Annotated in this window: 54 protein-coding genes and 1 pseudogene (2 of these 55 cut by a window edge); 28 read left to right on the top strand and 27 right to left on the bottom strand. The window is 73.1% G+C overall.

What is annotated here, in order from left to right:
- The 3 genes from MTR79_RS24180 to MTR79_RS24170 all read left to right on the top strand — a co-directional run.
- Positions 1–635: the 3' portion of a class II aldolase/adducin family protein gene (locus tag MTR79_RS24180; protein WP_086705165.1), read on the top strand. Its footprint begins 97 nt before the window's first position; the window shows 635 of its 732 coding nt (coding positions 98–732); the start codon falls outside the window, past its left edge; its stop codon occupies positions 633–635.
- A 268-nt stretch (positions 636–903) separates the two neighbouring features.
- Positions 904–2,031, top strand: a complete 1,128-nt coding sequence (locus MTR79_RS24175) for an alpha/beta hydrolase (protein WP_189366494.1) — start codon at positions 904–906, stop codon at positions 2,029–2,031.
- 202 nt (positions 2,032–2,233) lie between these two features.
- Positions 2,234–3,658 carry a hypothetical protein gene (locus MTR79_RS24170; RefSeq protein ID WP_244791954.1) on the top strand — a complete coding sequence of 475 codons (1,425 nt, stop codon included), beginning with the start codon at positions 2,234–2,236 and terminating at the stop codon, positions 3,656–3,658.
- A 267-nt stretch (positions 3,659–3,925) separates the two neighbouring features.
- Here MTR79_RS24170 and MTR79_RS24165 read toward each other — a convergent pair whose 3' ends face one another.
- On the bottom strand, positions 3,926–4,345 hold the full coding sequence (locus tag MTR79_RS24165; RefSeq protein WP_086702951.1) for a VOC family protein: 420 nt from the start codon (positions 4,343–4,345) through the stop codon (positions 3,926–3,928).
- A gap of 225 nt (positions 4,346–4,570) precedes the next feature.
- Here MTR79_RS24165 and MTR79_RS24160 point away from each other — a divergent pair, with 225 nt between their 5' ends.
- The 3 genes from MTR79_RS24160 (at position 4,571) to MTR79_RS24150 (ending at position 7,669) form a co-directional block, all read left to right on the top strand.
- Entirely contained in the window at positions 4,571–6,169 is a 1,599-nt protein-coding gene (locus MTR79_RS24160; protein WP_086702946.1) for an ABC-F family ATP-binding cassette domain-containing protein, read from the top strand.
- A gap of 371 nt (positions 6,170–6,540) precedes the next feature.
- The gene (locus tag MTR79_RS24155; RefSeq protein WP_048458504.1) at positions 6,541–6,759 is read left to right on the top strand and encodes a helix-turn-helix domain-containing protein; all 219 of its coding nucleotides are present in this window, start codon (positions 6,541–6,543) and stop codon (positions 6,757–6,759) included.
- A gap of 106 nt (positions 6,760–6,865) precedes the next feature.
- On the top strand, positions 6,866–7,669 hold the full coding sequence (locus MTR79_RS24150) for an enoyl-CoA hydratase/isomerase family protein (protein WP_086702948.1): 804 nt from the start codon (positions 6,866–6,868) through the stop codon (positions 7,667–7,669).
- Positions 7,670–8,772: 1,103 nt separating this feature from the next.
- Here the strand turns inward: MTR79_RS24150 and MTR79_RS24140 are convergent.
- A pseudogene (locus MTR79_RS24140) lies at positions 8,773–9,180 on the bottom strand (hypothetical protein); the annotation flags it as partial.
- Between the two features lie 86 nt (positions 9,181–9,266).
- Here MTR79_RS24140 and MTR79_RS24135 point away from each other — a divergent pair.
- Genes MTR79_RS24135 through amaP form a run of 5 tightly spaced genes read left to right on the top strand, consistent with a single transcriptional unit; the run spans position 9,267 to position 11,562 of the window.
- On the top strand, positions 9,267–9,767 hold the full coding sequence (locus tag MTR79_RS24135) for an Asp23/Gls24 family envelope stress response protein (protein WP_086702950.1): 501 nt from the start codon (positions 9,267–9,269) through the stop codon (positions 9,765–9,767).
- Between the two features lie 25 nt (positions 9,768–9,792).
- Positions 9,793–9,978, top strand: a complete 186-nt coding sequence (locus MTR79_RS24130) for a hypothetical protein (RefSeq protein ID WP_048458507.1) — start codon at positions 9,793–9,795, stop codon at positions 9,976–9,978.
- Positions 9,975–10,358 (top strand): Asp23/Gls24 family envelope stress response protein, encoded by a 384-nt coding sequence (locus tag MTR79_RS24125; RefSeq protein WP_048458508.1) that lies wholly within the window; start codon positions 9,975–9,977, stop codon positions 10,356–10,358. Before MTR79_RS24130 ends, MTR79_RS24125 begins: the two co-directional genes overlap by 4 nt.
- Positions 10,355–10,981 carry a DUF6286 domain-containing protein gene (locus tag MTR79_RS24120; protein WP_189366497.1) on the top strand — a complete coding sequence of 209 codons (627 nt, stop codon included), beginning with the start codon at positions 10,355–10,357 and terminating at the stop codon, positions 10,979–10,981. The genes MTR79_RS24125 and MTR79_RS24120 overlap by 4 nt, the downstream gene beginning before the upstream one ends.
- Positions 10,978–11,562, top strand: coding sequence for an alkaline shock response membrane anchor protein AmaP (amaP, locus tag MTR79_RS24115; RefSeq protein ID WP_244791953.1), 585 nt, complete (start codon positions 10,978–10,980; stop codon positions 11,560–11,562). Before MTR79_RS24120 ends, amaP begins: the two co-directional genes overlap by 4 nt.
- 94 nt (positions 11,563–11,656) lie before the next feature.
- Here the strand turns inward: amaP and MTR79_RS24110 are convergent, their stop codons facing one another.
- From MTR79_RS24110 to MTR79_RS24060, 11 genes are all read right to left on the bottom strand, one after another.
- Complete coding sequence (locus MTR79_RS24110) at positions 11,657–12,415, bottom strand: SDR family oxidoreductase (RefSeq protein WP_086705112.1); 759 nt, start codon at positions 12,413–12,415, stop codon at positions 11,657–11,659.
- Positions 12,416–12,419: 4 nt separating this feature from the next.
- Complete coding sequence (locus MTR79_RS24105; RefSeq protein ID WP_086705113.1) at positions 12,420–14,201, bottom strand: glycoside hydrolase family 15 protein; 1,782 nt, start codon at positions 14,199–14,201, stop codon at positions 12,420–12,422.
- A gap of 33 nt (positions 14,202–14,234) precedes the next feature.
- A complete protein-coding gene (locus MTR79_RS24100) occupies positions 14,235–14,600 on the bottom strand; it encodes a hypothetical protein (RefSeq protein ID WP_189366499.1) in 366 nt (121 codons plus the stop codon).
- Entirely contained in the window at positions 14,597–15,211 is a 615-nt protein-coding gene (locus MTR79_RS24095) for a sigma-70 family RNA polymerase sigma factor (RefSeq protein WP_244791952.1), read from the bottom strand. The genes MTR79_RS24100 and MTR79_RS24095 overlap by 4 nt, the downstream gene beginning before the upstream one ends.
- On the bottom strand, positions 15,208–16,764 hold the full coding sequence (locus MTR79_RS24090) for a sodium:solute symporter (RefSeq protein ID WP_244791951.1): 1,557 nt from the start codon (positions 16,762–16,764) through the stop codon (positions 15,208–15,210). The genes MTR79_RS24095 and MTR79_RS24090 overlap by 4 nt, the downstream gene beginning before the upstream one ends.
- A 166-nt stretch (positions 16,765–16,930) precedes the next feature.
- Positions 16,931–17,743: an SURF1 family protein gene (locus MTR79_RS24085; RefSeq protein WP_086699400.1), complete on the bottom strand. Its 813-nt coding sequence runs from the start codon at positions 17,741–17,743 to the stop codon at positions 16,931–16,933.
- Between the two features lie 86 nt (positions 17,744–17,829).
- Positions 17,830–18,813: a DEDDh family exonuclease gene (locus MTR79_RS24080; protein WP_244791950.1), complete on the bottom strand. Its 984-nt coding sequence runs from the start codon at positions 18,811–18,813 to the stop codon at positions 17,830–17,832.
- Positions 18,814–18,911: 98 nt separating this feature from the next.
- Positions 18,912–19,874 (bottom strand): CopD family protein, encoded by a 963-nt coding sequence (locus tag MTR79_RS24075; RefSeq protein WP_244793292.1) that lies wholly within the window; start codon positions 19,872–19,874, stop codon positions 18,912–18,914.
- Between the two features lie 394 nt (positions 19,875–20,268).
- Positions 20,269–21,633, bottom strand: a complete 1,365-nt coding sequence (locus tag MTR79_RS24070) for a CoA transferase (RefSeq protein WP_244791949.1) — start codon at positions 21,631–21,633, stop codon at positions 20,269–20,271.
- A 95-nt stretch (positions 21,634–21,728) separates the two neighbouring features.
- On the bottom strand, positions 21,729–23,255 hold the full coding sequence (locus tag MTR79_RS24065; RefSeq protein ID WP_244791948.1) for a S8 family serine peptidase: 1,527 nt from the start codon (positions 23,253–23,255) through the stop codon (positions 21,729–21,731).
- 60 nt (positions 23,256–23,315) lie between these two features.
- Positions 23,316–24,851 (bottom strand): S8 family serine peptidase, encoded by a 1,536-nt coding sequence (locus tag MTR79_RS24060; RefSeq protein ID WP_086699393.1) that lies wholly within the window; start codon positions 24,849–24,851, stop codon positions 23,316–23,318.
- Positions 24,852–25,117: 266 nt separating this feature from the next.
- Between MTR79_RS24060 and MTR79_RS24055 the strand changes: the two genes are divergently transcribed.
- The 3 genes from MTR79_RS24055 to moaA all read left to right on the top strand — a co-directional run bounded on the left by MTR79_RS24055 (position 25,118) and on the right by moaA (position 28,250).
- Positions 25,118–25,474 (top strand): DUF485 domain-containing protein, encoded by a 357-nt coding sequence (locus MTR79_RS24055; RefSeq protein ID WP_086699392.1) that lies wholly within the window; start codon positions 25,118–25,120, stop codon positions 25,472–25,474.
- Positions 25,471–27,099 (top strand): cation acetate symporter, encoded by a 1,629-nt coding sequence (locus MTR79_RS24050; protein ID WP_086699390.1) that lies wholly within the window; start codon positions 25,471–25,473, stop codon positions 27,097–27,099. The genes MTR79_RS24055 and MTR79_RS24050 overlap by 4 nt, the downstream gene beginning before the upstream one ends.
- 161 nt (positions 27,100–27,260) lie before the next feature.
- Positions 27,261–28,250: a GTP 3',8-cyclase MoaA gene (gene moaA, locus MTR79_RS24045; protein ID WP_220450302.1), complete on the top strand. Its 990-nt coding sequence runs from the start codon at positions 27,261–27,263 to the stop codon at positions 28,248–28,250.
- A gap of 28 nt (positions 28,251–28,278) precedes the next feature.
- Here moaA and MTR79_RS24040 read toward each other — a convergent pair whose 3' ends face one another.
- Positions 28,279–28,506: a hypothetical protein gene (locus MTR79_RS24040; RefSeq protein ID WP_048458521.1), complete on the bottom strand. Its 228-nt coding sequence runs from the start codon at positions 28,504–28,506 to the stop codon at positions 28,279–28,281.
- Positions 28,507–28,746: 240 nt separating this feature from the next.
- Positions 28,747–29,142 (bottom strand): DUF3099 domain-containing protein, encoded by a 396-nt coding sequence (locus tag MTR79_RS24035; RefSeq protein WP_086699387.1) that lies wholly within the window; start codon positions 29,140–29,142, stop codon positions 28,747–28,749.
- A 202-nt stretch (positions 29,143–29,344) separates the two neighbouring features.
- On the opposite strand from MTR79_RS24035, the gene MTR79_RS24030 reads away from it, so the two are divergent.
- The gene (locus tag MTR79_RS24030) at positions 29,345–29,629 is read left to right on the top strand and encodes a GlsB/YeaQ/YmgE family stress response membrane protein (protein ID WP_048458523.1); all 285 of its coding nucleotides are present in this window, start codon (positions 29,345–29,347) and stop codon (positions 29,627–29,629) included.
- A 67-nt stretch (positions 29,630–29,696) separates the two neighbouring features.
- On the opposite strand, the gene tyrS is transcribed toward MTR79_RS24030, so the two are convergent.
- From tyrS to MTR79_RS24015, 3 genes are all read right to left on the bottom strand, one after another.
- Positions 29,697–30,965 (bottom strand): tyrosine--tRNA ligase, encoded by a 1,269-nt coding sequence (gene tyrS, locus MTR79_RS24025; protein ID WP_244791947.1) that lies wholly within the window; start codon positions 30,963–30,965, stop codon positions 29,697–29,699.
- 66 nt (positions 30,966–31,031) lie between these two features.
- Positions 31,032–32,426, bottom strand: coding sequence for a metallopeptidase TldD-related protein (locus MTR79_RS24020; RefSeq protein ID WP_244791946.1), 1,395 nt, complete (start codon positions 32,424–32,426; stop codon positions 31,032–31,034).
- On the bottom strand, positions 32,423–33,946 hold the full coding sequence (locus MTR79_RS24015) for a TldD/PmbA family protein (RefSeq protein ID WP_086699382.1): 1,524 nt from the start codon (positions 33,944–33,946) through the stop codon (positions 32,423–32,425). The genes MTR79_RS24020 and MTR79_RS24015 overlap by 4 nt, the downstream gene beginning before the upstream one ends.
- A 313-nt stretch (positions 33,947–34,259) precedes the next feature.
- On the opposite strand from MTR79_RS24015, the gene fabG reads away from it, so the two are divergent.
- Entirely contained in the window at positions 34,260–34,964 is a 705-nt protein-coding gene (gene fabG / locus MTR79_RS24010; protein WP_244791945.1) for a 3-oxoacyl-[acyl-carrier-protein] reductase, read from the top strand.
- Between the two features lie 5 nt (positions 34,965–34,969).
- A complete protein-coding gene (gene fabI, locus MTR79_RS24005) occupies positions 34,970–35,737 on the top strand; it encodes an enoyl-ACP reductase FabI (protein WP_086699381.1) in 768 nt (255 codons plus the stop codon).
- A 63-nt stretch (positions 35,738–35,800) separates the two neighbouring features.
- On the opposite strand, the gene MTR79_RS24000 is transcribed toward fabI, so the two are convergent.
- Positions 35,801–36,493 (bottom strand): FadR/GntR family transcriptional regulator, encoded by a 693-nt coding sequence (locus MTR79_RS24000; RefSeq protein ID WP_122216730.1) that lies wholly within the window; start codon positions 36,491–36,493, stop codon positions 35,801–35,803.
- Positions 36,494–36,584: 91 nt separating this feature from the next.
- On the opposite strand from MTR79_RS24000, the gene MTR79_RS23995 reads away from it, so the two are divergent.
- From MTR79_RS23995 to MTR79_RS23985, 4 genes are all read left to right on the top strand, one after another.
- Positions 36,585–37,901, top strand: coding sequence for an MFS transporter (locus MTR79_RS23995; protein WP_244793290.1), 1,317 nt, complete (start codon positions 36,585–36,587; stop codon positions 37,899–37,901).
- 355 nt (positions 37,902–38,256) lie between these two features.
- Positions 38,257–38,373, top strand: coding sequence for an SGM_5486 family transporter-associated protein (locus tag MTR79_RS33635; RefSeq protein WP_006132620.1), 117 nt, complete (start codon positions 38,257–38,259; stop codon positions 38,371–38,373).
- A gap of 200 nt (positions 38,374–38,573) precedes the next feature.
- The gene (locus MTR79_RS23990) at positions 38,574–38,780 is read left to right on the top strand and encodes a hypothetical protein (protein WP_033275602.1); all 207 of its coding nucleotides are present in this window, start codon (positions 38,574–38,576) and stop codon (positions 38,778–38,780) included.
- Positions 38,781–38,843: 63 nt separating this feature from the next.
- Positions 38,844–39,362 (top strand): histidine phosphatase family protein, encoded by a 519-nt coding sequence (locus tag MTR79_RS23985; RefSeq protein ID WP_244791944.1) that lies wholly within the window; start codon positions 38,844–38,846, stop codon positions 39,360–39,362.
- An 89-nt stretch (positions 39,363–39,451) separates the two neighbouring features.
- On the opposite strand, the gene serB is transcribed toward MTR79_RS23985, so the two are convergent.
- Entirely contained in the window at positions 39,452–40,660 is a 1,209-nt protein-coding gene (gene serB, locus MTR79_RS23980) for a phosphoserine phosphatase SerB (RefSeq protein ID WP_086705410.1), read from the bottom strand.
- Between the two features lie 907 nt (positions 40,661–41,567).
- Positions 41,568–43,325: a streptophobe family protein gene (locus MTR79_RS23975; protein ID WP_244791943.1), complete on the bottom strand. Its 1,758-nt coding sequence runs from the start codon at positions 43,323–43,325 to the stop codon at positions 41,568–41,570.
- A 245-nt stretch (positions 43,326–43,570) separates the two neighbouring features.
- On the opposite strand from MTR79_RS23975, the gene MTR79_RS23970 reads away from it, so the two are divergent.
- Positions 43,571–46,078: an FHA domain-containing protein gene (locus MTR79_RS23970; protein WP_086701870.1), complete on the top strand. Its 2,508-nt coding sequence runs from the start codon at positions 43,571–43,573 to the stop codon at positions 46,076–46,078.
- A 91-nt stretch (positions 46,079–46,169) separates the two neighbouring features.
- On the opposite strand, the gene MTR79_RS23965 is transcribed toward MTR79_RS23970, so the two are convergent.
- From MTR79_RS23965 to MTR79_RS23955, 3 genes are all read right to left on the bottom strand, one after another.
- Entirely contained in the window at positions 46,170–46,892 is a 723-nt protein-coding gene (locus MTR79_RS23965) for a transglycosylase SLT domain-containing protein (RefSeq protein WP_086701871.1), read from the bottom strand.
- A 375-nt stretch (positions 46,893–47,267) separates the two neighbouring features.
- Complete coding sequence (locus MTR79_RS23960) at positions 47,268–48,311, bottom strand: S-adenosylmethionine:tRNA ribosyltransferase-isomerase (RefSeq protein WP_244791942.1); 1,044 nt, start codon at positions 48,309–48,311, stop codon at positions 47,268–47,270.
- Positions 48,308–49,006, bottom strand: a complete 699-nt coding sequence (locus MTR79_RS23955) for an SDR family oxidoreductase (RefSeq protein WP_086704623.1) — start codon at positions 49,004–49,006, stop codon at positions 48,308–48,310. The genes MTR79_RS23960 and MTR79_RS23955 overlap by 4 nt, the downstream gene beginning before the upstream one ends.
- A 253-nt stretch (positions 49,007–49,259) precedes the next feature.
- Here MTR79_RS23955 and MTR79_RS23950 point away from each other — a divergent pair, with 253 nt between their 5' ends.
- The 3 genes from MTR79_RS23950 (at position 49,260) to MTR79_RS23940 (ending at position 51,440) form a co-directional block, all read left to right on the top strand.
- Positions 49,260–50,405, top strand: coding sequence for a GAF domain-containing sensor histidine kinase (locus MTR79_RS23950; RefSeq protein WP_048458560.1), 1,146 nt, complete (start codon positions 49,260–49,262; stop codon positions 50,403–50,405).
- Complete coding sequence (locus tag MTR79_RS23945) at positions 50,398–51,039, top strand: response regulator transcription factor (RefSeq protein ID WP_086704622.1); 642 nt, start codon at positions 50,398–50,400, stop codon at positions 51,037–51,039. The genes MTR79_RS23950 and MTR79_RS23945 overlap by 8 nt, the downstream gene beginning before the upstream one ends.
- A 155-nt stretch (positions 51,040–51,194) precedes the next feature.
- Entirely contained in the window at positions 51,195–51,440 is a 246-nt protein-coding gene (locus tag MTR79_RS23940; RefSeq protein ID WP_048458540.1) for a chaplin, read from the top strand.
- 112 nt (positions 51,441–51,552) lie between these two features.
- On the opposite strand, the gene MTR79_RS23935 is transcribed toward MTR79_RS23940, so the two are convergent.
- Positions 51,553–52,341: a hypothetical protein gene (locus tag MTR79_RS23935; RefSeq protein WP_122216713.1), complete on the bottom strand. Its 789-nt coding sequence runs from the start codon at positions 52,339–52,341 to the stop codon at positions 51,553–51,555.
- 164 nt (positions 52,342–52,505) lie between these two features.
- On the opposite strand from MTR79_RS23935, the gene MTR79_RS23930 reads away from it, so the two are divergent.
- The 3 genes from MTR79_RS23930 to MTR79_RS23920 all read left to right on the top strand — a co-directional run bounded on the left by MTR79_RS23930 (position 52,506) and on the right by MTR79_RS23920 (position 54,934).
- Positions 52,506–53,303 carry an ABC transporter ATP-binding protein gene (locus MTR79_RS23930; protein WP_024887131.1) on the top strand — a complete coding sequence of 266 codons (798 nt, stop codon included), beginning with the start codon at positions 52,506–52,508 and terminating at the stop codon, positions 53,301–53,303.
- A 97-nt stretch (positions 53,304–53,400) separates the two neighbouring features.
- Positions 53,401–53,832 (top strand): NfeD family protein, encoded by a 432-nt coding sequence (locus MTR79_RS23925; RefSeq protein ID WP_189366510.1) that lies wholly within the window; start codon positions 53,401–53,403, stop codon positions 53,830–53,832.
- A 157-nt stretch (positions 53,833–53,989) separates the two neighbouring features.
- The gene (locus MTR79_RS23920) at positions 53,990–54,934 is read left to right on the top strand and encodes an SPFH domain-containing protein (RefSeq protein ID WP_048458542.1); all 945 of its coding nucleotides are present in this window, start codon (positions 53,990–53,992) and stop codon (positions 54,932–54,934) included.
- 118 nt (positions 54,935–55,052) lie between these two features.
- Here the strand turns inward: MTR79_RS23920 and MTR79_RS23915 are convergent, their stop codons facing one another.
- Positions 55,053–55,559, bottom strand: coding sequence for an HNH endonuclease (locus tag MTR79_RS23915; RefSeq protein WP_048458543.1), 507 nt, complete (start codon positions 55,557–55,559; stop codon positions 55,053–55,055).
- 206 nt (positions 55,560–55,765) lie between these two features.
- Positions 55,766–55,859, bottom strand: the 3' portion of a protein-coding gene (locus MTR79_RS23910) for a YbhB/YbcL family Raf kinase inhibitor-like protein (protein ID WP_244791941.1). The gene runs 446 nt beyond the window's last position; only the last 94 of its 540 coding nucleotides appear in the window; its start codon lies beyond the right edge, outside the window — the gene reads right to left on this strand; the stop codon is at positions 55,766–55,768.

Here is a 55,859-nt window from a genome sequence, read left to right as displayed (position 1 = left end):
TGGCGGAGGCTTGGGCGGAGCTGGTCGCGACGGCCCGCCGGACCGTCGCCGACGGCCTGGTCGTCGGCACCTCCGGCAACGTCTCCGTACGGGTCGGCGACACCGTTCTCGTGACCCCCTCGGGCGTCCCGTACGACCGGCTCACCCCGGCCGACGTGACGGGGGTGGACCTCGAAGGCCGGCAGGTGCTCGGCACGCTGGTCCCGACCAGCGAGCTGCCCCTCCACCTGGCCGTCTACCGCACGACCGACGCGCGCGCCGTCGTCCACACGCACGCCGTGCACGCCACCGCCGTCTCCACGCTCGTCGACGAGCTTCCCGCGATCCACTACATGACCGCTGCCCTCGGCGGCCCCGTGCGCGTGGCCGCATACGCCACCTACGGCACGCCGGAACTGGCCGGGAACACCCTGCGCGCCCTCGACGGCCGCACCGGCTGCCTGATGCGCAACCACGGCACCCTCACCCACGGCGCCGGCCTCGACCAGGCGTACGACCGCACGGCCCAGCTGGAATGGATGTGCCGCGTCTGGCTCACGGCCTCCTCGGTGCCGGGCCTGGCCCCGGCCCTGCTGAGCCGGGAGCAGCTCGCGGAGGCGGGGGAGCGGTTGCGGGGGTACGGGCAGCGCGGGTGAGGCGTTCCGTCGGCCCGGCGGCAGCCGGACGAGCGCTCGGAGCGCTCCGTGACGCCATGTCGACATACCGGTTTGCCGTCTTGGGGTCCCCGGGGTCCGTCGGCCGAAAGAAGGTGCGTTCACCCGTCGGCCGTCGAGTCCCTGGTGTCAGGACGGGTTGGCCGGGAACCCCTTCCGCTGACGCGGCCGTGAGGCCGACCGCGTCCGGGCGGGTTTCCGGTCACGTGTCCACTGGCCGGGTCCGCGTCCGGACCCGACACTGGGAGGCGTGCGCACTGTGACTGCGACGGCAGCAGCCGTCACCGCCGTGATAGGGGCCGGCGCCGCCGCGGTGGTTGCCGGCCGGTTCGCCAGCGACGCCGCCCTGAGGATCCCCTCGGGCCGGCCCCTGCCCACCGAGCCCGGGCTCACCGTCCACGCCACCGCCGCCGGCCAGGTCACCCTCACACGTGACCTCGCCGCCCTGCGGCCCGGCCGCTACGGACTCGTCGGCGAACGCTTCCACGCGGTCCTGGGACCCGTCCTGCACGGTACGGACCACTCCGCCGACACCGTCGTACGCCGCCTGGAACGCGTCACCTACGGGACGCCCGAGCCCGGCGACCGGGCCCGCTTCACCCCGAACGTCCACGTCGGCGACCCCGGCACCGCGCTCGGCGTCGACCACACCGTGCTCGACGTGCCGGGCGAACTCGGCCCGCTGCCCGCGTGGTTCGTGCCCGGCAACCGGGACACCTGGGTGATCGCCGTGCACGGTCTCGGCGCCACCCGCGAACACGTCCTCAACGTCCTCGACGCCCTCCACCGCCACCAGTTCCCCGTGCTCGTCCCCGCCTACCGGGGCGACCCGGAGGCGCCCCGCTCCCCGGACGGGCTCAACCACCTCGGCGAGACCGAGTGGCGCGACCTCGACGCCGTGCTGCGGCACGCGGTCGACTCCGGCGCCCGCAAGGTGGTCCTGTACGGCTTCTCCACCGGCGCGACCATGGCGCTGCGTGCCGCCGCCCGCTCGGAACTGCGTGAACGGATCGCCGGGCTGCTCCTGGACTCCCCGGTGCTCGACTGGGAGTCCACCTTGCGCGCCCTCGCCGGCGCCCGCCGCACCCCCGGCGTGCTCCTGCCGCTCGCCGTCCGCGCCGCCCAGGGCCGCACCGGCCTGTACGGCGACCACCGGCCCGGTGTGGCGCGCCTGGAGGGCATCGCGATCCCGACGCAGATCTTCCACGGCCCCGACGACACGGTGGCCCCCTGGCGGTTCTCCCGCCGCCTCGCCGCCGCCCACCCCAACACGGTCACCCTCCAGACCGTCAGGGGCGCCCCGCACGCCGCGATGTGGAACGCCGACCCGGCCGCGTACGAGGAGTCGCTGCGGAGGTTCCTCGTCCCGCTGATGTGAGCGTGGGCGCCGCCAGGCGGGCACCTCGGCGGGACCTCCCGAGGGGTGCCGCGGCGGGCGGTGCGAGGGATTCCGTTTAGCGTCGGACCATTGGCCTGATCGGGTCCCTCCGGCACCGTCCGCGCCGGGACGGCGACGGCCACCGAGGCGTCCCTCGGCATTCCGTTTGGGTTTTCGGACCGTCAACCGGAAGACTGCACCCGTGACGTCCCGTATCCCGCGCGACTCCAGGCTTCGACTCGTCCGCCCGCGACCCCTGGCCGCCGCCCCCGCCGCGATCGAGCAGCGGCGTGTGCGCCGCCCCGCGCCACGCCCCCCGGAGGGCACGCCCGCACCGGCCGAGCTGGCCGGAATGGCACGCTCCGTCCTGGCCGCGGCCGCCCGCGTGGCCCGCTGGGCCGACCGCGCCCTGGGCCCCGGCGGCGACAGCGCCACCGCCGACGGCAAGGCCACCCTGTCCGACGCGACCGCCCGCCGGGCCGCCGACGCCCTCGGCCTGACCGTCGATCAGGTCCGTGCCGACTGGGACACCGCCCGGCTGGCCGGTCTCGTCGAGGTGCACGGCGACAGCGCCCGCCCCGGCTGGCGGCTGCGCGCCTGGGACCGCGACGACAGCGCCGTGCTGCGCGGCTGGGTCGCCCTCTGCGACGCCTGGTCGCTCGCCTGCCCCGAACCCGAGGACCACGAGCCCGCCGCCGTCGCCGAGGTCGTGACGGCCATGCCGCAGGTGCTGTCCTTCCTGCAGCTGTCCGCCGGGCCGGTGCCCGTGCCCCAGCTGCTCGACCTGCTGGAGCAGCGGGTCACCGAACTGCGCACGGAGCGCTGCGAGGTGGACTACGGGCCGCGGCCCGAGGCGCCCGACGCCCCCGCCGTCGCCCCGGGGCCGCGCCCCGCGCCCGCCGCCGACGCCCCGCTGCGGCCCCTCCTCGACTGGGCGCTGCGCGCCCTCGCCTCCGTCGGCGCGCTCACCTACGGCGACGGCCAGGCCACGCTGACGCCGCTCGGCAGCTGGGCGGTGTGGGTCAAGCTGGAGCAGATCTGCGTCGCCGCGCAGAGCCCGGCGGGCAACATCGAGCAGGGCGCGGAGGACATGCTGCGCGGGTGCGCGCGGCTCCGTCCGGCCGCGGCCCGCGCCGAGTACCGCGCCTGGCTCGCCGCCCGGCCCGTCGGCAGCGCCGTCACCGAGCTGATCGCCGCCGCGCGGGGGGAGGACGCCCTGCTGCGGGGTCTCGCCTTCGAGGCGCTGCGGGTGGTCGGCGCCCCGGCCGAGCCGGAGGTGCACGCCGCCCTCGAAGAGCCCGCGCTGCGGCCGTACGCCCTGCTGTGGCTGGCCGAGCACGACGGGACGGACCCCGAGGACGCGCACGAGGTGCTCACGCGGGAGGAGGCGACGTGGCTGTGGGTGGACACGGCGGCGGCGGTCGCGGACCACGGTGAGGCGCCGCTGCTGCTGCGTCACCTGGAGACGGCGGTCCAGCCCACGGTGCCGGCCCTCCTGGCGGAGGTCCGCGCGGTGGGGCACCCCCGCACCGTCCAGGTCCTGGTCGCCCTGGCCGCGGCCCACCCGGACCCGGCCTTCGCGAAGGCGGTCCGAAGAGCGGCGTTCCAGGTCCACAAGGGAGGTTAGACGCGGCGCGGGGTGCCGCTGCGGCGCGGCGTGACGAGCACGGTGCCGCGCCGCGGGGGGTTGCCGTCGAGCCCACCCGTGCCGCCCTGCGGCACGACTGCCGACTGCCCGCAACGGCGGCGAACAGAGCTCACCGAAGGCCTGCGGCCCTCGGCCCGGCCGCGGGCGTTCGTGCCGCTGGGGCGGCACGGGCGGGCGCAGCGGCACCCCCGCGGCGCGGCAGGTCCAGGCACGTCCACGCGCCCGGGGTCACGGGGCCCTGTCCGCTCAGGCGCCCGCCTCCGGCGCGTACGTGCCGAAGCTCCACACGTTGGCCTCGAGGTCACGGACCATGTAGTCCCGCGACCCGTAGTCCTGGTCGGTCGGCGGCATCAGCACCTCCACCCCCTGCTCCACCGCCCGCCGATGATGCGCGTCGACGTCGTCCACGACGACATACACCCCCGCAGGACCTGCGTCCTTCATCGCCGCGTCGAACACGCCGCCACGCCCCTTGGACCCCAGCATCACCACCCCGTTGCCCTGGGCCAGTTCGGCGTGCTCCACCGTGCCGTCCTCCCCCTCGTACACCGCCACCTCCGTGAAGCCGAGACCCTCCGTCAGCTGACGGATCGCCGCCTTCGCGTCCGCGTACAGGAGCGTCGGGACGACGCCCGGCCGCGAGCTGCCCCTGCCCGTGCCTGCCATGGTGATCACTTCCTCGTGTCCGGAGTGCACCGGGATACATCGGTGTGTCCCGTCAGTGGCCAGTGTGACATCGGCCACTGACACCCGCGTGGAGCGAATCCGCACGCGGAAAACCGCTTGCCCCGCCCCGTTAGAATGGCTCGCATGGCCATTCTCCTCGCGCATTAGACGGCGGGAACGCCCTCGGCCGCCCACCGCCAACCACACCTGCCCTGGAGTCTGTCCGTGATCTCCGCCTCCGGCATCGAGCTGCGCGCCGGTGCCCGCGTCCTCATCGAGAGCGCCACCTTCCGCGTCGCCAAGGGCGACCGCATCGGCCTCGTCGGCCGTAACGGCGCGGGGAAGACCACCCTCACCAAGGTCCTCGCCGGCCAGGGCATGCCCGCCGCCGGCACGGTCACTCGCTCCGGCGAGGTCGGCTACCTGCCCCAGGACCCCCGCACCGGCGACCTCGACGTCCTCGCCCGCGACCGCATCCTGTCCGCCCGCGGCCTCGACGTACTGATCCGCAAGATGCGGGAGAACGAGCAGCGCATCGCGGGCGGCCAGGGCGCCACCCGCGAGAAGGCCCTGCGGCAGTACGAGCGCCAGGAGACGGAGTTCCTCACCAAGGGCGGGTACGCCGCCGAGGCCGAGGCCGCCACCATCGCCGCCGCGCTGAACCTTCCCGACCGGGTGCTCGGCCAGCCGCTGCACACGCTCTCCGGCGGTCAGCGCCGTCGCGTGGAGCTCGCCCGCATCCTGTTCTCCGACGCGGACACCCTGCTCCTCGACGAGCCGACGAACCACCTCGACGCCGACTCGATCGTCTGGCTGCGGGACTACCTGAAGACCTACCGCGGCGGCTTCATCGTGATCTCCCACGACGTCGACCTGGTCGAGACGGTCGTCAACAAGGTGTTCTACCTGGACGCCAACCGCGCCACGATCGACGTCTACAACATGGGCTGGAAGCTCTACCAGCAGCAGCGCGAGGCCGACGAGAAGCGCCGCCGGCGCGAACGGCAGAACGCCGAGAAGAAGGCCGCCGCGCTCAACTCCCAGGCCGACAAGATGCGGGCCAAGGCCACCAAGACGGTCGCCGCGCAGAACATGGCCCGCCGCGCGGAGAAGCTGCTGGCCGGCCTCGAGGACGTACGCCAGTCCGACAAGGTCGCCAAGCTGCGCTTCCCCGAGCCCGCGCCCTGCGGCAAGACCCCGCTGATGGCGGAAGGCCTGTCGAAGTCGTACGGCTCGCTGGAGATCTTCACCGACGTCGACCTGGCGATCGACAAGGGCTCCCGGGTCGTGATCCTGGGGCTCAACGGCGCCGGCAAGACCACCCTGCTGCGGCTGCTCGCGGGCGTCGAGCAGCCCGACACGGGCGCCGTCGTCCCCGGCCACGGCCTCAAGCTCGGCTATTACGCGCAGGAGCACGAGACCCTCGACCCGGACCGCACGGTCCTGGAGAACATGCGCTCGGCCGCGCCCGACCTTGACCTCGTCGAGGTCCGCAAGGTGCTCGGCTCGTTCCTGTTCTCGGGCGACGACGTCGACAAGCCGGCCGGGGTCCTCTCCGGCGGTGAGAAGACGCGTCTCGCGCTGGCGACCCTCGTCGTCTCCTCGGCGAACGTCCTGCTGCTCGACGAGCCCACCAACAACCTCGACCCGGCCAGCCGTGAGGAGATCCTCGGCGCGCTGCGCACCTACAAGGGCGCGGTCGTCCTCGTCACCCACGACGAGGGCGCCGTCGAGGCGCTCCAGCCGGAGCGGATCATTCTGCTGCCGGACGGCGTCGAGGACCTGTGGGGCTCCGACTACGCGGATCTGGTCGCGCTCGCCTGACCGGCGAGACCCGGCGACCGGGTCAGCGGTGTGTGACCGAATGCGTGATCCACTGCGTATGGATCATTCGGCCCATCGGTGATCCATCAATCGTGTGAGATCTCCTCATCCTGAGGTGTGTCCTACACGGATTTCGCGGCCGGGCCCTCTTGGAACGGGGGTTCGGCCGTCGTCTCTTTCTGACCTGCGCATTCCTGGAGAAACCCGTTCGGCGGTCGCGCCGAAGCCGCTTGGAATTCTTCATTCCGGATGTGGGGACACGCTCCCGTCGTCACAAGGTTGTCTTATCGACCTTGCCGAATGGGTGGCCATCGGGCCCGGGAGGGGTGATCATGAGGAGACCAGAGCGCACTTCCCATGAGGAGGCACGGGTGGCCGAGACTCTGAAGAAGGGCAGCCGGGTGACCGGCGCCGCGCGCGACAAGCTCGCGGCAGACCTGAAGAAGAAGTACGACGCCGGTGCGAGCATCCGCGCGTTGGCCGAGGAGACCGGCCGCTCGTACGGATTCGTGCACCGCATGCTGAGCGAGTCGGGCGTCACGCTCCGAGGGCGTGGCGGGGCGACACGGGGCAAGAAGTCTCCGGCCTGATCCCCGGGGCCCCGCAGACCCGATGGTGGCCACCCGGTCGGCCGTCCGGCCGGCCGGGTGGTTACTGTGCAGTCACTTAGACGACCGCACCCATCGGAGGCGCCCCATGGCTTCGTCCCCCCAGGACCTCGGTCCGGTTCTCGACAAGGACGGCGTACGGCTCACCGTCGACGACGCGATCGCCACGGTGACGCTGACGAACCCGGCCAAGCGCAACGCGCAGAGCCCCGCTCTGTGGCGGGCGCTGACCGAGGCGGGTCAGCTTCTGCCCGGTTCCGTCCGGGTCGTGGTGCTGCGCGGTGAGGGAAAGTCGTTCTCCGCCGGGCTCGACCGGCAGATGCTCTCGCCCGAGGGGATCCCGGGTGAGCCGTCGTTCGTCGACCTGGCGCGCAGCGACGACGCCGCGCTGGACGCCGCCATCGCCGGCTACCAGGACGCGTTCACCTGGTGGCGGCGCAACGACATCGTGTCCGTCGCCGCCGTGCAGGGACACGCCATCGGGGCCGGGTTCCAGCTGGCCCTCGCCTGTGACCTGCGCGTCGTCGCGGACGACGTGCAGTTCGCCATGCGCGAGACCAGCCTCGGCCTGGTGCCCGACCTCACCGGCACCCACCCCCTCGTCGGCCTCGTCGGCTACGCCCGCGCGCTGGAGATCTGCGCGACCGGGCGGTTCGTCACGGCCGAGGAGTCGGTGACCATCGGCCTGGCCAACCTCGCCGTGCCCGCCGCCGAGCTCGACGGGGCGGTGCAGGACCTCGCGGCGGCGCTGCTGGCCGCTCCGCGCGACGCCGTCATCGAGACGAAGGCGCTGCTGCGGGGTGCCCAGGGGCGCACCTACGACGAGCAGCGGGGCGCCGAGCGGGCGGCTCAGGCTCGTCGTCTGCGCGATCTGGCCGGGCTCGGCGAGTAGTCCCGTGGCCCTGACCGGCCGACGGCGCCGGGTCAGTCCAGGTCGGTGACCAGGACGGCCACCGTCGGCCGGTCCGGCAACGCCTCCGCCGCGGCGGCCCGCGCGGCGCGTGCGACCTCCAGCGGGCGGAAGCCCGCGGCGACGGCGAGGTCCACGCGCGCGTGGCGGCGGGGGAGAGCGGTCCCGGCGCCCGACGCCTGCTCGGTGAGCCGCACCGGACGGCCCCACGCCCCCGTCAGCCGGGCCACCCCGGCCACCCGCGACACCGCGGCGGCGACCCGCCCTGCCTCCGAGCCGTCGCCACCGGCGGCGTCCACCCCCGGGAACGCGTCCGCCGCGCCGCCGACATCCTGTGCAGCGTCGGGCGCCTCCGCGCACCCGGACCCGCCCGCCGCGCCGCCCGCGGCGATAGGGGGCGTCTGCGCCGCGCCGGGTGTCTGCGTACCCGCGGGCACGTCCGCCGCCTCGGGCGTGCTCGCGTCCCCGGGCGTGCCTGTTGGTCGGGGCGTGCCCGTGTCCTTGGGCGTGTCTGTCGCTCGGGGCGTGGTCGCGTCGCTGGGCGCCTCCGCGCATCCGGACCCGCCCTCCGCGCCGCCCGCGGCGATAGGGGGCGTCTGCGCCGCGCCGGGTGTCTGCGTACCCGCGGGCACGTCCGCCGCCTCGGGCGTGCTCGCGTCCCCGGGCGTGCCTGTTGCTCCGGGCGTGGTCGCGTCCTTGGGCGTGCCTGTTGCTCCGGGCGTGGTCGCGTCCTTGGGCGTGCCTGTTGCTCCGGGCGTGGTCGCGTCCTTGGGCGTGCCTGTTGCTCCGGGCGTGCCCGTGTCCTTGGGCGTGCCTGTTGCTCCGGGCGTGCCCGTGTCCTTGGGCGTGCCTGTTGCTCCGGGCGTGCCCGCGTCCCTAGGCGTGCCCGTTGCTCCCGGCGTGGTCGCGACTCCGTGCGTGGTCGTCGTGGTCGTGCGAGCGTCCGTGGAGGTGTCCGCTGCTCCGGGCATGCCCGCATCCGTGGCCGGGGCCGCCGCTCCGGGGCTGACCGCGTTTCCCGGCGTGCCCGGATTCCCGGGCGTGGGCGCCGCTCCGGGCGTCTCCGGCGCCCCGGACGGCGCTGCGGAGGGCTCCTCGTCCAGCAGTTCTGTGACCCGGAGGTCCACCTCCGTCACGTCCAGGCCGAGCCGCTCCGTCGCCGCGACCGCCAGGGACGTCCGCAGGCGGGACGCTGTTGCCGGGAGGGGCCACGCCGCCGTGGCCGCGAACTCCGCGGTGAGCCGCAGGGGGCCCGGGGGGAGGGCGCTAGGCGGGGCCGGTACCGCCGGCTCGACGGCCGTGCCGGGGTCGGCGAGGCCGATCCGGACGCTGTCCAGGCGCGCCTCCGGCACCTCGCGTCCCGCCGCGTCCCGCAGTACCCCGCCCGCTGCCCGTTCCGCGATCCATGCCCCGTCGTACGGCCCGCCCAGCGGCAGGAGTCTGCCCAACCCCACCTGTTGCCGCACCATCCGCGTCCATCGGTCCGCCGTCATTCCTCCAGCTTGCCGTATCACTGGAGCGGATCGGGGCAAACGCGCATACGGTGGTCGAAGGAGGACGACCGAAGGGACGTAGGGCAATGACCGACATGACCGAAGGCGGCTCGGTACGGGATCCTGACAGCGACAAGACGCCCGGCGACTCCGGCGCGAGCCGGGGACAGGGCACGCGACGCGGCGGCGGAGCCCCTGCCGACCGGGGCCGGACCACCATCGCCGACGGCGTCGTCGAGAAGATCGCCGGTCTGGCCGCGCGGGACGTGGTGGGCGTGCACGCCATGGGCAGCGGCATCTCCCGCACCTTCGGCGCCATGCGCGAACGGGTGCCCGGCGGGTCGAGTTCGAAGTCGGTGACGCGTGGGGTGAAGGCCGAGGTCGGCGAGGTGCAGACCGCGCTGGACCTGGAGATCGTCGTCGACTACGGCGTGTCCATCGCCGATGTCGCCAAGGACGTGCGGGAGAACGTCGTCGCGGCCGTCGAGCGGATGACCGGCCTCGAGGTCGTCGAGGTCAACATCGCGGTGAGCGACGTGAAGCTCCCCGACGAGGAAGAGGACGAGACCGAGAACCGGGTGCAGTGAGACACGCTGAGCGGAGGAGCGAGGCATGAGGATGGCCGTCGTCGGCATGATCGCCGGCATGGCGTTGGGCTTCGCCGGATACTTCGGCGGATTCGGGGCTTTCCTGCTGGTGGCGGCCCTGGGCGCGGTGGGTTTCGTGGTCGGACGGCTGCTCGAGGGCGACCTGGACCTCGGCGACTTCTTCCGTTCCCGTGACGAACGGCGGCGGTGACGGGCGTGGGCGCGGGGGCCGTGGAGCTCGGCGGCGACCCGCGGACCGTCCCTCCGGGGGAACGCGGGGAGACCACGATCGCCGACCGGGTCGTCGCGAAGATCGCGTCCCAGGCGGCGCGTGAGGCTCTCGGGGTGCTGCCGCGGGACGCCGAGCCGCCGCACGCGAGCGTCGTCGTCCGGCACGGCACCGCGCGTGTGCGCGTGCACGTCGAACTCGACTACCCCGGCGACATGGGCGGCCGCTGCGCTAGGGTGCGGCGGCGGATCGTCGAGCGGGTGCACGACCTCGCGGGGATGTCCGTACCGGAGGTCGTCGTGCAGGTGGAGCGGCTGCATCTGGCCGCCCGCCCCGACACGGTGGGCGGAGGGCTGCCATGAGCGGGACGCGGGGCACGACGGCCGGCCCGTCGGCGCCGCCCGCGGAGAGCGGCGCCACCATGGGCGGCGCGAACGGCGGCCGCCGGCGCTTCTGGTCGCCCCGCCGGGTCCCGGCGGGCCTCCTGGCACTGGTGGTCCTGGTGATCGCGGGCGCGTTCCTCTACGACATCGCGGCGGTCCGCGCCCACCGGCCGGGGATGAGCTGGCGGCGCGATCTCGCCCGGCAGCTGGCCGAGCGGCAGCTGGACGACGTATGGGTGCTGACCGGGGCGGCCGTCGCCGCCGCGCTGGGCCTGTGGCTGCTGGTGCTGGCCCTCACTCCGGGCCTGCGGTCCGTGCTGACGATGCGCCGCGTCCATCCCGACGTCCGCGCCGGCCTCGACCGGGACGCCGCCGCGACGGTGCTGCGGGACCGGGCCCTCGAGGTGGCCGGTGTGCAGGCGGTGCGGGTGGCCGTGAAGCGGAGGAGGACGGACGTGCGGGCGGTGTCGCACTTCCGTGACCTGGACGACGTACGCGAGGACCTGACCGCCGTGCTGGAGGGGGCGATCCGCGGGCTGGGCCTGGCCCGGCCGTCCCCGCTGACGCTGCACGTACGGCGGCCCGGCCGGAAGGGGCGGTGACCGTGAACACGACCGTCAACCGTGTGCTGCTCGCCCTCGCCGGGCTGGTGCTGTTCGTGCTGGGCGGCTCGGTGCTGGCGATCGGCCTGGGCGCGCCCACGCCCTCCTGGTGGCTGCACGACGGCCGGAACGACGTGCTGCTCGACGACTCCGAGCGGACCCGGTGGCGGGACCAGGGCTGGTGGTGGCCGGTGGTGATCGCCGCGCTCGCCGTGGTGGTCCTGCTCTGCCTGTGGTGGATGGTCTCCGTCCTCCGGCGCCGGCGCGTGTCGGAGATCGTGGTCGACACCGGCGACGGCGAGGTCGCGGCGCTGCGGGGCCGCGCCCTGGAGCGCGCGCTGGCCGAGGACGCGAACCGTCAGGACGGCGTCGCCGAGGCCCGCGTCCTCCTCACCGGCCGTCGAGGCACCCCACGCACCCGCGTGGTCCTCCTCCTCGACCCCCACGTGGACCCGGGCACGGCGCTGGACACCTTCACCGCGGGCCCTCTGACCCACGCCCGCACCGCCACAGCCCTCCCGTCCCTCCCGTCGGAAGTCCGCCTCCGGGCGGTGAAACACCGCCCGGAACGCGTCACCTGACACCCCCGCGGCCCACCCGACGGGGGTACACGCGGCGAAGGCCACCGTCGAGGCGCGCACCCCGCCCCCGCGGCAACCCCCGAGCGAGTCGGGTTCAGAACCCGTGCCGCGACCCTCCGTCCACCGGCAGCATCACGCCCGTGATGTACGACGCCGCCGGGGAGAGGAGGAACGCCGCCGTGCGGCCGAACTCCTCCGGGGTGCCGTAGCGGCGGAGGGGGATGCGGGACTCGGCCGCCTGACGGGTGGCCTCCGGGTCGGCGGAGAGGGAGTCCAGTTCGCGGACGCGGTCGGTGTCGACGCGGCCGGGCAGCAGGCCCACGACGCGGATGCCGCGCGGACCCAGTTCGTCGGCGAGGGACTTGGCGAAGCCCGCCAGGCCCGGGCGCAGGCCGTTGGAGATGGTCAGGCCGGGGATCGGCTCGTGCACCGAGCCGGACAGCACGAAGCCGATGACGCCCCCCTCGCCCAGCTCCGCGGCGGCCGCGCGGGCCAGCCGTACCGCGCCGAGGAACACCGAATCGAACGCCGCCTGCCACTGCTCGTCGGTGGTGTCGGCGACGAACCCCGGCGGGGGGCCGCCCACGCTGACGAGGACGCCGTCGAAGCGGCCGAACCGCTCGCGCGCGGTGGCGATCAGCCGCTCGGCGGCCGCCGGATCGGCGTTGTCGACGGCCGCCCCGGCCGCCGCGTCCGGCCCCAGCGCGGACACGGCCTCCGCGACCGCGTCCTCCTTCCGCCCCGTGACGACCACCTTCGCACCCTCGGCGACGAGCGCCCGCGCGGAGGCGTGGCCCAGCCCGCGGGTCGCCCCGGTGACGACGTACACCCGGTCCTTCAGTCCAAGATCCATGGCCCTATCCTGCCTCCTCGTCACCGAACAGGGCGAGGGCGCTGTTCACCAGGCCGATGTGGCTGAACGCCTGCGGGAAGTTGCCCAGCAGCCGGCCGTTCACCGTGTCGTACTCCTCGGCGAGGAGTCCCACGTCGTTCGCCAGGCCGAGGAGCCGTTCGAACAGTTCGCGGGCCTCCTCCGTGCGGCCCGTCATGTGGAGGGCTTCCACGAGCCAGAACGTGCACGCCAGGAACGCGCCCTCCTGTCCGGGCAGCCCGTCCAGCTCGGCGGCGTCCGAGGTGTAGCGGCGTACGAGACCGTCCTGGCCCAGCTCCGCGCGGATCGCGTCGATGGTGCCGAGCACCCGGGGGTCGTCCGGCGGCAGGAAGCCGGTCCGGGGGATCAGCAGCAGCGCCGCGTCCAGCTCAGGGGAGCCGTAGGACTGCGTGAACGTGTTGCGCCCGGGGTCGTAGCCCTTCTCGCACACCTCCCGGTGCACCTCGTCGCGCAGCGCGCGCCAGGCCTCCAGGTCGCCGCCCATCTCCGGCCACCTCTCCAGCCCCCGCACCATGCGGTCCGCGGCGACCCACACCATCACCTTGGAGTGCACGAAGTGGCGCCGGCCGCCGCGCACCTCCCACAGCCCCTCGTCCGGCTGCCGCCAGGCCGTCTTCAGGAAGTCCAGCAGCACCGACTGGAGCGCCCAGACGTCCGGCTTCCAGGGCAGTCCCGCGCGCCGGGCCAGCGCGAGGGAGTCCACGACCTCGCCGTACACGTCGAGCTGGAGCTGGTTCACGGCGTCGTTGCCGACCCGCACCGGGGTGGCACCGCCGAAGCCGGACAACCACGGCAGTTCGAACTCCGGCAGCCGCCGCTCGCCCGCGAGCCCGTACATGATCTGCAGGTCCGCCGGGTCGCCGGCGACCGCGCGGAGCAGCCAGTCGCGCCAGGCCGCGGCCTCCTCCATGTACCCGGCGGCGAGCAGGGCGCTCAGGGTGAGCGTGGAGTCGCGCAGCCAGCAGAAGCGGTAGTCCCAGTTGCGCACGCCGCCCGGCTCCTCCGGCAGGGAGGTGGTGGGGGCGGCGACGATCCCGCCGGTGGGACGGTAGGTGAGCGCCTTCAGCGTGATCAGGGACCGTATCACCATGTCCCGGTGAGGCCCCCGGTAGCAGCAGCGGGACGCCCACGCCTGCCAGTCCTTCAGACTGTGCCGCAGCGAGGCGTACGGGTCGACCAGCGCGGGCCGCGGCTCGTGCGAGGGGTGCCAGGTGAGCACGAAGGCGACCTGCTCGCCCTCCCTCACCGTGAACTCCGAGTGGGTGCCGAAGTCCTCGCCCCAGGTGTGCACCTCCGGCACGCTGCGCAGCCACGCCGAGTCGGGCCCGGCCACGGCGACCCGGTGCCCGTCGGCCTTGCGCACCCACGGCACGATCGAGCCGTAGTCGAAGCGCAGCCGCAGTGTGCTGCGCACGGTCACCTCACCGCTCAGCCCTTGCACGATCCGCACCAGGTCGGGCGCGGTGTGCCGCTGCGGCATCAGGTCGGTGACCTGCACGGCGCCGTCGGGCGTCTCCCAGACGGTGTCCAGCACCAGCGAGTCCTCACGGTAGGCGCGGCGCGTGCACCGCTCCTGGCCCGGTGGTGCGATGCGCCAGTGCCCGTTGTTCTCGTCGCCGAGCAGCCGGGCGAAGCAGGCGGCCGAGTCGAAGCGGGGCAGGCAGAGCCAGTCGACCGAGCCGTCGGTGCCCACCAGGGCAGCGGTCTGCTCGTCACCGATGAGCGCGTAGTCCTCGATACGAAGCACGGGCTGCGGGTTCCCGGCCGCAGCGTGCCGCAATCAGCCCGGCTGCTGGGGGAGTGACGGTCCGTCGGCGGCGGCGGCCCCTTCGCCGGAGAAGATCACACCGGGTTCGGCGGGCGCCTGGTTGAGCACCCACAGCCCGATCAGCGTCGCCAGCGCGAAGACGACCGCGACCAGCACGGTGAGCACCAGCCGGCGGCGGCGCTCCCGGCGCAGCCACTCGCCGCGCGCGGTGCGGTAGGCGTCCGGGTCGGGAAGCACCCCGCCGGCCAGGGCGTGCAGGGCGTCGGCCAGCTCCCGTTCGGTGCGCTCCGCGTCCGGCGGCCGGGGCGGCTCGGACCGCTCGCGACCGGTGCGGTCCCGGCGGGTCCCACGCGACGGAGTCGCATCCTGATGTTTCATCGCCGGGCCTCCATGGCCTGGGTCAGCGCGGCGATGCCGCGTGAGGTGTGCGTCTTGACGGAGCCGCGGGAGATGCCCATCGCGGCGGCGATCTCGGCCTCCCTCAGCCCGAGCCAGTGGCGCAGCACCAGCGCCTCCCGCTGCCGGGCCGGGAGCTGCTGGAGCGCGTCGATCAGCACCCGCTGGTCGTCCCGCAGCAGCGCGGTGTTCTCGGCGGACGCCACGGTGGGCTCGGGCGGGGAGGCCGGCTGCTCCTCGTGCCGGCGGGCGACCTGGAGATGGCGTATCCGCATCCGGGTCAGGTTGCAGACCGTGGAGCGCAAGTAGGCCTCGGCCGCGGCGACGTCCTTCAGCCGCCGCCACCGGCGGTAGATCTGGTAGTACGCCTCGGCGACCACGTTCTCCGGGTCGTCGGCGCCCAGCAGCACGGCGAGCCGCAGCATCGAGGAGTAGTGCAGCTCGAAGAGGCGGGCCACACTGGCCTCCCGCTCCAGGTCGGCGGGGTCGGCGACCGGGGCGGCGAGCGGGGCGGGCGGGCCCGGCGGCTCGGGCGGCGGGGGGACGGCCGGGGCCGGCGGCAGGGTGACCGGGGGACGGTGTCTGCGTATCACGCGTTGTTCGCTCCCGTCGGGGGACGTCGCCCGGCGCGCGGGCGGGACGGCAGGTCGGTGGCGTCGGGGCCGCGCGGGACGCCGAGCCGGGCGAGGACGGGCGTGGCGGCCACCGCGACGGCCAGGTTCAGCACCAGGGCGGCGACCCCGGCGTAGATCTCGGGCGAGCCGGCGACGAGCGGCACGATCGAGGAGAAGCCCTCCCGCACCACCAGGTAGGTCCCGGCGGCCATGCCCACGGCCCAGCCGACAAGCAGCGCCCGCGGGTGCAGCCACCGTGTGTACAGCCCGACGGCGACCGCGGGGAAGACCTGGAGCATCCACACCCCGCCGAGCAGTTGGAGGTTGATCGCGTCCTGGTCGCGCAGCCCGAACACGAACGCCACCGCGCCGAGCTTCGCGGTCAGCGACACCGCCTTGGCGACCCGTACCTGCCGTTTGGGCGTGGCCGTCGGGTGGACGTACTCGACGTACACGTTGCGGACGAAGCTGGTGGCCGCGGCGATGGACATCACCGCCGCCGGGACCAGCGCGCCGACCACGATCGAGCCGAACACCAGCCCGGCGAGCGGGCCCGGCATCAGCCGGTCGACCAGCATCGGCACGGCCGCCTCCGCACCGCCCGCGGGCGCCCGCACCCCGGCGGCGAGGGCCGCGATGCCGAGGAAGCCGAACAGCGCGAGCAGCGCCGTCCAGGCGGGCAGCCCCGCCGACACCTTGCGCAGGGTGCGCGTCCCGTCGGCGGCGAACCCGGCGGTCAGCACGTGCGGGTACATCAGCAGCGCCAGCGCGGAGCCGAGGGCGAGGGTCGCGTACGCGGGCTGCTGCCCGGGCGTGAGCACCAGGGGAGAGTGGGCGGGGTCGGTGCCGCCGAGGGCGCGGGCGGCCCCGTCGAACACCGCTCCGGGCCCGCCGAACCGGTCGAGGACCAGCCAGCAGACCGCGGTGAGCGACACGAACACCGCCACCGCCTTCAGCGCGGCGATCACCGTGGGGGCGCGCAGCCCGTGCCGGTAGGTGGCCACCGCCAGCCCCGCGAACACCGCGACCATCGCCAGGTCGCCGGCCGCGCCCGGCGGGTACAGCCCGCCCGCGGTGAGCACCGCGCGGATGCCGAGCAGCTGGAGCGCCAGGTACGGCATCGTCGCGAGGATGCCGGTCAGCGCGACGACCAGGGCCAGCGGGGGCGAGCCGTAGCGGCCGCGCACGAAGTCGGCGGCCGTGATGTAGCCGTGCCGCCGGGCCACCTCCCAGAGCCGGCTGAGCAGCACGAACGCCAGCGGGCAGACGATCACCGTGTACGGCACCGCGAAGAAGGCGGACGCGCCGTTGCCGTACGCGAGGCCCGGCACGGCGGTGAAGGTGTACGCGGTGTAGACCGTCCCGCCGAGCAGCAGCCAGGTCCAGCCGGCGCCGAGGCCGCGGTCGGCCAGCGCCCAGCCCTCCAGCGAGGGCAGCCGGTCGCTGGGGTGCAGCCGGCGAGCGGTGACGGCGAGCAGCGACGCCCCGCCGATCACGGCGAGGAACGTCGTGGTCATGGCTGCGCCGGCCATGGGTCACCGTCCTTGGTGTGCTGGACCCCTCGGGGAAGAGTTGCGCGGACGGCCCGTCCGGATGACGGGAACCGGTCGGTTCCGTGTCCGGAACACATCGGCGGCACGCCCGACGGTGCGCCACTCTGGCACAGAACCCGGCGAACGGGGAGAACGGGGAGCGAGGTCAGACGGCCGCGGACTCGGTGCGGGCGGCGTCGGACTCCGCGGTGTCCGTGTCCCGGCCCGCGTCCGCCGTCCGCTCGCGCGCCTCGCGGCGGGCCAGCACGACCCAGCCGACCGGCACGGCCGCGGCGAACAGCCACCACTGGATCGCGTACGCGTAGTTCAGCGCCGCGTTCTCCTTGCCGGGGTTGCCGAGCTGCTGGGGGAGGCCGCTCGCGGGTTCCGGGCCGGTCTGCGCCACGTAACCGCCGAGCACGTCGGCGTCCAGCCGCTCCGCCTCCCGCTCGCTGTCGATCAGCATGATCTGCCGGTCCGGCAGGCCCTCGAGGTCCTTGATGCCGCTGGCCTCGGTCGTCTCGTCCGGCATCAGCCGGCCGGTGATCGTGGTCTCACCACGCGGCGGGGCGGGGATCTTCGGGAACTCGGTCTGGCTGGGGCCGTCGGCGGGGATCCAGCCGCGGTTGACCAGCAGCACCTTGCCGTCGTCGAGGACGAACGGGGTCATGACGTGGAAGCCGATCTCCTCGTCGGCGTTGGTGCGGCGGCGCACCACGACCTCGGCGTCCGTGTCGAAGCGGCCCGTGGCGGTCACCGTGCGGTACCGCTCGGCGCGGGTCACCGCGTGGCCGGGGGCCGCGAGCCGCTCGACGGGCACCGGGTCGGCGGCCAGTGCGTCGGTCACCAGCTGGTTACGCGCCGAGCGCTCCTCGTAGCGGTTCATCTGCCAGATGCCCAGCGCGATCATCGCGGGGACGAGAAGCAGGGCGACCAGTGTGAGGGTCACCCATTGCCGGGACAGCAGGAAGCGGTACACCCCATGAAGGTACAACCCGGGCGCGCGCCGCTCCGAGCCGGGTACGTCTCCCGCCTGCCCGGCCGAGCCCGCTCGCGCCCGGGCGGTCAGGTCTCCGAGGCGGGCTCGATGTCGGCGAGGAGCTGGCCGAAGGCGGCCTCGTCGACCACCGGCGTGCCGTACTGGCGAGCCTTGACCGTTTTCGAGGTGCCCGAGTCCGGGTCGTTGGTCACCAGGAGGCTGGTGAGCCGGGACAGGCTCGTCGCCACGTGAAGTCCCGCCTCGGTCGCCCGGTCCTCCAGGAGGTCACGCTCGGTGGACGTGTCCCCGGAGAACGCCACCCGCATGCCCTGCTTGAGACGCTTGCCCGGCTCGTACCGGCCCGGGTTGGGATAGGGGCATGCGGGTCTTTTGCGGGAGGGGCGCCAACTGGACGGCGTCCGCCCGCCGTAGGACGCCTGCTGCCCGATGCGGGGACGGTCCGACCACTCGGTGAGCGGCCGGCACTCGTGCAGCGGCAGCCGAACGCCGCCCGCCGCCGCGGCCCGCAGACTCGGCCGGAACGCCTCCGCCAGCACGCGCGCGTCGTCCAGCGCGTGGTGCGCCCGGCGCTGCACCACGCCGAAGTGCGCCGCGAGCGACTCCAGCTTGTGGTTGGGCAGCGGCAGCCTCAGCTCCTTCGACAGGGCGATCGTGCACAGCCGTTGCCTCACCGGGGCCTCGCCGCGCGCGCGGGCGTACTCGCGGGCGATCATCTGCCAGTCGAACACCGCGTTGTGCGCCACCAGCACGCGGCCCTCCAGGCGCGCCGCGAACTCCGCCGCGATGTCCTGGAACAGGGGCGCGCCCTCGAGCACCTCGCTCGTCAGCCCGTGTATCCACACCGGGCCCGGGTCGCGCTCCGGGTTGACCACCGTGTACCAGTGGTCCTCGGTCTCGCCGCGCGCGTCCAGCCGGTAGACGGCCGCGGAGATGATGCGGTCGTCCCGGGCCAGCCCCGTCGTCTCCACGTCGACGACCGCGTATCCCTGCGGATACGCGGCCGGCCACGCGGTGGGGGTGGCGGCTGCGGCGGTGAGGTCTTCGAGCATGGTTCACGAGGATACGGCCCGCTGCTGACAGGCCTGTCCGTCAGGTGCCCCGTGCGGCGCGCTTGTTCACGACGCGCGCGTGGCGGCGCGCGTGGCGGTCACCAGCGGATCGGCACCGGCAGCGCGGTCAGCAGTCCCGACACCGCGACCACCAGGGCGAGTACACCCACCTCCGCCCGTGCGGGTGAACGCGCGGTCAGCGGGTCGGCCGCGCGCGCCAGTCGCACCCGCGCCCACAGGGCGAGCGCGGACACGCCCGCCACCAGGACCACCTTGGCGAGCAGCACGCGCCCGTACGCGGTGTCCGTCAGCTGCTCCAGGACCGTCCCGGGCGGCATCCGGCGCAGTGAACTGCACACCCCTGTCGCGGTGATGGCGGCGAGCAGGACGAGCGCCACGCGCGCGTAGCGGCCCAGCAGCGCCGCGCCCGCCTCCCCGTGCCCCCACAGCCGCATCGTGCGCAGGACGTGCGGCAGGCCGCCCACCCACAGCGACGCGCACGTCAGGTGCACCAGTGTCAGTCCCGAGCCGACGAGCGGGCTGTACTCCGTCGCCGGGTGCGCGCGCAGCGCCTCGGCGACGACCACCGCCGCCAGCGGCAGGGCCTGGGTCGCGGGGCGGCGGGACGCGGAGCACAGGGCCGCCGCGAGGAAGCCGTTGACCTCCAGCAGGGCGAGCTTGCCGTCCCGCGTCTCGTACAGGCCGCCCACGTCGATGTCGGCGGGGCTGCTGGGCACGAGATTGCCGGTCGCCACGACGGACGCGAGTCCCAGCGCGGCCACGAAGCCGACGGAGTTGGCGACGGTCGACCAGCTGCGTGGCAGGGCGGGCGGGGCGCCGGGAGCCGTGCGCGCGAGCCGCACGGCGAACAGCTCACCCACGGGCACGGCCAGCGCGGCGAACAGCACGGTGCGCAGGAGGGCTATGCCCCCGGTCCCGGGCGGGTCCGCCTCCCCGGTGCCGTGCAGCGCGGGCGACGGTCCGAGCAGGGGTATCAGCGCACCGAGCACCACCAGGACGAGTACGGCCACGGCCCGCCGCCGCCCATCGGGCGCCCGCACCGCCCGGGACCGGGCCCTGGATTTCGTCAGAGTCACCCCAGGATCTTCACAAGGTCACACAGAGCAGGGCAAGTCCGGGGCGGTACGCGGACTTTGTCCGCGCACATCGACGCGTCCGCGGGCTGTGGTCGGGCGCGGGTCACACATTCCGAGCGCCCGGCGGGCGCGCTTGCGCCGCGCCGGCGGGCGCACGCCCGGTCGTGGGCCGGTTCGGAGGGGCGTCCTGTGGCGGAAGCGACGCGCGGCCGTCGGCGCGGGCCGCTCACCTGCTGCGCGACGACATCCGCCGTCCGGTACCGGGCAACCGTCCGCAGCGGGCTCGCCCGCGCCCACGCGCGGCAAGGTCACGGGGGCCGGGCGGCCGCCCGGCGACCCGCAGTTCCGCGCTTCCTTCTCACAGCCACCGCGCCGCGTCCGCCCCCCACGCCCCCGGGGGGCGCGCCCAGTCGCGGGGCCCGCCCTCGAACTCCACCGGGGACAGCGCGTACCGCAACCGTCCCAGCGGGCTGTCCCGTTCGGCGAGCCACGGTGTGGCGGGCACCTCGCCGCCGGGTACGGCCTCGCCGGAGCCGCTCGCCGTCAGTTCCTCCGCCGTCCTCGCCAGCGCCACCCGCACCAGCCTGCTGCCGCCCGCCTCCGCCTGGTCCGACAGGGCGCGCAGCACCCCCGCCGCCAGCAGGTACCCCGTGCCGTGGTCCAGCGCCTGCGCGGGCAGCGCGCCCGGACGGTCCCGCCCGCCCTCGACGCGGGCGATGCCCGTCGCCACCTGGACCAGGCTGTCGAAGCCGCGGCGCCCCGCCCACGGTCCGGTGGCGCCCCACGCCGACAGCTGTGCCACGACCACCCCCGGCCGCCGCTCGGCCAGAGCCTCCACGCTCAGCCCGAAGCGGTCCAGGGCGCCCGGCCGGTACCCGGTGACGACCACGTCCGCCCCCGCCAGCAGCTCCTCGAACCTCTCCCGGTCAGAGGCCAGGTCCAGCAGCGCCGACCGCTTCCCGAAGCCCGTGTCGGCGTGCTGGTCGGGCAGTTCGGGCAGGCGCGGCGGGTCCAGGCGCAGCACGTCCGCGCCGAGCAGGGCGAGCGTGCGGGTGGCGACCGGCCCGGCGATGACCCGGGTGAGGTCCAGCACCCGCAGTCCCGCGGCGGGCAGCAGCGGATCCCCGCCGTCCACCGCCACGAACTCCCGCGCGGGCGCCGAGTCCAGCCGTGCCCGCTCCACCAGCGGCAGCCGCGCCACCGCCGCCGCCTGCTCGTGCGCCGCCCATTCCTCGGGCGTGCGCAGGGCGACGGCCAGACCGCCGGCGGCCGTGACCGCTTCCTCCACCTCCCGCGCGGACCTCCCCGCGAGCGCCGCGGCCACCGCGTCCGGGTCCTCCGGCGTGCCCAGCGCGGAGAGCAGCCGCGCCCGGTGGTGCGGATAGTTGGCGTGGGTGCGCACCCACCCGTCCGCCGTGCGCCAGAACCGTGACAGCGGGGCGAAGCCCTCCGCGGCCCGCCCGTCGGTCCGCAGGTGACGCTCACTCACGAACGCGGTGGCCACCGCCCCGTCGTCCACCCGTACCGCCGGAATCCCGCCACCACCCGTGCGCCGTGCCGCGAGCTCGGCGGCGGCCAGCGCGCACACGCCGACGCACGCCCCCGCGAACTCCCGTACCGGCAGCCGCGAGGACAGCACACCGGGCCGCTCGACGGCGGACACCCGCGGCACGAGGGCGGGTTCCCCGCCGAGACCTGACCAGAAGGACGCGAGACGAGTCATGGCCCCACTGTGCAGCACCCGCACGTCCAGGCAGACGGAAGGGGCCGGGCGCACCCGCCCGGCCCCTTCCGGAACGCTCTACGGTACGACGACGACTACCGCGTCACCGCGTCCAGCGCGTCCGCCATGCCCCAGCCGTAGAAGCCGTTGCGGTTCTTCGGGCCCTCGCACACCGCGTCGACCTTGCCGTCGTTGTCGATGTCGTACGGCTTGGTGCAGGCGGTGGCGTCGGCCTGTGCGTACAGCAGGGCCTTCACCAGCGCCGGCGGCGCGTACGGGTGCTTCGACTTGATCAGCGCGGCAACGCCCGCGACGTGCGGGGACGCCATCGACGTACCGGCCATGTAGCCCCAGCGGCCGCCGGGCAGCGGGCCGAGGATCAGACCGCTGGTGGCGGGCGGCTCGGGGGTCTGCAAGGCCGTCGAGTCACCGCCGGGCGCGGCGATGTCGACGACCCCGCGGCCGTAGTTGGAGAACGACGACTTCAGGCCCTTCGCACCGGTCGACGCGACCGTCACCACGCCCGGGAGCTGCGTGGGGATGTCCAGGCACTCCGACGGGTCGATCTCGCGGTCCGACGGGGTGCCGTCGTTCGGCGAGACCGGGTCGGTGATCGAGTCGGACGCGAGGTCGTAGTTCTCGTTGCCCGCCGCCGCGACGTTGACCGCGCCCTCGCGCTCCGCGTACCGCGTGGCCCGGGAGACGGCCTCGACGAGCGCCTTCTGGTCCGGGTCGTTCTTGCAGTTGAAGTACCAGGGGTCGGTGTAATAGCTGTTGTTGGTGACGTCGACCCCGTGCTCGGCCGCCCACATGAAGCCGCACACCACGGCCTCGGTGTAGAAGTAGCCGTCCGGGTTGGACACCTTGATGCCGGAGACCTTCACCCCGGGGGCGACACCGGTCATGCCGACGCCGTTCTTCGCGGCGGCGATCTCACCGGCGACGTGGGTGCCGTGCGGGCTCTCGGCCGCCCCCGGACGCCAGGCGCCCTCGCTGGTGTCGGGCTTGCCCGCCACGCAGTTCACCGACGCGGCCCGGTCGAAGTTGGGCGCGATGTCGGGGTGCGTGTCGTCGACGCCCGTGTCGATGACGGCGACGGTCACCTTCGGGCTGCCCAGCGACTTCTCGTGCGCCTTGTCCGCCTTGATGGCGGGCAGGTCCCACTGGAGGTTCTGCAGCGGGTCCTGGCCGGCGGCGGCCTCCTCCGTCGCCTCGGCGACCTCGGCGGCGCTGAGCACCTTGGGGGAGCCCAGGTCCGTGGTGGCCGCCGACGGCAGGGGCGCGTTGCGGGTGGCGCCGGCCGACTGCACCCCGGGCACCTTGCGGATCGTCTTCGCGAAGTCGGCGTCCGACGCGTGGACGACGATCACGCCGATCTTCTCGTACGACGTCACGATCGTCCCGCCGGCCTTGGCGATCGCCTTCTTCACATGCGCCGGCGCACCGTGCCCGCCCCGCACGTTGACCACGTAGCTCAGGGAGGCCGCGTCCGCGGAGGGGGCCCCCTGGTGGGCGGGGGCGGCCGTGGCGGCCGTGTTCGGCAGGAACGCGAGCGCGGTCGCCAGGGCCATGCCGGCCGGGACGACCAGCGCCCGGCGGTGACGCGGGTGAGACGCTGTCATGAAGTCTCCAGTTCGTTCACTTGACGTGCTGACGGTACGGCGGGTGTGCGGGGGCCTGGCTCACTTGACGGCGCGGAGCGCGTCGACGATGCCGTGCCCGTAGAAGCCGTTGACCTGACGGCCGCCCTCGCATGTCGCGTCCTGCGTTCCGTCACCGTTCTGGTCGTACGACGCGGGACAGCCCGGGTTGTTCGCCTGCGCCTTGAGCAGCGCCTGCAGAGCCGCCGGGGGCAGCCACGGGTGCTTGGACTTCAGCAGCGCCGCGACGCCGGCCGCGTGCGGGGAGGCCATCGAGGTGCCCTGGAGCCAGGCGTACTCGCCGTTCGGCATCGTGGACAGGATGCGGCCGTTCTTCGACGGGGTGTCCGGCAGCTGGTAGCGGCTGTCGCCGCCCGGCGCGGCCACGTCGACGACACCCTTGCCGTACGAGGAGTAGTACGACTTGAGGTTCTCGGAGCCCGTCGCGCTGATCGTGACCACGCCAGGGAGCTGCGTGGGCAGGTCGAAGCACTCGCTCGGGTCGATGGTGCGCGGCACCGGAGTGGTGTCGTTGGGGCTGGACGTGTCGTCGATCGCGTCCGAGGCCAGGTCGTGGTTGGAGTTGCCCGCCGAGGCGAAGTGCAGGGTGCCCTTGCGCTGGGCGTACAGCTGGGCGCGGTTGACCGCGTCGACGATGGCCCGCTGGTCGGGGTCGTCCATGCAGTTGTACATCCACGGGTCGATGTAATAGCTGTTGTTCGTGATCTCCACGCCGTGGTCGGCGGCGAACACGAACGCGCAGACGACGGCCTCCGCGTAGAACAGCCCGTTGGCGGGGTCGGTGACGTTGATCGCCGAGACCTTCACGCCGGGCGCGACACCGGCCACGCCGACGCCGTTGCGGGCGGCGGCGATCTCACCGGCCACGTGGGTGCCGTGGTAGTCGTCCGCGGTGTAGGGCCGCCAGGCGCCCGGGGTGGTGTCCGGGGCGCCGCCGAAGCAGTTGGCGGACTGGGACGTCGAGAAGTTCGGGGCGAGGTCCGGGTGGGTGTCGTCGACGCCGGTGTCGATGACGGCGACCGTGACGTTCCTGCTGCCCGGGTTGATCTTCGCGGCCTTGTCGGCGCCGATGGCGCGCAGGTCCCACTGGTCGGCCTCGAGCGGCTCACTGCCCGGCGTCTTCGCCGACGCGGCCTTCAGCTTCGCGGCGTCGGCGGCCGTCAGGTACTCGGCGGATCCGGCGTCCGTGGTCCCGGCGGGGGCCAGCGGGGCGGTGCGGGTGGCGCCGGCCGACTGCACGCCGGGCACCTCGCGGAGAGTCTTCGCGAAGTCGCCGTTCGCGGAACGGACGACGATGACGCCGATCTTCTCGTACGCGATGACGATCTCGCCGTCCGCCGCGGCGATCGCCCGCTTCACCTTGGCGATCGTGCGGTGGTCCGCCTTGGTGTTGACGACGTACGCCAGGACGGGCGCGTCCGCCGCCTGCTGCTCCGCGGCCGTGGCCGTGGCCGGTGCGGCGGAGGCCGCCGCGGGCAGGAAGCCGAGCGAGGCGGTCAGCGACAGCACGACGGGAACGGCGAGGGCGAGCCGGCGTCTGGAACGCAGATGAGCCATGGGGTCTCCACATCATCCGGAAACGAAACCGGCCCGAGGCAGGGGTGGCTGCCCGGGCAGGTACATGACGGGTGGTGCAGGGTGAAGCTATCCCGCCCGTCCGCTGGCCAGCAATGATTTGCGTGCAACGTCTTCGGAAAACGTCCACGGAAAAGAACCGAACCGAGTTGAACCGGTCCTCGCGTGGCGCCGTGCCCTTGGGCAGGAAGCGCGAGGACACTCGCCTTCGTCGACGCAAGAACCGACCCGCAACGCGAGGAGACTCCGTGGCCGCCGAAGCACCGCCCCCCTCGACAGAGAAAGCCAAACTCCCCACGCCGGAGGAGTTCACCGAGGTTCAGGAGAGCGCTGAGTTCGGTGAACTACGCCGCTCCTACCGTTCGTTCGCCTTCCCGCTGACCATCGGCTTCATCGTCTGGTACCTGCTGTACGTGCTGCTGTCCAACTACGCGGGCGACTTCATGGGCGCCAAGCTCGTCGGCAACATCAACGTCGCCTTCGTCTTCGGCGTGCTGCAGTTCGTCAGCACCTTCCTCATCGCCTGGTGGTACTCCAAGCACGCCGCCGCCAAGCTCGACCCCAAGGCCGAGGCCATCAAGACCCGTATGGAGGGCGGCGCATGAGCCCCGCGATCACCCATGTCACCCTCGCCGCGAACGAGGCCAGCGAGCACCGGCCGCTGATCATCACGCTGTTCGCGCTGTTCGTGGTCGCCACCCTCGGCATCACCGTGTGGGCCGGCCGGCAGACCAAGGACGCCGCCGACTTCTACGCGGGCGGACGGCAGTTCAGCGCCTTCCAGAACGGACTCGCCGTCTCCGGCGACTACATGTCCGCCGCGTCCTTCCTCGGCATCGCCGGCGCCATCGCCCTCTTCGGCTACGACGGCTTCCTCTACTCCATCGGCTTCCTGGTCGCCTGGCTCGTCGCCCTGCTGCTCGTCGCCGAGCCGCTGCGCAACTCCGGCCGCTACACGATGGGCGACGTCCTCGCCTACCGCATGCGCCAGCGCCCGGTCCGCACCGCCGCCGGCACCTCCACGATCGTCGTGTCGATCTTCTACCTGCTGGCCCAGATGGCGGGCGCGGGCGTGCTCGTCTCCCTGCTGCTCGGCATCACCTCCGACGCCGGCAAGATCCTCATCGTCGCCCTCGTCGGCGTCCTGATGATCGTGTACGTCTCCATCGGCGGCATGAAGGGAACCACCTGGGTGCAGATGGTCAAGGCCGTGCTGCTCATCGGCGGCACGATCCTCATCACCTTCCTGGTGCTGCTGAAGTTCAACTTCAACATCTCCGATTTGCTGGGCAAGGCCGCCGAGAACAGCGGCAAGGGCGACGCCTTCCTGGAGCCCGGCCTCCAGTACGGCGCCGACAACATCAGCAAGCTGGACTTCCTCTCCCTGGGCATCGCCCTGGTGCTCGGCACCGCCGGCCTGCCGCACATCCTGATCCGCTTCTACACGGTGCCGAACGCCAAGGCCGCCCGTAAGTCCGTGAACTGGGCCATCGGCATCATCGGCGGCTTCTACCTGATGACCATCGCGCTCGGCTTCGGCGCGGCGGCACTCATCTCGCAGGACGAGATCATCGAGTCCAATCCGTCCGGCAACACGGCGGCGCCACTGCTCGCCCTGCACATCGGCGGCGTCGACTCGGCCTGGGGCGCGATCCTGCTCGCCACCATCTCGGCGGTCGCGTTCGCCACCATCCTCGCCGTGGTCGCCGGACTCACGCTGGCCTCGTCCTCCTCCTTCGCGCACGACATCTACGCCAACGTCATCCGCAAGGGCAAGGCCACCGACAAGGAGGAGATGAGGGCGGCCCGCTGGGCGACCGTCCTCATCGGCGTCGTCTCCATCGCGCTCGGCGCCCTCGCCCGCGACCTGAACGTCGCCGGCCTGGTCGCCCTGGCCTTCGCCGTCGCCGCCTCGGCCAACCTGCCGACCATCCTCTACAGCCTGTTCTGGAAGCGGTTCACCACCCAGGGCGCGCTGTGGTCGATCTACGGCGGTCTGATCGTCGCCGTCGGCCTGGTGCTCTTCTCGCCGGTCGTCTCCGGCGACCCGAAGGCGATGTTCCCGGACGTCGACTTCGCCTGGTTCCCGCTGAAGAACCCGGGCATCATCTCCATCCCGTTCGGCTTCCTGATGGGCTGGCTCGGCACCGTCCTCTCCAAGGAGGAGCCCGACGTCAAGAAGTACGCGGAGCTGGAGGTCCGGTCCCTCACCGGCACCGGCGCCCACTGACGGACACCGCGAGCGACGGCCGCGTCGTACGGACCCTCGTAGGTCCCTACGACGCGGCCGTCGGCATCTCGTCGCATCACGTCGCTGGGTGATGTCGGCGGCGTCACGTACGCTCGCAGGTACCGGACATCGAGAGATCGGCGTACAGGGAGGGGCCCCACGTGCTCATCGACACCTACGGCCGAGTGGCGACCGACCTGCGGGTCTCGCTCACCGACCGGTGCAACCTGCGCTGCACGTACTGCATGCCCGAAGAGGGCCTGCAGTGGCTCGCCAAGCCCGATCTGCTCACCGACGACGAGATCGTCCGGCTGATCGACATCGCGGTCACCTCCCTGGGCATCGAGGAGGTGCGCTTCACCGGCGGTGAGCCCCTGCTCCGCCCCGGCCTGGTCGGCATCGTGGAGCGCGTGGCCGCCCTCGAACCCCGCCCGCAGATGTCCCTCACCACCAACGGCATCGGGCTGCGCCGCACCGCCGACGCGCTCAAGGCGGCCGGCCTCGACCGGGTCAACGTCTCCCTCGACACGCTCCGCCCCGACGTCTTCAAGACCCTCACCCGCCGCGACCGCCACCGGGACGTCCTGGACGGCCTGTACGCGGCCCGCGAGGCCGGTCTGACGCCCGTGAAGGTCAACTCGGTCCTGATGCCGGGGCTCAACGACGACGAGGCCCCCGACCTGCTCGCCTGGGCCGTGGAGCACGACTACGAGCTGCGGTTCATCGAGCAGATGCCGCTGGACGCCCAGCACGGCTGGAAGCGCGACGGCATGATCACCGCGGGGGATATCCTCGCCTCCCTGCGCACCCGCTTCGAGCTGACCCCCGAGGGCGAGGAGAAGCGCGGCTCCGCCCCCGCCGAGCGCTGGCTGGTCGACGGCGGCCCGCACCGGGTGGGCGTCATCGCCTCCGTCACCCGGCCCTTCTGCGCCGCCTGCGACCGCACCCGCCTCACCGCCGACGGACAGGTCCGTACCTGTCTGTTCGCCACCGAGGAGACCGACCTGCGCGCGGCCCTGCGCTCCGGCGCGGGCGACGAGGAGATCGCCCGCATCTGGAAGCTCGCCATGTGGGGCAAGAAGGCGGGCGCGGGCCTGGACGACCCGTCCTTCGTCCAGCCGGACCGTCCGATGTCCGCCATCGGCGGCTGAGGGGCCACGACACCCCCGCCGGAAGGGCTCAGGCCCCCTCCGGGGCCTCCCACTCCTCGAAGCGCACGACGTCCTTCAGGAAGCCGCGCACGCCGAGGAACTGCGCCAGGTGCTCCCGGTGCTCCTCGCAGGCCAGCCACGTCTTGCGCCGCCGAGGCGTGTGGATCTTCGGGTTGTTCCAGGCCAGCACCCACTCGGCGGGGGCGCGGCAGCCCTTCGCGGAGCAGATGGGCGTCTCGGGGTCAGGGTTGATCACCGTCCGACCCTAACGCGTGCGCGGGAGGGAACCGCCCCGGCAAAAGGCGACGCCGAGCAGCCACGGGGGGAGCTGCCCGGCGTCGGTCCGTCGCTCCGACGGGGGATGCGGAGCGCGTACGAAGTATGTCACGGGTCACCCCGCCCCCGGCACCGGAAGAACATGATTGATCTGAGGATTCTTCGAGGTTGACCGGGAAGTTACTTCCGCTCCCGGCGGCCCGCGCTCACGTCCCGCTGCTCAGGGGCGTCCCGGATCCTCGGATCGTGCGCCCGGCGCCGTCGGCGACGCCACTTCTTCCGCATCGGGTTCCGCGGAACCGTCATTCGTCCGCGGCGGTGCGATCATCTGCCTCATCGGCGTCGTCACGAAGGTCGACGGCAGGGACGGCGCATTCTCCCGCCCCGCGTTGGCGATCACCACCGCGACGTACGGCAGGATCGCCCCGAGCACCAGCGCCACGATCGCGACATGCCGCTCCACGTTCCACAGGGTGGCCGCCAGGATGACCGAGATCGTGCGAACGACCATCGAGATCACGTACCGGCGCTGCCGCCCCCGCACGTCCTCCTGGAGGCCCGCCCGGGCGCCCGTGATCCGGAACACCTGAGCGCCGCCGCCACGCTGCTTCCGCATCACATTCCACCATCCGCCCGCATCGGACCCTTCCGGACAAGGCCAACGTTACGCCGCGTCCCGCGCCCCCACGAGGGCGGGTCGCCCGCTCCGCGCCGGCCCGGCTGCGCCGTACCGCGTACGGCATGTCCGACATGCGGCGTACCGCGACCGGGCCGACACTTGCCGTGATGCTCGCGTCAAGTCGTACGAGGAGGCAGTCATGGGCTGGTTGTGGGCGATCATCGTGGGATTCGTGCTCGGCCTGCTGGCCAAGGCGGTGATCCCCGGCAAGCAGCACATCCCGCTCTGGCTCGCCACCATCTGCGGCATGATCGGCGCCGTCGTCGGCAACGCCATCGCGCGCGGCTTCGGCATCGAGGAGACCCGCGGCATCGACTGGGGGCGGCACATCTTCCAGCTCGGCGCGGCCATCGTCGTCGTGCTGCTCGCGGAGATGATCTACAACTCGATACAGCGCAGGAGCGACGAGCGCCGGCGGGCCTGACCGGCCTCTCGGACACGGCGGAGGGGCGGGCCCCGCACGGAGCCCGCCCCTCACGCACACCGCCGGTTCAGCCGGCCGCGACCTCCACGGCCGCCAGGTTCTTCTTGCCGCGGCGCAGCACCAGCCAGCGCCCGTGCAGCAGGTCCTCCTTCGCGGGGACGGCGTCCTCGGCGGCGACCTTGACGTTGTTCACGTAGGCGCCGCCCTCCTTCACCGTGCGCCGCGCGGCGGACTTGCTGGGCGCCAGGCCGACCTCGGCGAACAGGTCCACCACCGGACCCAGCTCGGCCACCTTCACGTGCGGCACCTCGGAGAGCGCCGCCGCCAGCGTGCGCTCGTCCAGCTCACCCAGCTCGCCCTGGCCGAACAGGGCCTTCGACGCGGCGATCACGGCGGCCGTCTGGTCGGCGCCGTGCACCAGCGTCGTCAGCTCCTCCGCCAGCGCGCGCTGTGCGGCACGCGCCTGCGGACGCTCCTCCGTCTGCCGCTCCAGCTCCTCCAGCTCCTCGCGGGACTTGAAGGAAAGGATCCGCATGTAGCCCGAGATGTCCCGGTCGTCCACGTTCAGCCAGAACTGGTAGAACGCGTACGGCGTGGTCATCTCCGGGTCCAGCCAGACGGCGCCGCCTTCGGTCTTGCCGAACTTGGTGCCGTCCGCCTTCGTCATCAGCGGGGTCGCGTAGGCGTGGACCGTGGCGTCCGGCTCCAGCCGGTGCAGCAGGTCGAGGCCGGCCGTGAGGTTGCCCCACTGGTCGCTGCCGCCCTGCTGAAGGGTGCAGCCGTAGCGGCGGTACAGCTGGAGGAAGTCCATCGCCTGGAGCAGCTGGTAGCTGAACTCCGTGTAGCTGATGCCCTCGGAGGACTCCAGGCGCCGGGCGACCGAGTCCTTCGTCAGCATCTTGTTGACGCGGAAATGCTTGCCGATGTCCCGCAGGAACTCGATCGCGGACAGGTTCGCCGTCCAGTCGAGGTTGTTGACCATCACGGCCGCGTTCTCGCCCTCGAAGGACAGGAACGGCTCGATCTGGCGGCGCAGCCGCTCCACCCAGCCCGCGACCGTCTCCGGCGAGTTCAGCGTGCGCTCGGCCGTCGGCCGCGGGTCACCGATCTGCCCGGTTGCGCCGCCCACCAGCGCCAGCGGCCGGTGACCGGCCTGCTGGAGCCGGCGCACGGTGAGCACCTGCACCAGGTGCCCCACGTGCAGTGACGGCGCGGTCGGGTCGAAGCCGCAATAGAACGTGACGGGACCGTCCGCGAGCGCCTTGCGCAAAGCGTCCTCGTCAGTGGACTGGGCGAACAGCCCGCGCCACTTCAGCTCGTCGACGATGTCCGTCACGGTTCTCGTGTCTCCTCGGTGATCTGCGGCCGTACGGGCGACGGCCTGCTGCGAACGCCTACGAGGTTATACGCCCCGGCTGACCGAGCTCATATTGAAATCGGGGATGCGCAGCGCGGGCATCGCGGCCCGGGTGAACCAGTCGCTCCACTCCCGGGGCAGCGTCTTCTCCGTGCGGCCCGCCTCGGCCGCCCGGCCCAGCAGGTCCACCGGCGACTCGTTGAACCGGAAGTTGTTCACCTCGCCGGTGACCTCGCCGTTCTCCACCAGATAGACACCGTCCCTGGTCAGCCCGGTGAGCAGCAGCGTCGCCGGGTCCACCTCGCGGATGTACCACAGGCAGGTCAGCAGCAGCCCCCGCTCGGTGGCCGCCACCATCTCCTCCAGCGACCGGTCCTCGCCGCCGTCCAGGATCAGGTTGTCGACGGCCGGCGCGGCCGGCAGGCCGGTGAGGCCCGCGCTGTGCCGGCTGGTGGTCAGCCGGTGCAGCTCGCCCTCGCGTACCCAGTCCGTCGCCGACAGCGGCAGCCCGTTGTCGAACACCGACTGGTCGCCGCCGGAGGAGTGCGCGATCACGAAGGGCGCCGACTCAAGACCCGGCTCGTCCGGGTCGCTGCGCAGCGTCAGCGGCAGCTCGGTCAGCCGCTCGCCGACGCGGGTGCCGCCGCCCGGCTTGGAGAACACCGTGCGGCCCTCCGCCGCGTCCCGGCCCGACGCCGACCACAGCTGGTAGATCAGCAGGTCCGCCACAGCGGTCGGCGGCAGCAGCGTCTCGTAGCGGCCCGCCGGCAGCTCCAGCCGCCGCTCCGCCCAGCCGAGGCGTACGGCCAGCTCGGCGTCCAGCGCGGCCGGGTCGACGTCCTTGAAGTCGCGGGTGGAGCGGCCCGCCCACGCCGACCGGGTGCGGTCCGGCGACTTGGCGTTGATCTCCAGGGTCCCGTTCGGCTGGTCGTGCCGCAGCCGCAGCCCCGTCGACGTGCCCAGGTAGGTGGAGACCAGCTCGTGGTGGGCGAAGCCGTACAGCTCCCGGCCGCCGGCCCGGGCCCGGGCGAACGCCTCGCCCAGCGCCGGGGCGAAGTCGGCGAACACCGCGGAGGTCGTCTCGCCCGGCGCCTCGGTGAACTCGGGGGACGGGGCCACGCCCGTCACGAGCGGCTGGGCGTCCTCGGCCGGACCGGCGCCGCGCGCGGCGGCCTCGGCGGCCCGCACCAGCGGCTCCAGCTCGTCCACGGTCACGGCGGACCGTGACACCACCCCGGAGGCCGTCCCCTGGGCGCCGTCCACCGTGGCGACCACGGTGAGGGTGCGCCCGCGGGTGACCCCGTTGGTGGTGAGCGCGTTGCCCGCCCAGCGGAGGTTGGCGGACGAGTGCTCGTCGGCGATGACGACACAGCCGTCGGACCGGGACAGCTCCAGCGCCCGCTCGACGATCTCGTGCGGCTTGGTGATGCGCGCGCTCATCGCCCGGCCTCCTGCGTGGTGTTCAAGATGTTGACTCCCTTGAAGAGGGCGGACGGGCAGCCGTGGGAGACCGCCGCGACCTGGCCCGGCTGGGCCTTGCCGCAGTTGAAGGCGCCGCCCAGCACGTACGTCTGCGGACCGCCGACGGCGGCCATGGAACCCCAGAAGTCGGTGGTCGTGGCCTGGTAGGCGACGTCCCGGAGCTGCCCGGCGAGCCGCCCGTTCTCGATCCGGTAGAACCGCTGACCGGTGAACTGGAAGTTGTAGCGCTGCATGTCGATCGACCAGGACCGGTCGCCGACCACGTAGATGCCCCGGTCGACCCCGCCGATCAGGTCCTCGGTGGACATCCCCGCCGGATCCGGCCGCAGCGACACGTTGGCCATGCGCTGCACCGGCACATGGCCGGGGGAGTCGGCGAACGCGCACCCGTTGGACCGCTCGAAGCCGGTGAGCTTCGCGATCCGCCGGTCCAGCTGATAGCCGACCAGCGTGCCGTCCTTCACCAGGTCCCAGGACTGCGCCTCGACGCCCTCGTCGTCGTAGCCGACGGTCGCCAGACCGTGCTCGGCGGTGCGGTCGCCGGTGACGTTCATCAGCTCGGAGCCGTACCTCAGCTTGCCGAGCTGGTCGAAGGTGGCGAACGAGGTGCCGGCGTAGGCGGCCTCGTAGCCGAGGGCGCGGTCCAGCTCGGTGGCGTGCCCGATGGACTCGTGGATGGTGAGCCACAGGTTGGACGGGTCCACCACCAGGTCGTACAGCCCCGGCTCGACGCTCGGCGCGCGCATCTTCTCGGCGAGCAGCTCGGGGATCCGCGCCAGCTCGTCGTCCCAGTCCCAGCCGGTGCCCGTCAGGTACTCCCAGCCGCGGCCGACCGGTGGCGCGAGCGTGCGCATCGAGTCGAACTCGCCGCTGGACTCGTCGACGGAGACCGCCGTCAGCACCGGGTGCAGCCGGACGCGCTGCTGCGTGGTCACGGTCCCGGCGGTGTCCGCGTAGAACTTGTTCTCGTGCACGGTGAGCAGCGAGGCGTCCACGTGGTCCACGCCGTTCGCCGCGAGGAGCCGCCCGCTCCACTCGGCCAGCAGCCCGGCCTTCTCCTCGTCGGGCACGGTGAACGGGTCGGTCTCGTACGACGACACCCAGGTCTTCTCGGAGTGCACCGGCTCGTCGGCCAGTTCCACCCTCTCCTCCGACCCGGCCGCCTTGATCACCTGCGCGGACAGCTTCGCCATGGCCACCGCCCGGGAGGCCACCTTCGCGGCGGCGTCGAGGGTGAGGTCCACCCCGGACGCGAAGCCCCAGGTGCCGCCGTGCACCACCCGCACCGCGTACCCGAGGTCGGTGGTGTCCGACGAACCGGCGGGCCTGGCGTCCCTCAGCCGCCAGGAGGCGCTGCGCACCCGCTCCAGACGGAAGTCGGCGTGCTCCGCCCCGAGCGCCCGCGCCCGGGCGAGCGCGGCGTCGGCGAGGGCGCGTAGCGGCAGGGCTGTGAAGGCTTCGTCAATGCTATGAGACACCTACGTCTCTTCCTGTCGGGTTCGAATCGTTCGGTTGTCGCTGCGTCGAGTTGGCGCTGCGGCGCATCATGTCGCGCCGGGCCGGACCGGGACCACAACTTTGCGGCGAGCCCCGCCGTATTGGTGTCACCGGGCGGGTGACCGCCGTCGCCCGGCCGGGTCCTTTCTGTAGGGACCCGACAGAGCGGCTCCCATGCCACTGTCGGTGCCCCGATGTCCCGCGGCGGACCGGGACCGATAGGTTTTTGATGCAGCCGCCTGTCGTCACGGTGTCCGGGCGGGTGGAACAGACCGCTATCGAAGGGGTGATCCGTTGAGCCGCTCGGTTCTCGTCACCGGAGGCAACCGGGGCATCGGCCTCGCCATCGCCCGCGCGTTCGCCGACGCCGGCGACAAGGTCGCCATCACGTACCGCTCGGGTGAGCCCCCGGCCGACTTCCTCGCCGTCCGGTGCGACATCACCGACGCCGAGCAGGTGGAGCAGGCCTACAAGGAGATCGAGGAGGCGCACGGCGCCGTCGAGGTGCTCGTCGCCAACGCCGGCATCACCCGGGACCAACTCCTGATGCGCATGTCCGAGGAGGACTTCACGTCCGTCCTCGAGACCAACCTCACCGGCACCTTCCGGGTCGTCAAGCGCGCCAACCGCGGCATGCTGCGCGCCCGCAAGGGCCGTGTCGTGCTGATCTCCTCGGTCGTCGGCCTGCTCGGCTCCGCGGGGCAGGCCAACTACGCAGCCTCCAAGGCCGGCCTGGTGGGCTTCGCGCGCTCCCTCGCCCGTGAGCTGGGCTCGCGCAACATCACCTTCAACGTCGTCGCGCCCGGTTTCGTCGACACCGACATGACCCGGGAGCTCACCGAGGAGCAGCAGGCGAAGATCCTCGCCCAGGTGCCGCTCGCCCGGTACGCGAAGACCGAGGAGATCGCCGCCGCGGTGCGCTTCCTCGCCTCGGACGACGCCTCGTACATCACTGGAGCCGTCATTCCCGTTGACGGCGGACTGGGAATGGGTCACTGACACACATGAGCGGAATTCTCGAGGGCAAGCGCGTCCTGATCACCGGTGTGCTGATGGAGTCCTCCATCGCCTTCCACACCGCGAAGCTGGCTCAGGAGCAGGGTGCCGAGATCATCCTGACCGCGTTCCCGCGGCCCACCCTGACCGAGCGCATCGCCAAGAAGCTGCCCAAGCCCGCCAAGGTCATCGAGCTCGACGTCACCAACGACGAGCACCTGGGCCGCCTGGCCGACGTCGTCGGCGAGGAGCTCGGCGGCCTGGACGGCGTCGTGCACTCCATCGGCTTCGCGCCGCAGGACGCCCTCGGCGGCAACTTCCTCAACACCCCGTTCGAGTCGGTCGCCACGGCCATGCACGTCTCGGCGTTCTCCCTGAAGTCGCTCACCATGGCCTGCCTGCCGCTGATGCAGAACGGCGGCTCCGTCGTCGGCCTCACCTTCGACGCGCAGTACGCCTGGCCGCAGTACGACTGGATGGGCCCGGCGAAGGCCGCCCTGGAGGCGACCAGCCGCTACATGGCGCGCGACCTGGGCAAGCAGAACATCCGCTGCAACCTCATCTCGGCCGGTCCCATCGGCTCCATGGCCGCCAAGTCCATCCCCGGCTTCGCCGAGCTGGCCTCCGTCTGGGACGACCGCGCCCCGCTGGAGTGGGACCTGAAGGACCCGGAGCCGGCCGGCCGTGGCGTCGTCGCCCTGCTGAGCGACTGGTTCCCGAAGACCACGGGCGAGATCGTCCACGTGGACGGCGGTCTGCACGCCGTCGGCGCCTGACGGACGCCCCGCACGAGGGCCCGCGCCTCCCGGGGGAGCGCGGGCCCTCGCGCGTGCGACGGGTCAGCCGTCGGCGGGAGCCGTGAACCGCCCGGGCTTGCACGCCATGGGGTAGGAGGCGGCCTCCTCGGCCGCCGTCGCCTCGTCGCCCACGCGGATCGCGTCCACCAGCCGGCTGTGGTCCATGTGCGTCTCCGGCGACATGTCCCCGCCCACGTCGTCGCGCAGCCAGTCCCGCAGCACCTCGACCAGGTCCGCGTACAGCGCGGTCATCACGTCGTTGTGCGAGGCCGCCACGACCGCCATGTGGAACGTCGCGTCCGCCGTCACGAACGTCTCCGCGTCGCCCGACTCCCATGCCTCCTCACGGCGCTGCAGCAGCGCGTCGAGCTGCTTGAGGTCCTTCTCCGTGCGCCGCTGCGCCGCCAGCCGCGCCGCGGAGGACTCCAGGGAGGAACGCAGCTCGGCGATGTGCCGGGGGTCGGCGCCCGCGAAGCGGCGGTGCATCACGCCTGCCAGCTCGCTGGTGGCGACCACATAGGTGCCCGAGCCCTGGCGGATGTCGAGCAGGCCGTTGTGCGCCAGCGCGCGCACCGCCTCGCGAACGGTGTTGCGGGCGACCCCCAGCTGTTCGACCAGTTCCGGCTCGGTGGGGATGCGTGAGCCGACCGGCCACTCGCCCGAGGTGATCTGGGCCCGCAGGGCGGCGATGACCTGTTCGGACAGCGCGGATCGGCGCGGATGGCTCAGAGGCATGCTCCACCTTCGCACGGCAGGCGCCGCGTGCGACGCGCGCGACATGGACAACCAATCATCCCATGATTCTATGATGGGTCGCATGACTCGTATGACTGGTGACGAGACCCGGACGGCCGCGTCCGCCGCCGCCCGTACGCCCTCCGCGTCCGTGCTTCCGGAACACCCCGGCGCCCCCGCGCGCGCGTGGCGGAAACGGCTGCTCGTCGTCGGCATCGTGCTGGCCGCCCTGAACCTGCGCCCCGCCATCACCAGCTTCGGCGCCCTGCTCGAAGAGGTGCGCGACGGGCTCGGCATGAGCGGCAGCGTGGCCGGGCTGCTCACCTCCCTGCCCGCGCTGTGCTTCGCCGTCTTCGGCGTCACCGCGCCCCGCCTGGCCCGGCGCTTCGGCCCCGGCGCGGTGGTGTGCGCGGGCATGGCCGCCATCGCCACCGGGCTGCTGGTCCGGCCCTTCGTCGGCTCCACCGCCGCCTTCCTGCTCACCAGCGGCCTCGCGCTCGCCGGCATAGCCGTGAGCAACGTGCTGATGCCGGTCATCGTCAAACGCTGGTTCCCCGACCGGGTCGGCTCCATGACCGGTCTGTACTCGATGGCCCTCGCCCTGGGCACCGCCTCGGCGGCGGCCGTGACCGTCCCGGTGACAAACGCGCTCGGCGGCGACTGGCAGGCCGGGCTCGCCGTCTGGGCCGCCCTCGCGGCGGCCGCCGTCCTCCCCTGGCTGCCGTTCGTACGGGAGCGGGGCGCGACCTCGGGGAAGGGAGCGCCAAAGCCGCCGCAGCGGGACGGACAGGCGCAGGGGGAGTCCGCCGGGCAGGCGCCGGTGCTGCGCATCACCCGCAGCCGTACGGCGTGGGCGCTGGCGGTGTTCTTCGGACTCCAGGCCACCGCCGCCTACATCACCATGGGCTGGATGGCGCAGATCTTCCGCGACGCGGGCGTCCCCGCCGGCCGGGCCGGACTGCTGCTGGCCGTCACCATGGTGATGGGCGTGCCGCTGGCCTTCGTCATCCCGCGCCTCGCCGCCCGGCTGCCCCGCCAGGGCCCGATCGTGCTCGCCCTGGGCGTCAGCGGCCTGATCGGCTACGCGGGCCTCTACTTCGCCCCGGCCGCCGGCGCCTGGGCCTGGGCGGTGCTGCTGGGAGTCGCCAACTGCGCCTTCCCGCTCGCGCTCACCATGGTCGGCATGCGGGCCCGTACGGGCGGGGGCGTGGCCCAGCTGTCCGCCTTCGCGCAGAGCACCGGCTACCTGCTCTCCATTCCCGGGCCGCTGCTGGTGGGCGTGCTCTACCAGCACAGCGGGGGCTGGGGGCTGCCGATCGCCCTGATGGCGGGGCTGATGGTGCCGCAGATGATCGTCGGGGTCCTGGCCGGGCGGGACCGCACGGTGGAGGACGAGGCGGCGGGCTGAGCCGCCCGGCGTACGGACTGGGGCGGTCCGTGTACGGGCTGGGGCGCCGGTGTACGGACCGGGGTGGTCCGCGTACGGGCTGAGGCGCCCGGGGTACGGACTGGGGCTGTCCGCGTACGGGCTGAGGCGCCCGGTGTACGAACTGGGGGGCGTGTGTGGGCTGGGGCGCCCGGCGTACGGACCGGGGCCCTCGGCCTAGGGACTGGGCCGTCCCTCCCCCCCCGGGCCACCTCCCCCCCCGGGCCGCCTCGCGTGCGGGGACGCCTCGCCCCGGGGCCGCCCGTCGCAAGGGGACGCCGCGCCCACCGGGCACCCCGTGGCCGGTGCCGCACGGGAAGGGTGCGACACTTTCCCCATGCCAGTCCTCGACCCGAACCCGCAGAACGGCCAGAAGAAGATGCTGCTCGTCTTCGGCGCGTTCTTCGCGATCTTCATCGTCATCGGCGTCATCGCGACGGTGCTCGCGCCCTGAGCGCGGGCGGCGGCGCCCGTGCCCCGAGCGCGGTGACCGGTTCCGCGCCCTGAGGGTGGTGCTGGCACCACCGTCCCCTAGGGGGCCAGGCTCAGGGTCAAGTGGGTGGATCACCGGATGGGTTGACGCCCCGCCGATCCGTACCTTCGAGATGTGGCCGCGACCGGCGGCCGCGGAGCACTCGAAGAGCGGAGGCACCCATGTCGGCGCGCACGCACTCCCGGCCCGTTCCGGCCCCCCGGGCCGGTGCCGCCACCCGGCTGCCGTGGTGGGCCCTGGCCCTCCCCACCCTCGCCTTCGTGGCCCTGCTCGCCCTCGTCCTCAACCCCTCCGACGCGCACGCGACCGCCGGTGAGCCCGCGCTCACCCTCCTCGTCGAGCGGGCGCAGCAGCTGATGGCCCGCTGAACGCGCCGGGGCGCCGGTCAACTCCCTGCGCCCCGTGGCCTGTTTCATGCGAAGCTGGGTGTCATGAGCGTCGCAGAACCCCGCAGGATTGTCCTTTTCCGGCATGCGAAAGCCGACTGGCCTCCGGTGTCCGACCACGAGCGGCCCCTCGCCGAGCGAGGCCGTCTGGACGCCGCGGCCGCCGGCCGCAAGCTGGCCGACTCCGGCGTCGCCTTCGACCTGGCCCTGTGCTCCACGTCGGTCCGCACCCGCGAGACCTGGAAGCTCGCGGTCCATGAGTTCCCGAAGCGGCCGAAAACCGTCTACGAGGAGCGGATCTACGAGGCCTCGCCCGGCGAGCTGATGGCCCTGCTCAACGAGACCCCCGACGACGCGCAGAACGTCCTGCTGATCGGACACAACCCGGGCGTGCAGGGGCTGGCCGACATCCTCGGCGGCGCGTCCGAGGGCGACGCGCGCGAGCGCATGACGCGGCGCGGCTTCCCCGCCGCCGCCTTCGCGGTCCTGACCTTCACCGGCCCCTGGAAGTCCCTGGAGCCCGGTACCGCCACGCTGGTCGACTACTGGGCGCCCACCGAGTGACCCCCGGCTGACCCGCCCGGCACGCCAGGGGCCCGGCACCGACCTCGTCGGCGCCGGGCCCGTCCGTCGTCACGGCCGGTGCGCGCGGCTCAGTCGCCTGCGAGCGTGTCCGCGGCCTCGACCTCTTCCCGCGTGATGCCCAGGAGATAGAGGACGGTGTCCAGGAAGGGGACGTTCACGGCCGTGTGCGCGGCCTCCCGCACCACCGGCTTGGCGTTGAAGGCGACACCGAGACCGGCCGCGTTCAGCATGTCCAGGTCGTTCGCGCCGTCACCGATCGCCACCGTCTGCGACAGCGGCACCCCCGCCTCGGCCGCGAAGCGGCGCAGCAGCCGGGCCTTGCCCGCCCGGTCCACGATCTCGCCGGTCACCCGGCCGGTGAGCTTGCCGTCGACGATCTCCAGCGTGTTCGCCTGGGCGAAGTCCAGACCGAGGCGCTCCTTCAGGTCGTCGGTGACCTGCGTGAAGCCGCCCGACACCACGCCCACCTGATAGCCGAGCCGCTTGAGCGTACGGATCAGGGTGCGGGCGCCCGGCGTCAGACGCACCTCGCTGCGCACCTTGTCGATCACGGAGGCGTCGAGGCCCTCCAGCAGCGCCACCCGCGCGTGCAGCGACTGCTCGAAGTCCAGCTCCCCGCGCATCGCCGCCGCCGTCACCTCGGCGACCTGGTCCTCACAGCCGGCGTGCGCCGCGAAGAGCTCGATCACCTCGTCCTGGATGAGCGTGGAGTCCACGTCCATCACCACCAGGCGCTGCGCCCTGCGGTACAGGCCCGCCGCGACCACCGCGATGTCGATCCCGAACCGGGCCGCGTCCGTCACCAGCGCGGTGCGCAGCGCCTCCGTCTCCACGCCGGACACCGCGAACTCCACGGCGGTCACCGGGTACTTGGCGAGCCGGAAGATGCGGTCGATGTTGCCGCCGGCCCTGGTGATCCGCGCGGCGACCGCGGCCGTCGCCTCCGAGGTGAGGGGGTGGCCCAGCACCGTCACCAGGGACCTGCCGATACCGCGGGGACGGTTGTCGCCCCTGCCCGAGATGATCTCCGCCTGCATCTTGATCGACTCCGCCCAGCTGTGGACGGTCGCCCGCAGGTCGCCCTCCATCCCGGCCGGGGGCTGGGTCACGAGCGCGCACAGCACGATGCGGCCGCGGGTGACGACCTGCTCGATGTCGACCACGTCGACGGAGTAGGCGGCGAGTGTGTCGAAGAGGCCGGCCGTGATGCCGGGCCGGTCCTTGCCGAAGATCTTGACCAGGAGGGTGGGAACGTCGGAGGTCTGCGATGCGCTCATGGTGCTCTTACCGTATCCGGCACGGAGTGCCCCGCGCCCGCGCGGTCCGCCCTCCGGACACCCCGCCCGGTCCCGCGCCCCCCCCGCCTCACCCCAGCCGTGAACACGGCCCGGCCCGGCGTCGGGCGCCAGGTCCGGCCCAGCCCCGTCGACCCACGCGCCCGGCGGAGGCCCGCCCTGCCCGATGCCGGCCCGGCGCAGACGATGATCCCCCGACTCGAGCCGAGGACACGCGGACCGCATCCCGACCCGCCGCACAAGCCGCTCGATGACGAACGCCCGGCTCTGCGGAGGCTGCGGCCCGGGCGCCCCGCAGCAGTGTGCGCACGCCCCGTCCGGCTCCGGCTGCATCCTGTCCGGCCGGGTGCGCCGTGCCCGGCTGCACCGGCTCCGGTGGCGGGCGCCCCGGTTCTGCGTCGGCCTGTGGCGGCGGGTGCCTCGCAGCAGTGTGCGCGCGGCGGTCCGGCGCCGGCCGCATCGTGTCCCGCTGAGTATCGCCGCGCCCAGCGTGCCCAGCGTGCCCGGCTGCACCGGCTCCCGTGGCGGGCACCTGGTTCTGCGTCGGCCTGTGGCGCGGGTGCCTCGCAGCGCAGTGTGCGCGCGGCCGTCCGGCGCTGGCCGCATGGTGTCCCGCCGAGTACGCCGCGCCCAGCGCGCCCAGTTGCACCGGCTCCGGTGGCGGACGCCCCGTTCTGCGTCGGCCTGTGGCGGCGGGCGCCTCGCAGCAGCCTGTGTGCGGCCGTCCGGCGCCGGCCGCATCCTGTCCGGCCGGGTGCGCCGGGCCCGTACCCGGCTGCACCGGCTCCGGTGGCGGCGCGCCGCCCGACCCGCCCGGCCGCGCGTGGGCGCCGCCCGGTCCGTGCCCGGACCGGAGTCGGCCCGGGCACGACCAGGCCCGGCCCGCCTATTACCGTCCCCCCGACCCCCGGGCGCCCTCGTCTCCACCCTCGGGTTCACGCGCCCCCGAAGGGCGGGGCGCCGGCGGTGGTGGGGGAGGGGGCGGGACCCCGTCCGGCCACAGGCGGCGGCGGTCCGGGCGGGGTGGGCGTGGGGGCGGGGCGGGGCCGGCGACCGTGGGGGCCGCCGCCACGTCGTCCGCGCCGCCACCCGTGTCCCCGGGCGCGCTCCGGCCCGGCACCGCGTCCTCGGGGGCGCCCCGTTCCGTCCGTGCCCCCGGCAGCCGTAGATACGGATTGGTGTCCGGGTCGGGCAGGCGGTACGGCAGCCCCGGCCGGTAGGGCCCCGAGGGCGTGGGCACCGACGAGCGCTCGTCCCCGGCACCCCGTGCCAGTACCGCCACCCGCGTGCCCGCCACCCCGCACGCCCACGCCAGCAGCGCCCCCACCGCACCCGCCGCCGCACCCCACACCGCACCGAGCAGCGCCGCCGCGCCGAGCCGCCCGCTCAGGTCCAGCCCCGCGGCGAACGCCTCGTACCCCAGCACCGACAGCGAGGCGCCCACGGACACCTCCGTGAGCCACACCAGCACCGGTAGCGTCACCGCCGTGGCGGCTCCCAGCCGCACCGCACACCGCGCTGCGAAACCACCCGCCCCCGGCGCACCCCACACGGGCGTCCGCACCCCCGTCAGCACGCCCGCCAACAGCATCGCAGTCGCCGCCCCCAGGCCCAGCAGCCACACCCGCCCGTCCAGCTCGGCCAGCGCGCCCAGGGTGACCGGCTCCTCCGTCCCCGTCCGCAACAGATCGTCCAGGGGACGCGGCAGCGCCCCCAGCAGGGCACCGTCCCCACGGGCGTCCCACGGGACGAACAGCCCGACCGACACCCCCAGCCACACCCCGTTCGGCGCCCCCAGCAACGCGGCCCCGGCGATCCGGCGGGGATGGTCGTCGCCGGCCGCCGCGTACCCCGCGGCGGCGATTCCCGCCGCCGCCGCGACCAGCAGCACCGCGACGAGCGACGAGACCACCGGCCGCACCACCCGGTGCAGGGCGTCCCATCCGCGCGGCAGCGGAGTGCGCCGGGACGCCAGCAGCGCGACCAGCAGCACGCCCGCCGACCAGCCCAGCCCGGCCAGCAGCGTCGGCGCCGTGTCAACGGCGAACCCCACCGTCACCTCCGCGTCTACCAGGTCCCCCACCCGGTCCGGCAGCAGCTCCCCGACGTCGCCCAGCCCGGGGACGTCCAGCCCTCCGCCGCCGTCCGAGCCGGGCGAACCGTCCACACCGAGCGCGGCCACGTCGACGGTGATCACGTCGTGGCCCGCCCACGCCAGCCCGCCCGCCGTCGCCACGGCCAGCGCGACCACCGCGCCCACCCGCGCGGCGAGTTCACGGCCGGACACCGCAACTCCCGCCACCCGTAAGGACCTCAGGAAGATGAGGGAGAGCAGCAGCGCCCCCACCAGCCCCACGCCGAGCGGCATCACGTCGACCGCCGTGTCCGCCTCGGCCCCGGACAGTCCGAACATCGACACGTTTCCCGTCGGCGTCACCGAACCGCCCACCGCCAGCGCCACCACCGCTGCGGCCATGGGCCCCGACGACCCCGCCGTGTCCGCGTCCAGCAGACGCAGTCCCACCGCGGCCGTCCCCGCCATCCCGATCAGCGCCCAGCTCACCGCGGCGACCGCGGACATCACCACGTCCGCCCACGGCACAGTGGTGGCGCGCCCCGGCCCGGCGGAGCCTGTGGCAGTACTCATGGGCAGACCCCCCGATCCGCGGAGCGGCCCGGCAGGCCGCACATGTCCCCCTCGCGTGGTTTACCACTCTCCGGGGCGATTTCAACCCCGGTCCGGACAGGGCCGTCGACGCCTTGTCGCCGGGTCGTGACAGGGCCGACTTCCGGTCGGAGGGCCGGGCCTGAAATAGTTCCCCCCGATGTTCGACATCCCTAGACTCCCTGCGACGGGGGAAATTCGGGGGAAACAACTCAGTGGGGCATGGAGTGCCGGAACTCGTACTGGAAGCAAACGGACGCACCTGGACGCTCGATCCGTCCAGGTCCTACACCCTGGGACGTGACCCCCAGGGCGATGTCGTCCTCGACGACGCCAGGGTGTCCTGGCGTCACGCCACGATCAGCTTCAACGGCCGCAGTTGGGTGATCGAGGACCACGGCAGCACCAACGGCACCTTCGTGCAGGGTCAGCGGATCCACCACCTGGAGTTCACCGCCGACACTGTGCTGAACCTGGGCAACGCGAACGACGGGCCGCGCGTGACGCTGTCCGGTGTCGCCGCCGCCGTACCGCAGCCGCAGCAGCCGTACGCCGCCCAGGGCGCGGGCGCCGGCTGGCAGCAGCCCCCCGCCCAGCAGCAGCCGCCGGCCCAGCAGGGCTGGCAGCAGCAGCCGCAGCAGCAGAACGCGCCGCACATCCCGCAGCAGCAGGGCCCCGGTGGCGGCGCGGGGGCGCCGCCGGTCTACGGCGACCGCAGTCCCACGACGTTCCACCAGTTCTCGCTCGGCCGCGTGATGCGCATCGGCCGCGCCCTGGAGAACGACCTGGTCGTCTCCGACCTCCAGGTGTCCCGCAACCACGCGGAGTTCCACTCGACGCCCGACGGGCGCATGGAGATCCGCGACCTGGGCTCGCACAACGGCACCTACGTCAACGGCCAGCCGATCGCCAAGGGCGGCTCGCAACTGCTCGGCCCCACCGACATCGTGGGCGTCGGTCACTCGACGTTCCGGATCGTCGGCGACCGGCTCGAGGAGTTCGTCGACACCGGTGAGGTGTCCTTCTCCGCCCGCCACCTGACCGTCACGGTCGACGGCGGCAAGCAGATCCTGAAGGACGTCTCCTTCGGCGTCCCGGAGAAGTCCCTGATCGCGGTCATCGGCCCCTCGGGCTCCGGCAAGTCGACGCTGCTCAAGGCGCTCACCGGCTACCGTCCCGCCAACGAGGGCGAGGTGCTGTACGACAACCGCAACCTGTACAAGCAGTTCGCCGAGCTGCGCCAGCGCATCGGTCTGGTCCCGCAGGACGACATCCTGCACAAGGAGCTGACCGTCAAGCGCGCCCTGAAGTACGCGGCCAAGCTGCGCTTCCCCGCCGACACCACGGCCGCCGAGCGCCAGGCCCGCATCGACGAGGTGCTGCGCGAGCTGAAGCTGGACATCCACAAGGACAAGAAGGTCACGTCCCTGTCCGGCGGCCAGCGCAAGCGCGTGTCGGTGGCGCTGGAGCTGCTCACCAAGCCGTCGCTGATCTTCCTGGACGAGCCGACCTCCGGTCTCGACCCGGGCATGGACCGCGACGTCATGCAGCTGCTGCGCGGCCTCGCCGACGACGGCCGCACGGTCCTCGTGGTGACCCACTCGGTGGCCGAGCTCGCCATCTGCGACAAGCTGCTGGTGATGGCGCCGGGCGGGTCCGTCGCCTACTTCGGCCCGCCCGAGGAGGCGCTGAACTTCTTCGGCTACGACACCTGGGCCGACGTCTTCTCCGCCTTCGAGAACTACCGCGACTACGACTGGGCGGGCCGCTGGAAGGGCTCGCAGCACTACCAGATGTACGCCGCGGACATCGACGCGGTCGCCCCGCAGTCCGTACAGGTCCCCGCGATGCAGGCGATGAAGCCGCCGAAGCCGCAGGGCTGGGCGTCGCAGTTCACCACGCTGGTGCGCCGCTATGTGTCGGTGATCGCCTCCGACAAGGGCTTCCTCGCCCTGTCGATCATCCTGCCGCTGGTCCTGGGCTCGGTCAGCCTGCTCATCGACCAGGGCAAGGACCTGCTGGTCAACACGGAGATCAACCCGAGAACGGGCAGGCCCGTCGGCAACGGCACGGCGCTCACGGTGCTGCTCATCCTCGCGGTGGGCGCGTGCTTCGCCGGCGCCGCGAACTCCGTCCGTGAGCTGATCAAGGAACGGGTGATCTACGAGCGGGAGCGCGCCACCGGCCTGTCCCGCTCGGCGTACCTGATGTCGAAGGTCTTCGTGCTGGGCCTGATCACCATGATCCAGGGCCTGATGATCGGCGTCATCGGCTTCTCCAGCCGCACGGTGCCCGACGAGGGCCTGGTCCTCGGTGGCCAGATCCTGCTGGAGCTGTGCATCCCGATCATGGCGCTGGGCTTCACCGCGATGATGTTCGGCCTGATCATCTCGGCCCTGGTGAAGACCGCCGAGAAGACGATGCCGCTGCTGGTGATGTTCGCGATCGTCCAGGTCGTCTTCACCGGCTGTCTGTTCCCCCTGGCCAACTCGGTCGGCGTCAACGAGCTGTCGTACCTGATGCCGTCGCGCTGGGCGGTCGCCGCCGCGGGCACCACGCTGGACTTCAACAACATCAGCCCGCCCGCCAAGGGCGACAGCGACGACCCGCTGTGGGAGCACGCGGCCGGCGCATGGGCGATGGACATGGGCGCGCTGCTCGCGCTCGGTCTGGTCTGCGGCTTCTTCGTGGCGCGCTTCCTGCGCCGCCACGAGCCGGAGGTCATGCGCAAGTAGTCCCGCCGTACGGCCCCGAAGGGCGGCACCCCGTCAGGAGGGTGCCGCCCTTCGGCGTCTGTGTGCGGAGGGAGAGGTCCGCGCCGACCTCTCAGTACGCGCTGTCGACGTTGTCCATGGTGCCGTACTTGTCGGCCGCGTAGTTGCAGGCGGCGACGATGTTGGCGACCGGGTCGTAGATGTTCTTCGGGGTGCCCTTGACGTGGTACGCCTCGAAGGTCGGCGGGATCACCTGGAGCAGACCCTTGGAGGGGATGCCCTTCTGGGCGTTGATGTCCCAGAGGTTGATCGCCTTCGGGTTGCCGGAGGACTCCCGCATGATGTTGCGGTGGATGCCCTCGTAGGAGCCGGGGATCCCGTTCTTCTTCATGATGGACATGGCCTCGCGGATCCAGCCGTCGAGGTTGTTGCCGTACTTCTTCGGAGCGGCCTTCTTCACCTCGGCGCGCTCGGTGGAACGGCTCGCGGACTCCGCCGCCTGGCGGGCCTTCGCGGCCTTGGCCTCGGCGGCCGCCTTCTTCTTCGCGGCGGCCTCGGCGGCGGCCTGCTTCTTGGCCGCGATCTGCTCGACCTTCACGCTGGCGCCGGCGAGCTGGCTGTTCACGTCGGCCTTGACGCCCTGGATCTGCTGGGTGCTGTAGGCCACCTTCGCCGTCTGGGCGGGAGCCTCGGCCGTGGTCGTCGTCGAGGCGTTGCTCGGGACCGCCGAGAAGCCGATGGCGGCGGCGCCGAGAGCGGCGACACCCGCGGCGGCGATCTTGTGGTGACGGGTCAGGGCTCGACCATGACCACGGGTGAGGATGTGCTTGGGCATGCGGAACGGACCTCTTCGAATAGCGCGGAGGTCGCTCGATGTCCGATGGGACTGGTGCTTCTCCGGCACACGAACGCCGCGGGCCAGAAGCCCACGGCGCTGAGCGACGCAGCCATTGTTAGCGGCCGCAAAATCGCCGGGCAAAGGTGTGACCTACGAAGCCAGGTAGTGGATCAGGGGTGTGTCAAACCGGGCAGATGGGACTGTTTCCCCCGCTTGTAAGGGCGGTATGAGTCTCCTAATCCGCTTCGTACGTGATGTGCGCCCTATGCCTGGCCTCACACCCCGCCCCCTCCCTCCTTACCGCGTGTTGCTGTCGCAACGCGCTGTGTGAGGAGTTCCGCTCTGTCGGCCGGGACGGTCCGCGCCCCTCGGTCAGTACGGCAGCAGCAGGTGCACGTCCCCGAACTCGTGCCACAGGTAACGCCCGTCCAGCGCCTCCTCGTAGCCCCGCGCGACCGCCTCCCGCCCCGCGACCGCCTCCAGCATCAGCAGGTGCGACGCCCCCGGCTCGTGCAGCCCGGTCAGCAGCCCGTCCACCGCCCGCACCCCCCGCTCCGGGGTCACCACCAGGTCCGTCCAGCCCGCACGGGCCCGCACCACCCCGTCGGGACCGGCCGCCGACTCCAGCGCCCGCACCGCCGTCGTCCCCACCGCGACCACCCGGCCGCCGCCCTCCCGCACCGCGCCGACCAGCCGCGCCGTCGCCTCCGGCACCGCGAACCGCTCCGGGTACGGCGGCTCGTGCGCCTCCGCCGACGCCACCCCCGTGTCCAGCCGCACCGGCGCGACCTGCACCCCGCGGCTCACCAGCTCCGTCACCGTCCGCGCGGTGAACGGACGCCCCGCACTCGGCATCTCCGCGCTCCCCGAACCGTCCCGCGACGGCAGCGCGAACACCGTCTGGTACGCCGACAGCGGCTGGTCGCGCTCCGTGTACGCGTACCGGATCGGCCGCCCGTGCGCCCGCAGCAGCCCCGGCACGTCCCGCGACACCCGCGCCCACCACAGCCGCGGCGCCCCCGCGCTCAGCGGCTCCTCGACCCGCAGCCGGGCACCCCCGGCCAGCCGCACCCCTGTACCCGCACGCGTGCCCGCGCGCACGCGCGTGGTGCCGCGCCCGTCCGGGTCCCGCAGCTCGACCGCCCAGCGCCCGTCGTCACCGCGCGTGGAGAAGTGCACCACCACGCGCGCGTCGCCGGCCCGCCCGTCGACGGCCGCCGCCAGCGTGGGCGAGGTGTTCACCACCAGCAGGTCGCCCGCGCTCAGCAGCAGTGGCAGCTCCGCGAACGCGTGGTGGGACACCTCGGTGCCCCGCGACACCAGCAGCCGCACCGCGTCCCGGTCCCGGCCGGGCGCCCGCCGCTCCGCCGGCACCCGCGCCGACAGCTCCTCCGGTACCCGGAACGTGACCGTCACCGCCGTCCCTCCAGCAGCGCCGGGGCGCCGTAGCGGCCACTGGCCGGCCGCTCCTGAAGCAGCCGCAGGAACCCCGGCACCACCGTCTCCGGCTCCGGCCGCGGATCGTCGTCGTCCGGCACGGCCGCCGCGTACAGGTCCGTCGCCATGTCCCCCGGGTCGACCGACCACACCCGCAGCCCCGGTTCCTCCTCCGCCAGTACCGCCGCCAGCTGGTCGAGACCCGCCTTCGACGCGCCGTACCCGCCCCACGTCGGATACGCCTCCGCGGCGGCGTCCGAGCTCACCACCAGCACCGCGCCCGCCTCGGCGGTCCGCAGCAGCGGCAGCGCCTCCTGCACCAGACCCAGCGCGGCCACCAGGTTCACCTCCAGCGCCCGCCGCAGCCCCTCCAGCGGCAGCTCCGCCAGCCGCACCAGCGGCTCGGCGCCCAGCGCGCTCGCGTTGTGCACCAGCAGGTCCACCCCGCCCAGCCGCCAGGCCGCCGCCACCAGCTCCGCCCGGTGCGCGGGGTCCGTGACGTCCCCCGGCACCGCCGTCACCCGCGTGCCGTGCGCCGAGACCAGCACCTTCGTCTCCGCCAGGCGGTCCTCGCCCCGCGCGTCGAGCACCAGGTCCCAGCCTCGCTCCGCCAGCCCCGCGGCCAGCGCCCGTCCGAGCCCTTTCGAGGCTCCCGTGATGATCGCAACCGGCATGACAACCGTCCCCTCGTCCGTGGTGTCGTCCCGCCCTGTCGGCGTGTGATCAACGTAGGAAGCCGGGCTCCGGCGCCGCCTCGGGCCCGGGACGCAGCCGCCCGGGTCCCTTCGGCCTACGGCGGCACGCCCCCGTCCCTCGCCCTAGGTCACGACGGCTCGAACTGGACCCAGGACCTAGGACCAACGGCGGGGGAGAGGGGCGGACAGCGGTCCGATCCGCGGGCCCGTGCCCCGCCGGTACCGTGAGGACATGAGCCACGGCCCCAGGTCCGGCCTCGCCGCGGTGAGTTCCGCGTTGCTGGCCATGAGCAGGCATCTCGAGGTGCGCGACGTCCTCAAGACGATCGTCGCCTCCGCCCGCGAACTCCTCGACGCCCAGTACGCCGCGCTCGGCGTGCCCGACGACCACGGCGGCTTCGCCCAGTTCGTGGTGGACGGCGTCAGCGACGAGCAGTGGAAGGCCATCGGCCCCCTGCCGCGCCGGCACGGCATCCTCGCCGCGATGCTCGACGACGCCGCCCCGCAGCGCCTCGCCGACGTGCGCCGCGACCCGCGCTTCGGGGGCTGGCCCAGCGCCCACCCCGACCTCGTCGACTTCCTGGGCCTGCCCGTCCGCGACGGCGACGAGGTGCTCGGCGCCCTGTTCCTCGCGAACAAGAACTGCCCGAAGCCGGACGGCGCCTGCGGCTTCACCGAGGACGACGAGGAACTGCTCGGCATACTCGCCCAGCACGCCGCCATCGCCCTCACCAACGCCCGCCTCTACGAACGCAGCCGCGAGCTGACCATCGCCGAGGAGCGCTCCCGCCTGGCCCACGAGCTGCATGACGCCGTCAGCCAGAAGCTGTTCTCCCTGCGCCTCACCGCCCAGGCCGCCGCCCGTCTCGTCGACCGTGACCCGGCCCGCGCCAAGGGCGAGCTGCAGCAGGTGGCGGAGCTGGCCGCCGAGGCCGCCGACGAACTGCGCGCCGCGGTCGTCGAGCTGCGCCCCGCCGCCCTCGACGAGGACGGGCTGGCCGCCACCCTGCGCACCCAGGTGCAGGTCCTCGACCGCGCCCACAGCGCGCGCGTCACCTTCACCGGCCACGGCGTGCGCGCCCTGCCCGCCGCCCAGGAGGAGGCGGTGCTGCGGGTCGCCCAGGAGGCGCTGCACAACGCCCTGCGCCACTCCGGCGGGAGCCACGTCGACGTGACCCTGGAGCGGCGCGGCAACGGCGCGGTCCTGCGGGTCGGCGACGACGGCGACGGCTTCGACCCGCACACCGTCCGCCGGGCGGGCCGCCATCTTGGCCTGGTCTCCATGCGTGACCGGGCGAGCGGGGTCGGCGGCAGGCTGACCGTGGAATCGGCGCCCGGCAAGGGCACCACCATCGAGATGGAGGTACCCGGTGGCTGACGCGATCAAGGTGCTGCTGGTCGACGACCACCAGGTGGTCCGGCGCGGTCTGCGCACCTTCCTGGAGGTGCAGGACGACATCGAGGTCGTCGGCGAGGCCGCGGACGGCGCGGAGGGGGTCGCCCTGGCCGGCGAGCTCCAGCCCGACGTCATCCTCATGGACGTCAAGATGCCCGGCACCGACGGCGTGGAGGCACTGCGCAGGCTGCGCGACCTGGACCACCGCGCCCGGGTGCTGGTCGTCACCAGCTTCACCGAACAGCGCACGGTGATCCCCGCCCTCCGCGCCGGCGCCGCGGGCTACGTGTACAAGGACATCGACCCCGACGCGCTGGCCGGCGCCATCCGCTCCGTGCACGCCGGGCACGTGCTGCTCCAGCCGGAGGTGGCGGGCGCGCTCCTGTCCCAGGAGGAGGGCGGTTCCGGGGCGGGACGCGCGGGCTCGCTCACCGAGCGGGAGCGCGAGGTGCTCGGACTGATCGCGGACGGCCGCGCCAACCGGGAGATCGCCCGCGCCCTCGTGCTGTCCGAGAAGACGGTGAAGACGCACGTGTCGAACATCCTGATGAAGCTCGACCTGGCGGACCGCACCCAGGCCGCGCTGTGGGCCGTACGGCACGGACTCAGCGGCTGACCCTCGGCCCGTTGTCACCGGAAGGTTCCCCTCCGGTGCGAGATTCATACCATAGGGGGAATGGCTCCCCGGGCTCCGTATCCCCTGCCCGTGCCACGCGTTGCCCAGTGCGGACCGCGGCGCTCGCCGCGGTCGTCGCGAGGAGGGCTCGGAAAGTGAAGAACCTGAAGAAGGCAGCGGCCGTGACGATGGTGGCCGGCGGTCTGCTCGCCGCCGGTGCGGGCATGGCCTCCGCCACCGAGGGCAGCCACGCGGACGGCAAGGCCGTGGGCTCCCCGGGCGTCGTGTCCGGCAACCTCGTCCAGGTCCCGGTCGACGTCCCGGTGAACGTGTCGGGCAACAGCATCAACGTCATCGGTGTGCTGAACCCGGCCTTCGGCAACGTCGCCGTCAACGACTGACGACGGACGCCACCCAGACGACCAGCCCCGGCCGCCCGCCCCCCACCCGGCGCCGGGGCTCGTCCCTGCCCAGGGCCGGCGCCGGAACCTGTCCAGGCTCGGCGCCGAGGGCTCAGCGCGCCCCGCGCTCCTCCACGAACGCGTTGTACGCCGCCACCTGCGCCCGCCGGGCCGTCCGCTCCACCGGCCGCAGCGCCAACGCCCGCGCCGACATCTCCGACGCGCTCACCGCGCCGCCGTGCCCGTGCGCCGTCGCCAGCGACACCAGCGCGCCCACCCGCTGCGCGAGCTCCAGCACCCGCACCGCACGCGGCGGATACCCGGGCGCCAGCACGTCCTGCCCGCGTGACGCCGTGGCCCGCGCCCGGTACGCGTCGATCGCCGCCTCCGCGACCGGACCCGACCCGGCCACGTCCAGCCGCGTCAGCGCCTCCGTCGCCTCCCGCAGCGCCTCCGCCAGCTCCCGCTCCGCCTCACCCAGCGACGGCACGTCCGCCGGCGGCGCCTCCCGCACGGGCAGACAGTGCCAGAGGACCTCCACATGCACATCGCCCTCGGGCCCGGCCTCCGACACCTCGGGCACCAGCCCCAGCGCCGCCCCCTGGCACACCACGGCCTCCTCGGCCTCCAGCGCCCGCGCGTTGAACTCCGGCGGGCCGCTCAGCCCCAGCGGATGCCCCGGCGCCGGCAGCGCCACCCGCAGCCCCGACACCCCGAGCCCCCGCAGCCGCCCCAGGGCCAGCGTCAGCCCCACCGGCGCGGACTCCCCGGGCACCCCCTCCACCCGGTGCACCGCGTCCTCCCCGACGACGGCGAGCGCCGCCTCGTCCGGGGAGACAATTCCGGCAAGAAGGGCATTGCCCCAAGCTGCGAGACGACCGGAGCGTGGTTCGGAAAGCATGCGTACACCCTAGACAGCACACGGAAACCGGACCGATGGAATGTCCGGGTCGGCCGGTGGCGTAGATTTCATGACGGGCTCCCGCCCACGGGTGCGGCGGACCGACCCACAAGGCGTACGCGACAGCCGAGACCGGCCACACTGCAAGGGGAGACAAGGCGCTCATGAGCGATGTTCTGGAACTTCAGGACGTATCCGTGGTCCGCGAGGGCCGAGCTCTGGTGGAGCAGGTCTCCTGGTCGGTCAAGGAGGGCGAACGCTGGGTCATCCTCGGCCCCAACGGCGCCGGCAAGACCACCCTGCTGAACATCGCGTCCAGCTACCTCTACCCGAGCAAGGGCACCGCCACCATCCTCGGCGAGACGCTCGGCCGCCCCGGCACCGACGTCTTCGAGCTGCGTCCCCGCATCGGCGTGGCCGGCATCGCCCTCGCCGACAAGCTGCCCAAGAAGCAGACCGTCCTCCAGACCGTGCTCACCGCCGCCTACGGCATGACCGCCGGCTGGCAGGAGGAGTACGAGGACATCGACGAACAGCGCGCCCGCGCCTTCCTCGACCGCCTCGGCATGTCGGAGTACCTGGACCGCAAGTTCGGCACCCTCTCCGAGGGCGAGCGCAAGCGCACCCTCATCGCCCGCGCCCTGATGACCGACCCCGAGCTGCTCCTCCTCGACGAGCCCGCCGCCGGCCTGGACCTCGGCGGCCGCGAGGACCTGGTGCGCCGCCTCGGCCGCCTCGCCCGCGACCCGATCGCCCCCTCCATGATCATGGTCACCCACCACGTGGAGGAGATCGCCCCCGGCTTCACCCACGTCCTGATGATCCGTCAGGGCAAGGTCCTCGCCGCCGGCCCGCTCGAGCTCGAACTCACCAGCCGCAACCTGTCCCTGTGCTTCGGTCTCCCGCTCGTCGTCGAGCAGGTCGGCGACCGCTGGACCGCCCAGGGCCTCCCGATGAGCTGACACGACACCACCCCGCGCACAACACCCGGCACGACAGGGCCCGTTCGACCGACCGGCGCCCTGTCCGTGACCGGGTGCGCGGTTCTACCATGACCTTGTGGACATCGACGCATGGCTGTGGTGGCTGATCGGCGCGGCGGCACTCGGTATCGCCCTGGTGGTCACCGCGATGCCCGAACTCGGCATGCTCGCGGTGGGCGCCGTCGCCGCGGCAGTGGTCTCCGGCATCTTCGGCGGTGGGGCCGTCGCCCAGGTCGCGGTCTTCGCCGTCGTCTCGACCGCGCTGATCGCCGTCGTCCGGCCCATCGCCCGCAGACACCGGTCCCAGCGGCCCGAACTGGCCAGCGGAGTCGACGCCCTGAGGGGAAAACAGGCCGTCGTCCTCGAACGTGTCGACGGAAGCGGCGGCCGCATCAAGCTGGCGGGCGAGGTCTGGTCGGCCCGCGCCCTCGACCGCAGCCACTCCTACGAGGTCGGCCAGGAGGTCGACGTCGTGGAGATCGAGGGGGCCACCGCGATCGTCATGTGATCCCGCACCTGCCGCACGACACAACCGGTGCGAACCCGCCCCCGGTTGGCCCCGCGGTCTGACAGACTCGACCAGCAAGATCTACAACCGCACGACCGTGCACAGACACACGACCTGCCGTAGGCGCCGAGGCTAAGAAGGGTTCGGGGAACCGACGATGGAACCGGTCATCATCGTCCTGATCATCCTGGTGGTGTTGGTCTTCATCGCCCTGATCAAGACGATCCAAGTCATCCCACAGGCCAGCGCCGCCATTGTCGAGCGCTTCGGCCGTTACACGCGGACGCTCAACGCGGGCCTCAACATCGTCGTCCCGTTCATCGACACCATCCGCAACCGCATCGACCTCCGCGAGCAGGTCGTCCCCTTCCCGCCGCAGCCGGTGATCACCCAGGACAACCTGGTCGTCAACATCGACACCGTCATCTACTACCAGGTGACCGACGCCCGGGCCGCCACCTACGAGGTCGCCAGCTACATCCAGGCCATCGAGCAGCTGACCGTCACCACCCTGCGCAACATCATCGGCGGCATGGACCTCGAGCGGACCCTCACGTCCCGCGAGGAGATCAACGCGGCGCTGCGCGGCGTCCTCGACGAGGCCACCGGCAAGTGGGGCATCCGCGTCAACCGCGTGGAGCTCAAGGCGATCGAGCCGCCCACCTCCATCCAGGACTCGATGGAGAAGCAGATGCGCGCCGACCGCGACAAGCGCGCCGCGATCCTCCAGGCCGAAGGTGTCCGGCAGTCCGAGATCCTGCGCGCCGAGGGCGAGAAGCAGTCCCAGATCCTGCGCGCCGAAGGTGAGGCCAAGGCCGCCGCGCTGCGCGCCGAGGGCGAGGCCCAGGCCGTCCGCACGGTCTTCGAGGCCATCCACGCCGGCGACCCGGACCAGAAGCTGCTTTCCTACCAGTACCTCCAGATGCTGCCGAAGATCGCCGAGGGCGACGCCAACAAGCTGTGGATCGTCCCCAGCGAGATCGGCGACGCCCTCAAGGGCCTCTCCGGCGCCGTCGGCAACTTCGGCTCCAGCCTGGGTGGCAACGGCACCACGGCGAACGTCCCCGCCCAGGAACGCCGCGAAAACCCCTCGATCGACTGAGAGCACCCGGAAAACACGCGTTCCCCGCACCCCCTCACCAGGGGCGCGGGGAACTGCGCGCGATCAACCACGACGAACCCGCACCCGGGCTGTCAGCTCAACCCCTACGGCGAAACCGTCACGCCGCGGCCGACGCCAGCCACTCCGGCAGCGCCTCGAAGTCATCCCGGGCGAGAGCCAACAGCATCGCGTCCGCCGGCGTCGGCTCGTACGGCTCACGCAGCAACGGCATCCCCGCCTGCTCCGGCGTCCGGTCGGCCTTGCGGTGATTGTCCTCGGCGCACGAGGCCACCGTGTTCAGCCAGGTGTCCTGCCCGCCGAGCGAACGCGGCACCACATGGTCGACGGTCGTCGCCCGCCGGCCGCAGTACGCGCACCGGTGCCGGTCCCTCACCAGCACACCCCGCCTCGACCACGGCGCACGTCTTCGGAACGGCACCCGCACGTATTGGCAGAGCCTGATCACCCGGGGCGCCGGTATGTCGACCGCGGCTCCCCGCATCCGCAGTTCGGGATGGGCCTGCTCGACGACGGCCTTGTCCTGCAGCACCAGAACGACGGCTCGGTTCAGCGTCACCGTCGACAACGGCTCGAAGCTCGCGTTCAGCACCAGCGTGTCCCGCATACCAGCCCACCTCCCGTGCGCACCGGCCCGCCCCTCGGCGGGCTGGAACAACTCTGGCCGGGCGCGCCGGGATGGACAACGCAATATCCGCTGCTCCCACGGGAGACGACTCCCGGGGACCCCGACGGAAAAATGCCCGCCCCTGATCAATTCCAAGACCAGGGGCGGGCAAACGTTCCGGGAACGTCCGGTGTCGCGCGGGGGACTCAGGACTCCGCGGGCACCTCGTACTCACCGATCAGCTGGGCGCGCGCGAGCGTGTGGAACCGCAGGTTGAAGCCCACCACCGCGGGAGAGGCG

It is taken from the genome of Streptomyces sp. BJ20 (assembly GCF_022869105.1).
Lineage (GTDB): Bacteria > Actinomycetota > Actinomycetes > Streptomycetales > Streptomycetaceae > Streptomyces > Streptomyces griseoincarnatus.
The sequence above is the reverse complement of the archived record's forward strand: the minus strand, read 5'-3'. Positions and strand labels throughout refer to the sequence as shown.

Bases quoted from the DNA above. Each gene is read 5' to 3' on its own strand.
- MTR79_RS23955 (WP_086704623.1), bottom strand. From the start codon at position 49,006: ATGCCGGTTGCGATCATCACGGGAGCCTCGAAAGGGCTCGGACGGGCG.
- MTR79_RS23990 (WP_033275602.1), top strand. From the start codon at position 38,574: ATGTCGGCGCGCACGCACTCCCGGCCCGTTCCGGCCCCCCGGGCCGGT.
- MTR79_RS24100 (WP_189366499.1), bottom strand. From the start codon at position 14,600: ATGAAACATCAGGATGCGACTCCGTCGCGTGGGACCCGCCGGGACCGC.
- MTR79_RS24110 (WP_086705112.1), bottom strand. From the start codon at position 12,415: ATGGATCTTGGACTGAAGGACCGGGTGTACGTCGTCACCGGGGCGACC.
- MTR79_RS24090 (WP_244791951.1), bottom strand. From the start codon at position 16,764: ATGGCCGGCGCAGCCATGACCACGACGTTCCTCGCCGTGATCGGCGGG.
- MTR79_RS23920 (WP_048458542.1), top strand. From the start codon at position 53,990: ATGGAACCGGTCATCATCGTCCTGATCATCCTGGTGGTGTTGGTCTTC.
- MTR79_RS24000 (WP_122216730.1), bottom strand. From the start codon at position 36,493: ATGCCTCTGAGCCATCCGCGCCGATCCGCGCTGTCCGAACAGGTCATC.
- MTR79_RS23950 (WP_048458560.1), top strand. From the start codon at position 49,260: ATGAGCCACGGCCCCAGGTCCGGCCTCGCCGCGGTGAGTTCCGCGTTG.
- fabI (WP_086699381.1), top strand. From the start codon at position 34,970: ATGAGCGGAATTCTCGAGGGCAAGCGCGTCCTGATCACCGGTGTGCTG.
- MTR79_RS24030 (WP_048458523.1), top strand. From the start codon at position 29,345: ATGGGCTGGTTGTGGGCGATCATCGTGGGATTCGTGCTCGGCCTGCTG.
- MTR79_RS24065 (WP_244791948.1), bottom strand. From the start codon at position 23,255: ATGACAGCGTCTCACCCGCGTCACCGCCGGGCGCTGGTCGTCCCGGCC.
- MTR79_RS23965 (WP_086701871.1), bottom strand. From the start codon at position 46,892: ATGCCCAAGCACATCCTCACCCGTGGTCATGGTCGAGCCCTGACCCGT.
- MTR79_RS24050 (WP_086699390.1), top strand. From the start codon at position 25,471: ATGAGCCCCGCGATCACCCATGTCACCCTCGCCGCGAACGAGGCCAGC.
- MTR79_RS24130 (WP_048458507.1), top strand. From the start codon at position 9,793: ATGAGGATGGCCGTCGTCGGCATGATCGCCGGCATGGCGTTGGGCTTC.
- MTR79_RS24165 (WP_086702951.1), bottom strand. From the start codon at position 4,345: ATGGCAGGCACGGGCAGGGGCAGCTCGCGGCCGGGCGTCGTCCCGACG.
- MTR79_RS23930 (WP_024887131.1), top strand. From the start codon at position 52,506: ATGAGCGATGTTCTGGAACTTCAGGACGTATCCGTGGTCCGCGAGGGC.
- MTR79_RS23995 (WP_244793290.1), top strand. From the start codon at position 36,585: ATGACTGGTGACGAGACCCGGACGGCCGCGTCCGCCGCCGCCCGTACG.
- MTR79_RS24150 (WP_086702948.1), top strand. From the start codon at position 6,866: ATGGCTTCGTCCCCCCAGGACCTCGGTCCGGTTCTCGACAAGGACGGC.
- MTR79_RS23935 (WP_122216713.1), bottom strand. From the start codon at position 52,341: ATGCTTTCCGAACCACGCTCCGGTCGTCTCGCAGCTTGGGGCAATGCC.
- serB (WP_086705410.1), bottom strand. From the start codon at position 40,660: ATGAGCGCATCGCAGACCTCCGACGTTCCCACCCTCCTGGTCAAGATC.
- MTR79_RS23985 (WP_244791944.1), top strand. From the start codon at position 38,844: ATGAGCGTCGCAGAACCCCGCAGGATTGTCCTTTTCCGGCATGCGAAA.
- MTR79_RS24120 (WP_189366497.1), top strand. From the start codon at position 10,355: ATGAGCGGGACGCGGGGCACGACGGCCGGCCCGTCGGCGCCGCCCGCG.
- MTR79_RS24020 (WP_244791946.1), bottom strand. From the start codon at position 32,426: ATGAGCGCGCGCATCACCAAGCCGCACGAGATCGTCGAGCGGGCGCTG.
- MTR79_RS24135 (WP_086702950.1), top strand. From the start codon at position 9,267: ATGACCGACATGACCGAAGGCGGCTCGGTACGGGATCCTGACAGCGAC.
- MTR79_RS24070 (WP_244791949.1), bottom strand. From the start codon at position 21,633: ATGACTCGTCTCGCGTCCTTCTGGTCAGGTCTCGGCGGGGAACCCGCC.
- MTR79_RS24080 (WP_244791950.1), bottom strand. From the start codon at position 18,813: ATGCTCGAAGACCTCACCGCCGCAGCCGCCACCCCCACCGCGTGGCCG.
- MTR79_RS24060 (WP_086699393.1), bottom strand. From the start codon at position 24,851: ATGGCTCATCTGCGTTCCAGACGCCGGCTCGCCCTCGCCGTTCCCGTC.
- MTR79_RS33635 (WP_006132620.1), top strand. From the start codon at position 38,257: ATGCCAGTCCTCGACCCGAACCCGCAGAACGGCCAGAAGAAGATGCTG.
- MTR79_RS23975 (WP_244791943.1), bottom strand. From the start codon at position 43,325: ATGAGTACTGCCACAGGCTCCGCCGGGCCGGGGCGCGCCACCACTGTG.
- MTR79_RS24035 (WP_086699387.1), bottom strand. From the start codon at position 29,142: ATGCGGAAGCAGCGTGGCGGCGGCGCTCAGGTGTTCCGGATCACGGGC.
- MTR79_RS23915 (WP_048458543.1), bottom strand. From the start codon at position 55,559: ATGCGGGACACGCTGGTGCTGAACGCGAGCTTCGAGCCGTTGTCGACG.